Source organism: Burkholderia sp. Bp8963, assembly GCF_003854275.1.
Lineage (GTDB): Bacteria > Pseudomonadota > Gammaproteobacteria > Burkholderiales > Burkholderiaceae > Burkholderia.
The window spans coordinates 1-56,918 of the sequence record NZ_QTQP01000029.1 but is presented as its reverse complement, the minus strand read 5'-3'; the positions used below and the strand labels follow the sequence as shown (position 1 = coordinate 56,918).

50 protein-coding genes and 2 pseudogenes (1 of these 52 running past the window's edge) are annotated in these 56,918 nt (G+C 66.6%); 35 read left to right on the top strand and 17 right to left on the bottom strand.

Translation table 11 applies throughout. The features are described 5' to 3' along the window. The 3 genes in view from betA to betI are tightly spaced (at most 32 nt apart) and all read right to left on the bottom strand, a layout consistent with a single transcriptional unit that may run on beyond the window. On the bottom strand, positions 1-970 hold the 5' portion of the coding sequence (gene betA, locus DID96_RS23165; RefSeq protein ID WP_124601601.1) for a choline dehydrogenase. The gene continues 731 nt to the left of window position 1, outside the view; 970 of the gene's 1,701 nt are visible here — the first part of the coding sequence; its start codon is at positions 968-970; its stop codon lies beyond the left edge, outside the window. 22 nt (positions 971-992) lie between these two features. Then, the gene (gene betB / locus DID96_RS23160) at positions 993-2,462 is read right to left on the bottom strand and encodes a betaine-aldehyde dehydrogenase (protein WP_124601600.1); all 1,470 of its coding nucleotides are present in this window, start codon (positions 2,460-2,462) and stop codon (positions 993-995) included. Between the two features lie 32 nt (positions 2,463-2,494). Then, entirely contained in the window at positions 2,495-3,079 is a 585-nt protein-coding gene (gene betI, locus DID96_RS23155) for a transcriptional regulator BetI (RefSeq protein WP_124601599.1), read from the bottom strand. 790 nt (positions 3,080-3,869) lie between these two features. Between betI and DID96_RS23150 the strand changes: the two genes are divergently transcribed. From DID96_RS23150 to DID96_RS23095, 12 genes are all read left to right on the top strand, one after another. Further along, a complete protein-coding gene (locus tag DID96_RS23150; protein ID WP_124601598.1) occupies positions 3,870-4,796 on the top strand; it encodes an alpha/beta fold hydrolase in 927 nt (308 codons plus the stop codon). A 58-nt stretch (positions 4,797-4,854) separates the two neighbouring features. Then, positions 4,855-5,424, top strand: a complete 570-nt coding sequence (locus DID96_RS23145) for an isoprenylcysteine carboxylmethyltransferase family protein (protein ID WP_124601597.1) — start codon at positions 4,855-4,857, stop codon at positions 5,422-5,424. 17 nt (positions 5,425-5,441) lie between these two features. Further along, positions 5,442-6,746 carry a glycosyltransferase gene (locus tag DID96_RS23140; protein ID WP_124601596.1) on the top strand — a complete coding sequence of 435 codons (1,305 nt, stop codon included), beginning with the start codon at positions 5,442-5,444 and terminating at the stop codon, positions 6,744-6,746. Continuing rightward, on the top strand, positions 6,743-8,524 hold the full coding sequence (locus DID96_RS23135; protein WP_260463983.1) for a DHA2 family efflux MFS transporter permease subunit: 1,782 nt from the start codon (positions 6,743-6,745) through the stop codon (positions 8,522-8,524). Before DID96_RS23140 ends, DID96_RS23135 begins: the two co-directional genes overlap by 4 nt. Positions 8,525-8,547: 23 nt before the next feature. Then, positions 8,548-9,495, top strand: a complete 948-nt coding sequence (locus DID96_RS23130) for a glycosyltransferase family 2 protein (RefSeq protein WP_124601595.1) — start codon at positions 8,548-8,550, stop codon at positions 9,493-9,495. A 74-nt stretch (positions 9,496-9,569) separates the two neighbouring features. Continuing rightward, complete coding sequence (locus DID96_RS23125; RefSeq protein ID WP_260463985.1) at positions 9,570-11,201, top strand: efflux transporter outer membrane subunit; 1,632 nt, start codon at positions 9,570-9,572, stop codon at positions 11,199-11,201. Continuing rightward, positions 11,201-12,406, top strand: a complete 1,206-nt coding sequence (locus DID96_RS23120) for an HlyD family efflux transporter periplasmic adaptor subunit (RefSeq protein ID WP_124601593.1) — start codon at positions 11,201-11,203, stop codon at positions 12,404-12,406. Before DID96_RS23125 ends, DID96_RS23120 begins: the two co-directional genes overlap by 1 nt. Before the next feature lie 226 nt (positions 12,407-12,632). After that, positions 12,633-13,829 (top strand): formaldehyde dehydrogenase, glutathione-independent, encoded by a 1,197-nt coding sequence (fdhA, locus tag DID96_RS23115; protein WP_124601592.1) that lies wholly within the window; start codon positions 12,633-12,635, stop codon positions 13,827-13,829. A 350-nt stretch (positions 13,830-14,179) separates the two neighbouring features. Next, positions 14,180-14,506, top strand: coding sequence for a DsrE family protein (locus DID96_RS23110; protein ID WP_124601591.1), 327 nt, complete (start codon positions 14,180-14,182; stop codon positions 14,504-14,506). Between the two features lie 15 nt (positions 14,507-14,521). Continuing rightward, entirely contained in the window at positions 14,522-14,935 is a 414-nt protein-coding gene (locus DID96_RS23105; RefSeq protein WP_124601590.1) for a DsrE/DsrF/TusD sulfur relay family protein, read from the top strand. 10 nt (positions 14,936-14,945) lie between these two features. Beyond that, positions 14,946-15,326: a DsrE family protein gene (locus DID96_RS23100; protein WP_124601589.1), complete on the top strand. Its 381-nt coding sequence runs from the start codon at positions 14,946-14,948 to the stop codon at positions 15,324-15,326. A gap of 202 nt (positions 15,327-15,528) precedes the next feature. Then, a complete protein-coding gene (locus tag DID96_RS23095) occupies positions 15,529-16,464 on the top strand; it encodes a LysR substrate-binding domain-containing protein (RefSeq protein ID WP_124601588.1) in 936 nt (311 codons plus the stop codon). On the opposite strand, the gene DID96_RS23090 is transcribed toward DID96_RS23095, so the two are convergent. Beyond that, the gene (locus tag DID96_RS23090) at positions 16,453-17,340 is read right to left on the bottom strand and encodes a DMT family transporter (RefSeq protein ID WP_124601587.1); all 888 of its coding nucleotides are present in this window, start codon (positions 17,338-17,340) and stop codon (positions 16,453-16,455) included. The two genes, DID96_RS23095 and DID96_RS23090, sit on opposite strands and share 12 nt — an antisense overlap. A gap of 240 nt (positions 17,341-17,580) precedes the next feature. Then, positions 17,581-18,606: a GlxA family transcriptional regulator gene (locus DID96_RS23085; protein WP_124601586.1), complete on the bottom strand. Its 1,026-nt coding sequence runs from the start codon at positions 18,604-18,606 to the stop codon at positions 17,581-17,583. Between the two features lie 449 nt (positions 18,607-19,055). Between DID96_RS23085 and DID96_RS23080 the strand changes: the two genes are divergently transcribed. The 11 genes from DID96_RS23080 to DID96_RS23030 all read left to right on the top strand — a co-directional run bounded on the left by DID96_RS23080 (position 19,056) and on the right by DID96_RS23030 (position 33,312). After that, entirely contained in the window at positions 19,056-20,330 is a 1,275-nt protein-coding gene (locus DID96_RS23080; protein WP_124601585.1) for a serine hydroxymethyltransferase, read from the top strand. 33 nt (positions 20,331-20,363) lie between these two features. Beyond that, positions 20,364-21,335, top strand: a complete 972-nt coding sequence (locus tag DID96_RS23075) for a dipeptidase (RefSeq protein ID WP_124601584.1) — start codon at positions 20,364-20,366, stop codon at positions 21,333-21,335. Between the two features lie 134 nt (positions 21,336-21,469). Next, positions 21,470-22,003, top strand: a complete 534-nt coding sequence (locus DID96_RS23070) for a DUF5943 domain-containing protein (RefSeq protein ID WP_124601583.1) — start codon at positions 21,470-21,472, stop codon at positions 22,001-22,003. A gap of 68 nt (positions 22,004-22,071) precedes the next feature. Continuing rightward, complete coding sequence (locus DID96_RS23065; RefSeq protein ID WP_124601582.1) at positions 22,072-24,135, top strand: NADH:flavin oxidoreductase; 2,064 nt, start codon at positions 22,072-22,074, stop codon at positions 24,133-24,135. Between the two features lie 4 nt (positions 24,136-24,139). Next, on the top strand, positions 24,140-26,065 hold the full coding sequence (locus DID96_RS23060; RefSeq protein ID WP_124601581.1) for a (Fe-S)-binding protein: 1,926 nt from the start codon (positions 24,140-24,142) through the stop codon (positions 26,063-26,065). Positions 26,066-26,073: 8 nt separating this feature from the next. Continuing rightward, positions 26,074-27,243, top strand: a complete 1,170-nt coding sequence (locus DID96_RS23055) for an electron transfer flavoprotein subunit alpha/FixB family protein (protein ID WP_124601580.1) — start codon at positions 26,074-26,076, stop codon at positions 27,241-27,243. After that, complete coding sequence (locus tag DID96_RS23050; protein ID WP_124601579.1) at positions 27,240-28,025, top strand: electron transfer flavoprotein subunit beta/FixA family protein; 786 nt, start codon at positions 27,240-27,242, stop codon at positions 28,023-28,025. The genes DID96_RS23055 and DID96_RS23050 overlap by 4 nt, the downstream gene beginning before the upstream one ends. Before the next feature lie 52 nt (positions 28,026-28,077). Beyond that, a complete protein-coding gene (locus tag DID96_RS23045) occupies positions 28,078-29,331 on the top strand; it encodes an SRPBCC family protein (RefSeq protein ID WP_124601578.1) in 1,254 nt (417 codons plus the stop codon). A 36-nt stretch (positions 29,332-29,367) separates the two neighbouring features. Beyond that, positions 29,368-30,513 carry a hybrid-cluster NAD(P)-dependent oxidoreductase gene (locus tag DID96_RS23040; RefSeq protein WP_124601577.1) on the top strand — a complete coding sequence of 382 codons (1,146 nt, stop codon included), beginning with the start codon at positions 29,368-29,370 and terminating at the stop codon, positions 30,511-30,513. Between the two features lie 111 nt (positions 30,514-30,624). Then, positions 30,625-31,488: a glycine betaine ABC transporter substrate-binding protein gene (locus tag DID96_RS23035; protein WP_124601576.1), complete on the top strand. Its 864-nt coding sequence runs from the start codon at positions 30,625-30,627 to the stop codon at positions 31,486-31,488. A 168-nt stretch (positions 31,489-31,656) separates the two neighbouring features. Then, positions 31,657-33,312, top strand: coding sequence for an APC family permease (locus DID96_RS23030; RefSeq protein ID WP_124601575.1), 1,656 nt, complete (start codon positions 31,657-31,659; stop codon positions 33,310-33,312). A 74-nt stretch (positions 33,313-33,386) separates the two neighbouring features. On the opposite strand, the gene purU is transcribed toward DID96_RS23030, so the two are convergent. Together purU and DID96_RS23020 are read right to left on the bottom strand one after the other, a co-directional pair. After that, the gene (gene purU, locus DID96_RS23025) at positions 33,387-34,256 is read right to left on the bottom strand and encodes a formyltetrahydrofolate deformylase (RefSeq protein WP_124601574.1); all 870 of its coding nucleotides are present in this window, start codon (positions 34,254-34,256) and stop codon (positions 33,387-33,389) included. A gap of 237 nt (positions 34,257-34,493) precedes the next feature. Next, on the bottom strand, positions 34,494-35,420 hold the full coding sequence (locus tag DID96_RS23020; RefSeq protein ID WP_124601573.1) for a choline sulfate utilization transcriptional regulator: 927 nt from the start codon (positions 35,418-35,420) through the stop codon (positions 34,494-34,496). 213 nt (positions 35,421-35,633) lie between these two features. Between DID96_RS23020 and betC the strand changes: the two genes are divergently transcribed. From betC to DID96_RS23005, 3 genes are all read left to right on the top strand, one after another. Continuing rightward, on the top strand, positions 35,634-37,169 hold the full coding sequence (gene betC / locus DID96_RS23015) for a choline-sulfatase (RefSeq protein WP_124601572.1): 1,536 nt from the start codon (positions 35,634-35,636) through the stop codon (positions 37,167-37,169). A 48-nt stretch (positions 37,170-37,217) separates the two neighbouring features. Then, positions 37,218-38,177, top strand: a complete 960-nt coding sequence (gene choX / locus DID96_RS23010) for a choline ABC transporter substrate-binding protein (RefSeq protein WP_124601571.1) — start codon at positions 37,218-37,220, stop codon at positions 38,175-38,177. A gap of 244 nt (positions 38,178-38,421) precedes the next feature. Continuing rightward, positions 38,422-39,561 carry a porin gene (locus DID96_RS23005; protein ID WP_124601570.1) on the top strand — a complete coding sequence of 380 codons (1,140 nt, stop codon included), beginning with the start codon at positions 38,422-38,424 and terminating at the stop codon, positions 39,559-39,561. A gap of 154 nt (positions 39,562-39,715) precedes the next feature. On the opposite strand, the gene DID96_RS23000 is transcribed toward DID96_RS23005, so the two are convergent. Beyond that, a complete protein-coding gene (locus DID96_RS23000) occupies positions 39,716-40,348 on the bottom strand; it encodes an FMN-dependent NADH-azoreductase (RefSeq protein WP_124601569.1) in 633 nt (210 codons plus the stop codon). 130 nt (positions 40,349-40,478) lie between these two features. Here DID96_RS23000 and DID96_RS22995 point away from each other — a divergent pair, with 130 nt between their 5' ends. Further along, positions 40,479-41,351: a LysR substrate-binding domain-containing protein gene (locus DID96_RS22995; RefSeq protein ID WP_124601568.1), complete on the top strand. Its 873-nt coding sequence runs from the start codon at positions 40,479-40,481 to the stop codon at positions 41,349-41,351. Positions 41,352-41,419: 68 nt separating this feature from the next. Here the strand turns inward: DID96_RS22995 and DID96_RS22990 are convergent. Next, positions 41,420-42,181 (bottom strand): annotated as a pseudogene (locus DID96_RS22990) (LysR substrate-binding domain-containing protein); the annotation flags it as partial. On the opposite strand from DID96_RS22990, the pseudogene DID96_RS22985 reads away from it, so the two are divergent. Further along, positions 42,178-42,708, top strand: a pseudogene (locus DID96_RS22985) (M20/M25/M40 family metallo-hydrolase); the annotation flags it as partial. The pseudogenes DID96_RS22990 and DID96_RS22985 overlap by 4 nt on opposite strands. 109 nt (positions 42,709-42,817) lie before the next feature. Further along, positions 42,818-44,239, top strand: coding sequence for a cytosine permease (locus DID96_RS22980; protein WP_124601567.1), 1,422 nt, complete (start codon positions 42,818-42,820; stop codon positions 44,237-44,239). A gap of 103 nt (positions 44,240-44,342) precedes the next feature. Here DID96_RS22980 and DID96_RS22975 read toward each other — a convergent pair whose 3' ends face one another. The 6 genes from DID96_RS22975 to DID96_RS22950 all read right to left on the bottom strand — a co-directional run bounded on the left by DID96_RS22975 (position 44,343) and on the right by DID96_RS22950 (position 50,333). Continuing rightward, on the bottom strand, positions 44,343-45,353 hold the full coding sequence (locus tag DID96_RS22975; RefSeq protein WP_124601566.1) for an inorganic phosphate transporter: 1,011 nt from the start codon (positions 45,351-45,353) through the stop codon (positions 44,343-44,345). A gap of 10 nt (positions 45,354-45,363) precedes the next feature. After that, a complete protein-coding gene (locus tag DID96_RS22970) occupies positions 45,364-45,990 on the bottom strand; it encodes a DUF47 domain-containing protein (RefSeq protein WP_124601565.1) in 627 nt (208 codons plus the stop codon). A 26-nt stretch (positions 45,991-46,016) separates the two neighbouring features. Continuing rightward, positions 46,017-46,847 carry a 2OG-Fe(II) oxygenase family protein gene (locus DID96_RS22965; protein WP_185732335.1) on the bottom strand — a complete coding sequence of 277 codons (831 nt, stop codon included), beginning with the start codon at positions 46,845-46,847 and terminating at the stop codon, positions 46,017-46,019. Between the two features lie 1,062 nt (positions 46,848-47,909). Next, the gene (locus tag DID96_RS22960) at positions 47,910-48,269 is read right to left on the bottom strand and encodes a YbjQ family protein (RefSeq protein ID WP_124601563.1); all 360 of its coding nucleotides are present in this window, start codon (positions 48,267-48,269) and stop codon (positions 47,910-47,912) included. Between the two features lie 64 nt (positions 48,270-48,333). After that, positions 48,334-49,278: a GlxA family transcriptional regulator gene (locus DID96_RS22955; protein ID WP_124601562.1), complete on the bottom strand. Its 945-nt coding sequence runs from the start codon at positions 49,276-49,278 to the stop codon at positions 48,334-48,336. 83 nt (positions 49,279-49,361) lie between these two features. After that, positions 49,362-50,333, bottom strand: a complete 972-nt coding sequence (locus tag DID96_RS22950; RefSeq protein ID WP_124601561.1) for a GlxA family transcriptional regulator — start codon at positions 50,331-50,333, stop codon at positions 49,362-49,364. Positions 50,334-50,585: 252 nt separating this feature from the next. Between DID96_RS22950 and DID96_RS22945 the strand changes: the two genes are divergently transcribed. Beyond that, positions 50,586-51,227, top strand: coding sequence for an HD domain-containing protein (locus tag DID96_RS22945; RefSeq protein ID WP_124601560.1), 642 nt, complete (start codon positions 50,586-50,588; stop codon positions 51,225-51,227). 348 nt (positions 51,228-51,575) lie between these two features. On the opposite strand, the gene DID96_RS39020 is transcribed toward DID96_RS22945, so the two are convergent. Further along, a complete protein-coding gene (locus tag DID96_RS39020) occupies positions 51,576-51,773 on the bottom strand; it encodes a hypothetical protein (RefSeq protein ID WP_260463981.1) in 198 nt (65 codons plus the stop codon). Positions 51,774-52,097: 324 nt separating this feature from the next. On the opposite strand from DID96_RS39020, the gene DID96_RS22935 reads away from it, so the two are divergent. The 5 genes from DID96_RS22935 (at position 52,098) to DID96_RS22915 (ending at position 56,562) form a co-directional block, all read left to right on the top strand. After that, positions 52,098-53,051 (top strand): choline ABC transporter substrate-binding protein, encoded by a 954-nt coding sequence (locus DID96_RS22935; RefSeq protein WP_124601559.1) that lies wholly within the window; start codon positions 52,098-52,100, stop codon positions 53,049-53,051. A 91-nt stretch (positions 53,052-53,142) separates the two neighbouring features. After that, positions 53,143-54,072, top strand: coding sequence for a 3-keto-5-aminohexanoate cleavage protein (locus DID96_RS22930; protein ID WP_124601558.1), 930 nt, complete (start codon positions 53,143-53,145; stop codon positions 54,070-54,072). Between the two features lie 76 nt (positions 54,073-54,148). Further along, positions 54,149-55,114: an L-carnitine dehydrogenase gene (locus DID96_RS22925; protein WP_124601557.1), complete on the top strand. Its 966-nt coding sequence runs from the start codon at positions 54,149-54,151 to the stop codon at positions 55,112-55,114. Between the two features lie 14 nt (positions 55,115-55,128). Continuing rightward, complete coding sequence (locus DID96_RS22920) at positions 55,129-55,617, top strand: thioesterase family protein (RefSeq protein ID WP_124601556.1); 489 nt, start codon at positions 55,129-55,131, stop codon at positions 55,615-55,617. Positions 55,618-55,632: 15 nt separating this feature from the next. Further along, entirely contained in the window at positions 55,633-56,562 is a 930-nt protein-coding gene (locus DID96_RS22915) for an alpha/beta hydrolase (protein WP_124601555.1), read from the top strand. A 236-nt stretch (positions 56,563-56,798) separates the two neighbouring features. Here DID96_RS22915 and DID96_RS22910 read toward each other — a convergent pair. Then, positions 56,799-56,918 (bottom strand): IS4 family transposase (locus DID96_RS22910; protein WP_148094511.1); only part of this gene is annotated, 120 nt, incomplete at its 5' end.

Genomic DNA, 56,918 nt, shown 5'->3' with positions numbered 1-56,918 from the left:
GGTTCCACCACTTGAGCGCCGGGTACAGCGACACGGGCTCCTTGCACTCGTACTGGATGTACATCTCCAGATGGTCCTGCAGGTTCTGGCCGACGCCAGGCAGGTCGAGCACGACGGGGATGTCGAGCTCCTTCAGCCACGCGCCGGGGCCGACGCCCGAACGCTGCAGCAACTGCGGCGACGCGATCGCGCCGCTGCACACGAGCACTTCGCGGCGCGCATGCGCGCTCGCGCGCTCGCTGCCGCGCAGGTAAGTGACGCCCGACGCGCGCTTACCGTCGAACAGGACGCGGTCGGCGAGCGCATGCGTGACGATCTCGAGGTTCGGCCGTGCACGCGCCTGGTCGAGATAGCCGCGCGCGGTGCTCGCACGGCGGCCGCGCGGCGTGACCGTGCGATCCATCGGGCCGAAGCCTTCCTGCTGATAGCCGTTCAGGTCGTCGGTGCGCGGGTAGCCGGCCTGCACGCCGGCGTCGACCATCGCCTCGAACAGCGGGTTCGCGCCCGGCTTGCTGGTCGTGACCGACACGGGGCCGTCGCCGCCGTGATAGTCGTTCGGGCCGACGTCGCGGGTCTCCGCCTTCCTGAAGTACGGCAGGCAGTCGAGATACGTCCAGTTGTCGAGGCCCTTGTGCGTCGACCAGTTGTCGTAGTCGAGCGCATTGCCGCGGATGTAGCACATCCCGTTGATCAGCGACGAGCCGCCGAGCCCCTTGCCGCGCCCGCATTCCATCCGGCGGTTGTCCATGTGCGGCTCGGGGTCGGTCTCGTACGCCCAGTTGTAGCGGCGGCCCTGCAGCGGATAGGCGAGCGCCGCCGGCATCTGCGTGCGGAAGTCGAAGCGGTAGTCGGGGCCGCCCGCTTCGAGCAGCAGCACCGTGACGTCCGGATCTTCCGTCAGGCGCGTCGCGAGCACGTTGCCCGCGGAGCCTGCGCCGCAGATGATGTAATCGTATTCGCGTGTCGTCATGACGGTTGATCTCCTTTAGGACTCAAAACACCGGGTTGTAGCGGCCGAGCTCGACCTGCACCGACTTGATCCGAGTGTAGTGCTCGAGCGTCGTGATGCCGTTCTCGCGTCCGACACCGGATTGCTTGTATCCGCCAACCGGCATTTCGGCCGGCGATTCGCCCCACGTGTTAATCCAGCAGATGCCCGCTTCGAGGCGGTGGATCGCGCGGTGCGCGCGCGACAGGTTCTCGGTCACGACGCCGGCCGCGAGCCCGTAGTGCGTGTCGTTCGCACGGGCGATTACTTCGTCCTCCGATTCGAATTCGAGGATGCTCATCACGGGCCCGAAGATTTCCTCGCGGACGATCTTCATGTCGTCGCAGCAGTCGCCAAACACGGTCGGCGCGACGTACTGGCCGTTCGCGAAGTGGCCGTCGGTCAGGCGCGTGCCGCCCGCGAGCAGCTTCGCGCCTTCGGCCTTGCCGCTGTCGATGAAGCCGAGCACCTTGTCGAGCTGCGCGGCGGACACGAGCGGGCCGAAGTTGGTATCGGCATCGGTCGGCTTGCCGACGCGGATGCGCTTCACGCGCTCGAGCACGCGCTGCGTGAATGCGTCCTTGATCGAGCGGTGCACGAACACGCGCGTGCCGTTCGTGCAGACCTGGCCCGAGCTGAAGAAGTTGGCGGTGACCGCGATGTCGGCGGCGCGGTCGAGATCGGCATCGTCGAACACGATCAGCGGCGACTTGCCGCCGAGCTCCATCGTCACTTCCTTCAGCGACGACGCGCCCGCGAGCGACATCACCTTCTTGCCGGTCTCGACGCCGCCGGTGAACGACACCTTCGCGATGTCCGGATGGCCCGACAGCAGCGCACCGACCGAGCCGTCTCCCTGCACGACGTTGAACACGCCGGCCGGCACGCCGGCTTCCGTGTAGATCTCCGCGAGCTTCAGCGCCGTCAGCGGCGTGACTTCGCTCGGCTTGAACACCATCGCGTTGCCGGCCGCGAGCGCGGGGGCCGTCTTCCAGCACGCGATCTGGATCGGGTAGTTCCATGCGCCGATGCCCGCGCACACGCCGAGCGGCTCGCGGCGCGTATAGACGAACGACTCGGCGCGCAGCGGCACCTGCAGCCCTTCGATCGCGGTCGCGAGGCCCGCGTAGTACTCGATCACGTCCGCACCGGTGACGATGTCGACCGCGAGCGTCTCGGCGATCGGCTTGCCGGTGTCGCGCGTCTCGATCGCGGCGAGTTCGTCGTTGCGCTCGCGCAGCAGCTCGACCGCGCGGCGCAGGATGCGCGAGCGCTGCATCGCGGTCAGCGCCGCCCATTCACGCTGGCCTTCGCGTGCGGACGCGACCGCGCGGTCGACGTCGGCGGCGCTCGCCTGCTGCACCTGCGCGAGCAGTTCGCCGGTGGCCGGATCGAAGGTGTCGAAAGTCTTGCCGCTCGTGGCGTCGACATAGCCGCCGCCGATGTAGAGGCGCTGCAAACCGTATACGGACATGAAGATCTCCTGGGTGGCGACCATGCGCCGCGTCACGCCGACGCGAGCAGCAGATCGATGTAATCGTGGGCGAGCCGCAGCGCGGCCCGGGTGTCGAACGGGCCGCCGGCGAGCGCGCCGCGCAGCCACAGGCCGTCGATCAGTGCGGCGAGGCCGCTCGCCGCTTCGCGCGCTTTCGTGCGCGGCAGCGCCTTCGCGAACTCGGCGCACAGGTTCGAATAGAGGCGCCGCGTGTTCACGTGCTGCAGGCGCCGCAGTGTCGGCTCGTGCATGCTCTGCGACCAGAATGCGAGCCATGTCTTCATCACGGGCGCGCTGATCTGCGAATCGTCGAAGTTCGCGGCGACGATCGCGCGCAGCCTGGCGCGCGGATCCTTGCGCGCGGCGATGCGGCGGCGGGTGGTGGCCGACCACAGATCGCGCAGCACGTGCCGCATCGTCGCTTCGAGCAGGCCGTCCTTGTCGCCGAAGTAGTGACTGACGATGCCCGTCGAGATATTCGCGCGCTGCGCGACCGACGCGAGCGTCGTGCCGGGCAGGCCGGCTTCGTCGATCGAGCGCAGCGTCGCGTCGATCAACTGCGCACGGCGGACTTCCCGCATTCCGACTTTCGGCATCGCGACTCCCTGTGCCCGGACGGCTGATGGATGGAAGTCGAGAGCTTAGCGGTTTTTTATTGATCGTTCAATCAACAAAAAACCGGGGTCAGACGACAGATGCGGCGACCGAGCGGGTGGAAACGATGCGAAGCAGGGCGGTCGTCAGGCTGCGCGAGCATCGACGGCTACCCGTGAATCGCGTGATGTGCGGATGCGGAAAACAGGACTGTAAGAAGGTTAAATAAATTGAAGTTTGTTTAAAACGAATTCAAGAGTGATCGACGTAATCAACGGATGGCTGTCGATTTTAAATGTCTTTCCGGGTGAAAGAATGTGGAGATGTTTGAATTTCGCTGCGCCGCAAGAAAAATCGACGTATCCGAATGCCTGAAATGATGTGGAAAATGTGAAGGCGTGGTGCGATTTAAACGCGTTAAGGCATTGATATCATATGTTGTTTTGTCGAACTCGATATGCATCGAGCCAGTCATCGCAAACGATTGATGCGGAAGCAAAGTGAATTCTGCCTACCATAAAAAATGCTGAAAAAATTTGAATCCGGCGTAATTCCCGTTCGAGTAGAGGGGATCTTTGAGACGGCTTGAGCGATGAATATTCGTCGTATTAGTATTGCGCCGCACTACGAGGAATCAATCGACGCCGCCGAAATGCGCGGCGATGTGCCGGCTGCGGACGCGAGCGGGGTTGCGCCACCGGCCGGCGTGTTGCCGTTGCACGCCCGCGCGCGACCGTGCAGCGCCACCAACGTGAGCCGACGCCGAAACGCCGCATCCACCGGGAGAACGACATGCTGACCGAAAAACACGTGGTCCCGCTGCCGAATGGTCTGAAGATTTACGTCGAACGGAACGTGTTCGACCCGGCGTTCGACACGGCGATCCTCGTCAACGGTGCGCTCGCGACGACCGCGTCGTTCGGGCAGACCGTCCAGTATCTCGGCGAACGGCTGAACTCGATCTGCTTCGACCTGCCGTACGCCGGGCAGTCGCGCCAGCACAACCCGCGCTGCGCGGTGCTGACGAAGGACGACGAGGTCGCGATCCTGCAGCATCTCGCCGATCGGTTCGCGCCCGAATACCTCGTGTCGGTGTCGTGGGGCGGCGTCGCTTCGCTGTTCGCGCTCGCGCGCGGCTGCCCGAGCGTGCGGCGCGCGGCGATCTGCTCGTTCTCGCCGTTCCTCAACGACGCGATGGTCGACTACGTGACCCGCGCGCGCGACCACATCGCCGCCGGCGAGAACCTGAAGGCTGCGCAACTGCTCAACGACACGGTCGGCCGCTACCTGCCGCGCATCATGAAGCTGTACAACTACCGCTACCTGACGCGCCTGCCGCGCGACGAGCAGAACCAGGTCGCGTTCCATGTCGACCAGATCCTGTCGCTGCAGCCCGAGCGCTATCTCAGCGAGTTCTCGAACATCCGCTGCGAGCTCAAGTTCATCAACGGCGCGCTCGACGAATACACGACGCCGGCCGACGTGCGCAAGCTTGCCGCGCACGTGCCGCGCGCGCAGTTCGCGACGATTCCCGCGGCCGGGCATTTCCTCGACATCGAAGGCCGCGCACAGCGCGACAGCACGCGCAACGAACTGCTCGGCTTCTTCTGCGAGCCCGCGCCGGTCGCCGCCAGCGCGCCGCTCGGCATCGCGCCGGCCTGCCTGTCTGCGTCGATCCCGGCATCGATCTCCGTGCCGATCCCCGCGCTGTCGTCGTGACGCCGCGCGGCCGCCGCGCCGCGCATCCGATTTCCACACCACCCGAGGCAGGCCAGCCGTGAATATCGTTCAGAGCATCGCCATCGTCATTCCATGGGCCGCATGGCTCGCGTACTGGATCGCCACGTCGCAGCGCGCGAAGGCGACCGTGCGCAAGGAGGCGTCGCGCTCGCGCACGCTGCAGTCGATTCCGCTGATCATCGGCGGCGCGCTGATCATCCTGCCCGATCCGGCGTGGCAGGCGCTCACGCCCGCATGGCACACGTTCGGGCTGCAGGCGCAAGGCGGGCTCGCGCTGCTCGTCGCGGGCCTGCTGTTCTCCGTGTGGGCGCGGCTGCACCTCGGCACGAACTGGAGCGTGTCGGTCACGCTGAAGGAAAACCACGAGCTCGTCCGCAGCGGCCCGTACGCACTCGTTCGGCATCCGATCTACACAGGCTGCCTGCTTGCGCTCGTCGGAGCCGCGCTGATCGGCGGCGAATGGCGCGGCGTGCTCGGCGTGCTGCTCGTGTTCGCGTCGCTCGCATACAAGGTGCGTGTGGAGGAAAGCTGGCTGACCGGTTATTTCGGTCCGGCGTACACGCAGTACCGCCGCGAAGTGGCGGCGCTGATCCCCGGTTTCTACTGATTCCCGCGAGGCACGCGATGGCGAAAGTGATCGTGACCGCGATCGGTTCGGCGGGCGACGTGCATCCGCTGCTCGGCGTCGCGCGCACGCTCGCCGCGCGCGGCCACACGATCGTGTTCTGCACGCACCCGCCGTTCGAGGCGGCGGTGCGCCGCTGCGGCTTCGCGTTCGTGCCGGTCGGCACCGCCGCCGAATACGACACGGCGATGGCGAACCCCGCGCTCTGGCATCCGCGCACGTCGTTCCGCACGCTGTGGCAGGTGATCGCGCCGGTGCTGCGGCCGCATTACGACGCGCTGCGCGCGCTGACCGACCGCGACACGGTGCTCGTCGGCACGCTGTGGGCGTTTTCCGCACGCTTCATGCAGGAGCTGCACGGCACGCCGTACGTGTCGGTGCAGGTGTCGCCGTCGACGCTGCTGTCCGCGCATGCGCCGCCGACGCACAAGCGGCTGACGATTCCCGCGCGCTGGCCGCTGCCGGTCAAGTCGGCGCTGATGACGCTGATCGAGCGCCACGTGCTCGACCGCACATGCGGACCCGCGCTGAACGCGGTGCGGGCGGATCTCGGGCTGCCGCCCGCGCAGCGCGTGCTCGGCCGCTGGCTGCATTCGACCGACGGCGTGCTGTGCCTGTTTCCGGACTGGTTCGCGCCGCCGCAGCCGGACTGGCCGGCGCAGCACCTGCAAAGCGGCTTTCCGTTGTTCAACGACGTCGGGGAGCACGCGGACGATGCCGCGCTCGACGCGTTTCTCGCAACCGGCGAGCCGCCGGTCGTGTTCACAGCCGGTTCGACACTCGTCGATCACGCGGCGTATGCGCGCGCGGTCGCGCAGGCGCTGCACGCGACCGGCGCGCGCGGGATCCTGCTGACGCCCGCCGACGTGGCGCCGGACCCCGACCGCCTGCTCGTGCGCCTGCTGGCGCGACGTTTCGTGCCGATGCGCACGCTGCTGCCGCGCTGCCGCGCGCTCGTGCATCACGGCGGCATCGGCACGGCGGCACTCGCATGCGAGGCCGGCATTCCGCAGGTCGTCACGCCGTTCGCGCACGACCAGTTCGACAACGCGCAGCGCGTCGCGGCGAGCGGCTGCGGCGTGCGCATCGACGGTCCGGTCGACGGCGCGCGCCTCGGCGCGGCATTGCAGCGTGTGCTCGACGAGCCGGCGTTCGCCGTGTACGGCAAGCGCGCGCGTGCGTTGATCGCGGCCGCGCCGGACGGCTGCGAACGCGCGGCGGATTTCATCGAGCGGTTCGTGCCGGCATCGGGGCGCACGGCGATGCCGGCCGCGCGGGCCGCTGTCGCGCTGGCGAACGCATGAGCACGAGCACCATCGCACCGGCACGCGACGAACGCGCGGCACAGGCGCCATTGCCCGCTGTCGCCGGGGTCGCTGATGTCGCCAGTGTCGCCAGTGTCGCCGATGCCGCCGATGCCACCGATGCCGCCGCCGCTACAGCCGCTACAGCCGCTACAGCCGCTACAGCCGCTACAGCCGCCGCCGCCGCCGCCGACGACGACGCCGACGACGCCGCCCGTGATGCCTCCGGTGATGCCTCCTCCGCTACCGCTACCGCCGCGCCGGCCGTACGCGGTGCACGGCTCGCGCTACTAACGTTCGCGCTGTCGCTCGCGACGTTCATCGAGGTGCTCGACTCGACGGTGACGAACGTCGCAGTGCCGGCGATCTCGGGCAGCCTCGGCGTATCGAACAGCCAGGGCACGTGGGTGATCAGCTCGTACTCGGTCGCGGCCGCGATCGCGGTGCCACTGACCGGCTGGCTCGCGCGCCGGATCGGCGAGCGGCGGCTGTTCGTCGGCGCGGTGCTGCTGTTCACGCTGACGTCGCTGCTGTGCGGGCTCGCGCGCGACCTGCACGCGCTGGTCGTCTGCCGCGCGCTGCAGGGATTGTTCTCCGGGCCGATGGTGCCGCTGTCGCAGACGATCCTGCTGCGCACGTTCCCGCCGGCCAAGCGCACGGTCGCGCTCGCGCTGTGGGCGATGACGGTGCTGCTCGCGCCGATCTTCGGGCCGGTGGTCGGCGGCTGGATCATCGACCGTTTCTCGTGGCCGTGGATCTTCCTGATCAACCTGCCGATCGGCATCTTCTCGTTCGCGGTCTGCGCCGCGATGCTGCGGCCCGACGCGCAGCGCGGCGCGGCCGGCCCGATCGACGTGCCGGGCATCGTGCTGCTCGTGATCGGCGTCGGCGCGCTGCAGGCGATGCTCGACCTCGGCCACGACGAAGGCTGGTTCGGCTCGCCGCTGATCGTCACGCTCGCGGTCGTCGCGGGGCTGTCCATCGTGTCGCTGCTGATCTGGGAGGCGGGCGAAGCGCATCCTGTCGTCGAGCTGAGCCTGTTTGGCGATCGCACGTTTTCGTTCTGCGTGCTGATCATCTCGCTCGGAATGATGAGCTTCTCGGTGGTCGGCGTGGTGTTCCCGCTGTGGCTGCAGGCGGTGATGGGCTACAACGCATTCCATGCGGGGCTCGCAACTGCGCCGCTCGGCATCCTCGCGCTCGTGTTCTCGATCCTCGTCGGGCTGCATGCGCACCGCTTCGATGCGCGCGTGCTCGCGACCTTCGGCTTTCTCGTGTTTGCCGGCGTGCTCGCCTGGGACGCGCACTTCACGCTGAAGATGACGTTCGCACAGATCGTCACGCCGGGGCTGATCCAGGGGATCGGGCTGCCGTGCTTCTTCATTCCGCTGACCGCGGCGACGCTGTCGCGCATTCCCGACGACAAGCTGGCCGCCGCATCGAGCCTGTCGAACTTCCTGCGCACGCTGTCGGCCGCGTTCGGCACCGCGATGAGCGTGACGCTGTGGGACAACCGCGCGACCTGTCACTACGACGTCGTGTCGCAATCGGTCACGCACGCGTCGGCGAACACGCAGCGCGTCGTGCACACGCTCAACGCGATGGGCATCGACGGCACGCGCGAACTGACGACGCTGCACCAGATCGTGATGCAGCAGGCATACATGATGGCGACCGGCGACATGTTCCGGATGGCGAGCCTGACGTGCGTCGTGCTCGCCGCGATGATGTGGCTCACGCGGCCGAAGCGGGGCGCCGCGGCGTCCTTCGGTCATTAGACGGCAGTTTCCCCGGAGGCAACATGGCGGCACTCGGCGCGCTCGTGATTCTCTACCACCCGACCGACGCGCAGCTCGCGGCGCTCGGCGCGTTGCGGCACGCGTGCGACGCGCTGCTCGTCGTCGACAACACGCCGCAGCCGGACCCGCGTGCGTGCGACGTATGCGCGCGCGACGGCATCGCGCTGTTGCATCACGGCAATCGCGGCGGCGTTGCGGGCGCCTACAACGCTGGGCTCGCCGCGTTGTTTCGCGAGCATGTCGACGCGGTCGCGCTGTTCGACCAGGATTCGTCGATTCCGGCGGCGTTCTTCCCGGCGATGCGTGACGTGTGCGCGGGCCTCGCGCCGCGCGCGTTTCTCGTGGGGCCGCGCATCTTCGACGAGAACGCGCGCAGTTTTCTGCCGGAACTATCGACCAACGGCCTGATGTTGCGCCGGCTGCGCATCGAGCAAGGCGCCGTGCTGCAGCGCTGCGCATTCCTGATCTCGTCGGGCTGCGTCGTGTCGCGCGCCGCGTTCGACGTGCTCGGCTGTTTCGACGAGACGCTGTTCATCGATCACGTCGACACCGAATACAGCTTCCGCGCGCTCGCGCGCAACGTGCCGCTCTATGTCGTGCCGTCGCTGGTGCTGCCGCACCGGATCGGCGCAAAGCAACGCCATGCGTTCGGCCCTTTCGAAATGACGTCGATGAATCATCCGTGGCAACGGCGCTATTACAGCGCGCGCAATGCGGTACAGCTCGGCATGCAGTACGGGTTGCGCTTTCCGGTGGCGATCGTGCCGAACCTGCTGACGCTGTGGCAGATCGTGCAGATCGCGCTCGTCGAGCGCGACAAGCGCGCGAAGCTCGCGGGCATCCTGTTCGGCATCGCGGACGGCCTGTTCGGCCGGCTCGGCCCGCTCGAGCGCACGCGGCCGCGCCTCGCCGCGCGCGCCCAACGCGTACAGCACGTTCAGCAGGGGTGAGGCGCGCGATGCGAGGGTTGAAGAAGGTGACCGGTTGCAGCGGTGGCGGGAAAGGCCGCTGGACGGTATTGGCGATGGCGGCGCTGCTTGCGCTCGGCGGCTGCGCGCCGTCGGGGTTCCTGCCGTCGCTGTCGCTGCACAAGCCGGCCGACGACGCGCTCGCGCGCACGGCAGGCGCCGGCGCGGACGGTGCGTGGCCCGCGCCCGACTGGGTGAAGCAGCTGAAGGACCCGCAGCTCGACGAACTGGTTGCCGACGCGTCGCGGAACAACCCGGACCTGCAGGTCGCGCAGGCGCGGCTGCGGATCGCGCAGGCGCAGTTGCAGCAGTTCGATTCGCTGACGGGGCTGACGGGCACCGCCGGCGCGACCGTCAGCCGTGCGCGGATGCCGAAGCCGGGCGACAACGTCGCCGACGTATCGGTGGGCGGCTATCGCGTGCCGGTCGAGATCTTCGGCGACCCCGTCGTGTCGCCGTCGTCGGTGTTCGTCGGGCTGAACTACCAGCTCGACCTGTGGGGGAAGAACCAGGCCGCGACGAAGAGCCTGATGTCGCTGCGCGACGCGGCGCGGATCGAGGCCGAGCAGGTGCGGCTCACGCTGACGGTCGCGATCGTCACCGTCTATTGCCAGCTCGACGAGGCGTACGCGGTGCGCGAGCTGCTGCAGCAGAAGCTGGCGATCAGCCAGCGCGTGACGGCCGTGCTGCGCGAGCGCACCGCGCGCGGCCTCGACAATGCGTACGATGCGAGCGACGCGACGATCAAGCGCACCCGGCTGCTCGCGCAGATCGCGCTGAACGACGAGCAGATCAAGCTCGCGCAGCTTCAGCTCGGCGTGCTGTCGGGGCCCGAGCGCGGGCTCGCGCTGCAGCGGCCACGCGTTGGCCCGTTCGGCCAGTCCGGCCAGTTCGGCAAGTCCGGTGATGCGGCGCTGCCCGCGCGGCTGCCGGCCGACCTGCTCGGCCGGCGGCCCGACATCGTCGCCGCGCGGCTGCGCGTCGAAGCCGCGTTCGCGAACGCCGATGCGACGCGCGCGCAGTTCTATCCGGACGTGAACCTCGTCGCGCTCGGCGGCGTGTTCGCGCTCACGCCTGCGTCGCTGTTCTCGCGCGACGCGCTGGCCGGCTCGGTCGGCCCCGCGATTTCGTTGCCGGTGTTCGATCGCGGCCGGCTGAAGGCGAAGCTCGGCGCGGACGTCGCGCAGGCGGACGTCGCGATCGGCCTGTACAACAAGACGGTCGACGACGCGCTCGGGCAGGTCGCGCAGCTCGTCACGTCGCTGCAGACCGCGCAGACGCTCGTCGCGCAGCAGCAGGACGCGGTGGCCGCCGCGCAGAAGATCGTGCAGATCGCGACGGACCGTCATCGGCGCGGCGTGCTGATGCAAAAGGACGTCGACGTCGCGGACCTGACGCTGGTCGACGAGCGCTCGCAACTCATCGGCCTGCTCGGGCGGCAGCGGACCCTGCGCGTCGGGCTGATCGGCGCGCTTGGCGGCGGATTCGATGCAGGGCCGGCGGCTGCATTGGCGCCTTCGACACGCGCGGCGCGCGGCGGGCATGCGAAACGTGGTGCCACGGCGACCGCTGCCTCACCCGCCGGTGCGCGCCCGACGTCCGCAAGCCCGGCCGGCGCACGCCTGTCCACCGCCCCGGCAATACCGACCTTCCAGCATGACCGCCTGATCGTTACGCAAAGCGACTGATGCACCACGACAACCTTCATACCAACCTACATACCGCCACGCAGCCCGCGTCGCTTGCCGACGAAGCCGCACCCGACACGCGCCGGGCGACCCGCCGCAAGCGCTTCACGATCCTCGCCGCGGCCGTGCTGCTGGCCGCGCTCGCCTGGCTCGCGCTCTGGCTGCTGCGCGAGCGCTACTACGAGGACACCGACGACGCGTACGTGGCGGGCAGCATCGTGCAGGTCGCCGCGCAGACCGCGGGCACCGTGACCGACGTGCTCGTCGCCGACACGCAGGCCGTGCGCGCGGGGCAGACGCTCGCGAGGCTCGACGACACCGAGGCGTCCGTCGCATTCGCGCAGGCGAACGCGCAACTCGCGCAGGCCGTGCGGCAGGTCGCGAACGCGAAGATCTCGAACACGATGTACGTCGAGGCAGTGAACGCGCGGCGCGCGGATCTTGCGCTCGCGCAGCGCGCACTGGCGGCGCGCGAGGGTGCATCGGTCGAGATCGTCGCGCCCGAGGAGCTCGCGCGGGCGCGCGCGGCGGCCGCGGGTGCGCAGGCCAGTCTCGCGGCCGCGCAGGCGCAGCTCGACGCGGCGCGCGCGCTCGGCAGCAAGCTGCCGGTCGACGAGAATCCCGCCGTGATGCAGGCGGCCGCGCAGTTCAAGCTTGCGTACCGCAACCTGAAGCGCACGACGATCGTCGCGCCGGTCGACGGCACGATCGGCCAGCGCGCGGTGCAGGTCGGCCAGCAAGTCGGCCCCGGCGTGCCGCTGATGTCGATCGTGCAATTGAACCGGCTGTGGATCGAAGCGAATTTCAAGGAAGGGCAGATCCGCCACATGCGTGTCGGGCAGCCGGTCGAGGTCGTGTCGGACATCTACGGCTCGCGTGTCGTCTATCGTGGCCGCGTGCAGGGCTTCTCGGCCGGCACGGGCAGCGCGTTCTCGATGTTGCCGTCGCAGAATGCGGCCGGCAACTGGATCAAGGTCGTGCAGCGCGTGCCTGTCGTGATCGCGATCGAGCCTGCCGATCTCGCCGCGCATCCGCTGCGCGTCGGGCTGTCGATGCGCGTGACGGTCGACACGCACGACCGCGCGGGACACGCGCTCGACAGCGAGCCGCCGACGCCGGCAGTCGGCACGCGCGTGCACGACGGCGTTGCGAGCGAGGCCGACGCGGCGGCCGCGGCAGTCGTCCGCGAGAATCAGGGCGGGTAGCACCCGCCGAACCGGCCCCCGGAGGCCGCTTGCCGCTGCCGTCGTTCCGCCTTGTTCCCGCCGGACTTTCGTCTTTCCGCCAGCGATGTCGGCACGGTTCAAACCGGTGTCGCGTTTGAGACATCGGCGCCCCCGTGTCCCGGACTACTCTCGAACAGCACGTTGCGCGTGCGTCGCATTCGCCGGCGCGCGGCGGCGCTATCCAACGAGACATGGAGACAATACGATGAGCAGCAATCGAGGTGTCGTCTATCTTGGGCCGGGCAAGGTCGAGGTGCAGAAGATCGATTATCCGAAGATGGTCGATCCGAGTGGCCGCGCGATCGGTCACGGCGTGATCCTGAAGGTGGTGAGCACGAACATCTGCGGTTCCGACCAGCACATGGTGCGCGGCCGCACGACCGCGCCGGTCGGGCTCGTGCTCGGCCACGAGATCACCGGCGAGGTGGTCGAGGTCGGCCGCGACGTCGAGACGCTGAAGATCGGCGATCTCGTGTCGGTGCCGTTCAACGTCGCATGCGGCCGCTGCGCGATGTGCAAGGAAACGCATACGGGCGTGTGCCTGAACGTGAACCCGTCGCGCGCGGGCGGCGCCTACGGCTACGTCGACATGGGCGGCTGGATCGGCGGGCAGGCCGAATACGTGCTGGTGCCGTACGCAGACTTCAACCTGCTGAAGTTCCCCGACCGCGACCAGGCGATGGCGAAGATCCGCGATCTCACCTGCCTGTCCGATATTCTGCCGACCGGCTATCACGGCGCGGTCAGCGCGGGCGTGAAGCCCGGCTCGACGGTGTATATCGCCGGCGCGGGCCCGGTCGGGATGGCGGCCGCCGCGTCGGCGCGCCTGCTCGGCGCGGCCGTGACGATCGTCGGCGACATGAATGCGGAGCGTCTCGCACACGCGAAGGCGATGGGTTTCGAGACGGTCGACCTGTCGAAGGACGCGACGCTCGGCGAGCAGATCGCCGAGATCCTCGGCACGCCGGAGATCGATTGCGCGGTGGATTGCGTCGGCTTCGAGGCGCATGGCCACGGCTCGTCGGGCCACTCGGAAGAAGCGCCGGCCACGGTGCTGAACTCGCTGATGGAAATCACGCGGCCGGCCGGCGCGATCGGCATCCCGGGCCTGTACGTGACCGACGATCCGGGCGCGAAGGACAAGGCCGCGCAGCACGGCAGCCTGAGCATCCGCTTCGGCCTCGGCTGGGCGAAGTCGCATTCGTTCTTCACGGGCCAGACGCCGGTGCTGAAGTACAACCGCAACCTGATGCAGGCGATCCTGTTCGACCGGCTGCCGATCGCGAAGATCGTCAACGTGTCGGTGATCTCGCTCGACGATGCGCCGGAAGGCTACAAGAAGTTCGACGGCGGCGCGCCGCGCAAATTCGTCATCGATCCGCACGGTTTGCTGGCGGCGTAACGCGCGACGCAGTGCTGGCGTCATGAGCGGGCGGTCCGGTAACGGGCCGCCCGTTTTCGTTTGGGGGTGTCGGGAATTCCGGTATCCGGTGCGCCATTCCTGACGTCCACGAAAGGCCCGGGTTCGCGGCGACTACGATTCTTGAGCGCAGCGCCAGTTCGTGACCGGAAGTTTGCACGATATGACGCGTGGTTATTTGGACTGTTTCCCCGTTCTGCTATACCCAATTCAAGGGCTGGCGCGGCGCACACGCCACACGGTCAATTGGCGCGCATTGCGATGAGCGCGATGCGGGGGCAACGCTTCGGCGGCAACCGGTTGTTCGGACCGCAAGCCGTCAGGAGGCTGAGATGGCGAATTACCTGTTCGTGGAATCGCGCGATCCGTATGGTGCCCGGGACACCCAGCAGTTTGACGAACTCGCCAAAGGCCTGCGCGGGCGAAACCACGCAGTCACGTTGTTCCTGGTTCAAAACGGCGTGCTGTCGACACGCCCGGGGGCAAAGTTCAGCGAGCGGTATGCGGAGCTGACGCGCAGCGGCATCACGGTTCTTGCAGACGAATTCTCGCTGCGTGAGCGGGCGATCGAGCGGCTGGCGGACGGTGTCCAGCAAGCCGGTATCGATCAGCTCGTCGATCTCCTGTTCGTGGCCGACACAAAGGCCATTTGGTATTGAAGCAAGGAGAACGTGATGGCTACCGGCAAGAAACTGACCCTGGCACTGATGGATCCGCCGTATGAGAAGGCCGCGAGCACCACGGCGCTGCGGCTGGTCGATGCGGCGTTACGTCGAGGCCACGACGTCACGGTGTTCGCCTATGAAGGCGCGGTCAATCTGACGATGAAAGCGCAGGCCCCGCACGCCAATCCGGTCAAGGGCACATCGGTGGAGGAAGAGGATCACCCGACCACCAGGAGCTGGATTGCGGCGCTGTTTGAGCTCGCGGCGCAGCAGGGTGTCAAGCTCGACTGGATCAACTGCGGGCTGTGCGCGGACGAACGCGGCGCGGGTGACTGGATCGATGGGCCACGCCGCGGCAGCCCGAAGGATTTTCTCGAGTCCGTGACGCAGAGCGACGCCGTGCTCGTCATCCCGACGAAATAGGGGGCACGCCATGAAAATCCTGAGCATTGTCGAGACAGCGTACCGGGCGACGCTTGAAGAGCAGGACGACACCATCCTGTGGCTGAATCATGTGCTGAAAAACGCCGGTGCGGATGTCGGCTTGCTGCTGCGCGGCAGCGCAGTGAATTACGCGGTGCGCGGCCAGGACGCCACCGGGCTCACGTTCGGCGCGCGCCGGCATGCTCATCCGGCGGCGCTCGACAAGGATCTGGAAAAAATGATCGGCGCCGGTGTCGCCGTCTATGCCGTCAGCGAGGACATGCGCGATCGCGGATTGTCGAAGGAAGACGTGATCGGGGGCTTGACGCAGGTCGGATGGGACGAGATCCCCGCACTGTTCGACCAGTTCGATCAGGTCTGGCACTGGTAACGGCAAGGCTGCTTGCCGTCGCGCCACCGTTTGCGAACAAAGGTACGAGGCGCGGGCGGTCCGGGTTCCGGGCCGCCCGTTTTCGTTGCGGTCGACGCGAGCAGAGGCGCCCCGGCACTGATTCCCGGCCCATGGATATGTTGGGATAATCGGCAACCGTCTCCCTGACCTTCCTGCACGGATCGACAACCCACACCCAGCGATGGCCAAGTCCCTACCCCTCGCAGCGTTGCACACGTTCGTCGAAGTGGCGCGATGCGGCAGCATGAAGCAGGCCGCCGACGTGCTCTGCCTGTCGCCTGGCGCTGTCAGCCAGCACATCCGCAATCTCGAGGATCGGCTGGCCGTGCGCCTGTTCGAGCGAAACGGCCGGGAGATCGAACTGACGGGCACCGGTCGTGCGCTGTTCGATCAGCTTGCGGGCGGCTTCAAGGAAATCGAAGCCGCGTGGTCGAACATACACGGCGCGAACCGGCGCGTGGTCCGCCTGACGGTGACGACGACTGCGTCGTTCGCGAACACGTGGCTCGTGCATCGCCTCGGCTCGTTCAACGCCGCCTACCCCGAAATCGAAATCACCATCGAGACGCGCGCGCAGCTGGTCGACCTGCGCCGCGACTACGTCGACGTCGCGATCCGGCACGGTTTGGGCGACTATCCGGGACACGCGTCGCTCCGCATCTGGACGCCGGAGCTGTGGCCCATATGCAGCCCGCGACTGCTCGATCCGGCCAGGCCCATCGACAATCCGGCCGACTGCCTGCTGTATCCGCTGCTGCAGGACGCGGATCGCGCGGACTGGGCGCTTTGGCTGCGCGCGCAAGGGATCGAGGATCCCCGTGCGCAGCGCGGAGCGAGCTTCGGCGAGGATCCGCTGCTGATCAAGGCCGCCGTTGCGGCGCAGGGGATCGCGCTCGTCCGTGACATCTATGCGAAGGACGAGATCGCGGCCGGGCGGCTGGTTCGCGTGCTGACGCGGCCGTGGCCGACCGAGTTCTGCTACTACGTCGTATGCAGCGAAGCCCGGCAGGACGAATGGAAGATCGCGGCGTTCCGCGACTGGCTCGTACGGGAAATCGCCGAAGGCGACGGGCAGGGCGGATTTGTGGCCGGACTACCGCCCGGACTACTGCCGTGACCCGCGCGCGACGGCCGCGCCGAACCCCTTGATCTTGCCGGTCGCGAGCGCCGTGCCGAGCAGGATGATCGCGCACCCCGCGACGGTTTGTGCGGTAATCGTCTCGTGCAGGAAGATCGCGCCCCAGACGACGCCGAAGATCGGGATCAGGAACGTGACCGACGCGGCGTACTGCGCACCCGCGTTGCGAATCAACCCGAAGTACAGCAGGTACGCGACGGCCGTGCACACCGCGCCCAGCAGCACGACGGCGATCCAGGCGGATGCGTGAACCGGGCTGCCCGGCCACATGTGCAGTGCGAGCGGCGCGAGGGCGAGTGCCGCGAACAGCTGGCTGCCGAACGCGGACACGAACGGCCTGACGTTGGCCAGTTTCCGCTTCGAATAATGGGCGGCGAACCCGTACGACAGCGTCGCGACCATCGCGGCGGCGATGGCGCCGGTTGCGCCGGCCGTGCCGCCGCCGACTTCCGCGCCCGCCAGCACGACGACGCCGACGAAGCCGACTGCGAGACCGATCGCCTGCGGCTTCGTCAACGGCATGCGTAGCCACAGGTACGCGACGATCGCGGTCCAGAGCGGCGTCGTCGCGTTCAGGATCGAGTCGGTGCCGGCCGTCACGAAAAGCGCCGCGTAGGTCAGCAGGCAGAACGGGAGCGCCGAGTTGGCGATGCCGACGACGAATAGCGGCACGAGATGCGAGCGGAACTCGCGCCGTGCGTCCGCGTTGCGCAGCACCGGCGACAGCAGCACGGCCGCGATCGCGACCCGCAGCGCGATCAGCGGGACGACGCCGAACTCCGGCGCGCCCATGCGCATGAACAGGAAGGACGCGCCCCAGATGGCGGCGAGGATGACGAGCTGTAATGCATTCATGTGCGAACTCCGCGCGTTGGAGTGGGCCATGCGCCGGAACGCGATGCGCGTCGACGCGGCCGATCGCACCATTGAACGCCACGAAGCTGTCGCGACACAAACGAGGTTTTGTGAGACCCCGGTTTAAAAAAATGAATCGACGCGCGCGACAACGGGTTACGGGTTCTCGGTGAAAGCAAAACGCCCCGGGCGGGCGACCGGGGCGATGCTTATGGCAAGCGGTATGCCCGACGCGAACGATCAGGCGTGCATCACATGCGTCGGAAACGCCGCACCGCCTGACCCAGCCGGCTGCGCCAGCGGTGCAACCTGCTTGCGCCGCTCGCGCGTCGGCGCGACGCCGAACGCGTCGCGATAACTCTTGCTGAAATGGCATGCAGACTGGAAGCCGCACGCCATCGTGATGTGCATGATCGACATGTCGGTCTGCAGCAGCAGCTCGCGCGCACGGCGCAGCCGCAACGTCAGGTAGTAGTGCGTCGGCGTCATCCCGAGATGTTCGCGGAACAGCCGCTGCAGTTGCCGCTGCGACATGTTCGCAAGCCGCGCGAGCTCCTCGCGGGACAGCGGTTCCTCGATGTTGTTCTCCATCAGCGAGATCACTTCGAACAGCGACTTGTTCGCCGAGCCGAGCCGCGCGACGAGCGGCATCCGCTGCTGCGCGCTCGTGTCGCGCACGTGTTCGACGATGAACTGCTCGGCGATCTGCGTGACGCGCGCGGTGCCGACGCGCGCGGCGATCAGGTTCAGCATCATGTCGAGCGGCGCGACGCCGCCCGTGCACGTGATGCGGTCGCGGTCGATCACGAACAGCTCCTTCAGGAAGCGCGTGTCCGGAAACTCCTCCTTCAGCGCGGACATGTTCTCCCAGTGGATCGCGCACGCATAGCCGGCGAGCAGGCCCGATTTCGCGAGCGCGTAGGTGCCCGTGCACAGGCTGCCGAGCGGAATGCCCGCGCGCGCGAAGCGGCGCAGCGTCGACAGGTGGTCCGCCGTCGTCGCGCGCTGCACGTCGACGCCGCCGCACACGAATACGATGTCCGGCTGCCCCGCGCATTCGGCAGGGCCCGTGTCGACCGTCAGGCCGTTGCTCGCCGTGACCGGGCCGCCGTCCGGGCTGATCACCGACCAGCGGTAGAGCGGTTGGCCGCTCAGGTAGTTCGCCATCCGAAGCACCTCGATCGCGTTCGTGAACGCGATCATCGTGAAGTTGGGCAACGGCATGAACGCGAAGTGGGACAGCGACGCTGTGCGGTCGGGCGACATGGGGAGCGTTCCTTGAATCTCTACTAATAGCTATTGGCCCGGGACACGAGTCGGGCTGCGGTATTGTGTGAGCGAGTGCAACAAGCGTGCCATACGGCTAAACCCTAGCTCCATACGTTGCCTGCACGCAGCGGCGATGCTGCACTGCACCGTATCCGTGACGTGCTGCACCCGCACCGGGCAGCGCCGGCACCGCCCGAGTGCCTGTTCACAGGTGAACGCGGCTCGTGCGTTTCATTGGGCATCCGAAAAAGCACGACCGGTCACTTGTATAAATTGGACGCGAATGGCGGAAAAGGCAAAGAACGCGTCTAAATTCATCAATCGACCGAAAATCCGAACGACAAGAATAGAGCCGTCGGCAGCCATGTTCTGGACATGCTGGAAACCCAGACGCGGCGGGCCTCAAGCGTTGATTGCCGCCCCTTATTCTTCGTCACGGATGCTCTATGTCGAACACCCAGCCTTTCTTCTCGCAGCCCCTCGCCGAGCGCGACGCGCCGGTCCGCAGCGCCATCCTGAAGGAACTCGAGCGACAGCAGTCGCAGGTCGAGCTGATCGCGTCGGAAAACATCGTGTCGCGTGCGGTGCTCGAAGCGCAGGGCTCGGTGCTGACCAACAAGTACGCGGAAGGGTATCCGGGCAAGCGCTATTACGGCGGCTGCGAATTCGCCGATGAAGTCGAGGCGCTCGCGATCGAACGCGTGAAGCAGATCTTCAACGCCGGCTATGCGAACGTGCAGCCGCACTCGGGCGCGCAGGCGAACGGCTCGGTGATGCTCGCGCTCGCGAAGCCGGGCGACACGGTGCTCGGCATGTCGCTCGACGCGGGCGGCCACCTGACGCACGGCGCGAAGCCGGCGCTGTCGGGCAAGTGGTTCAACGCGGTGCAGTACGGCGTGAACCGCGACACGATGCTGATCGACTACGACCAGGTCGAGGCGCTCGCGCACGAGCACAAGCCGAACCTGATCATCGCGGGCTTCTCGGCTTATCCGCGCCAGCTCGACTTCGCGCGCTTCCGTGCGATCGCCGACAGCGTCGGCGCGAAGCTGATGGTCGACATGGCGCACATCGCGGGCGTGATCGCCGCGGGCCGCCACGCGAACCCGGTCGAGCACGCGCACGTGGTCACGTCGACCACCCACAAGACGCTGCGCGGCCCGCGCGGCGGCTTCGTGCTGACCAACGACGAAGACATCGCGAAGAAGATCAACTCGGCCGTGTTCCCCGGCCTGCAGGGCGGCCCGCTGATGCACGTGATCGCCGGCAAGGCGGTCGCGTTCGGCGAAGTGCTGCACGCGGACTTCAAGACCTACATCGACCAGGTGCTCGCGAACGCGCAGGCGCTCGGCGAAGTGCTGAAGGCGGGCGGCGTCGATCTCGTCACCGGCGGCACCGACAACCACCTGCTGCTCGTCGACCTGCGGCCGAAGGGCCTGAAGGGCGCGCCGGTCGAGCAGGCGCTCGAACGCGCGGGCATCACCTGCAACAAGAACGGCATCCCGTTCGACACGGAGAAGCCGACCGTCACGTCGGGCATCCGCCTCGGCACCCCGGCCGGCACGACGCGCGGCTTCGGTGTCGCGGAATTCCGCGAGATCGGCCGCCTGATTCTCGAAGTGTTCGACGCGCTGCGCGCGAACCCGGAAGGCGACCATGCGACCGAACAGCGCGTGCGCCGCGAAATCTTCGCGCTCTGCGAGCGCTTCCCGATTTACTGACCGACACCGACAAGACTTGAGCGAGAGACAGATATGAGCACGCTGCATCAGGACAGCATCATCATCGACGGCTTGAACATCTCGAAGTTCGAGAAGCCGGTGTTCGAAGACATGCGCAAGGGCGGCATCACGGCCGCGAACTGCACGGTGTCGGTGTGGGAGAACTTCACGAAGACCGTCGACAACATCGGCGTGATGAAGAAGAAGATCCGCGACAACAGCGAGCTGCTGACGCTGGTGCGCACGACCGACGACATCTTCCGCGCGAAGAAGGAAGGCAAGACCGGCGTGATCCTCGGCTTCCAGAACGCGCACGCGTTCGAGGACAACCTCGGCTACATCGAGGCGTTTGCCGACATGGGCGTGCGCGTCGTGCAGCTTTGCTACAACACGCAGAACCTGGTCGGCACCGGCTGCTACGAGCGTGACGGCGGGCTGTCGGACTTCGGCCGCGAAGTGATTACCGAGATGAACCGCGTCGGCATCATGGTCGACCTGTCGCATGTGGGCGGCAACACGTCGTCGGAAGCGATCGCGTTCTCGAAGAAGCCGGTGTGCTATTCGCACTGCCTGCCGTCGGGCCTGAAGGAGCATCCGCGCAACAAGAGCGACGCACAGCTGAAGGAAATCGCCGATGCAGGCGGCTTCGTCGGCGTGACGATGTTCGCGCCGTTCCTGAAGCGCGGAATCGAAGCGACGATCGACGACTACATCGAGGCGATCGATTATGTCGTGAACCTGATCGGCGAGGACGCGGTCGGCATCGGCACGGATTTCACGCAGGATTTCGCGAAGGAATTCTTCGACATGCTGACGCACGACAAGGGCCGCTACCGCCAGCTGACGAACTTCGGCAAGGTGATCAACCCTGACGGCATCCGCACGATCGGCGAATTCCCGAACCTGACCGCGGCGATGGAGCGCGCGGGCTGGAAGGAGTCGAAGATCCGCAAGCTGATGGGCGAGAACTGGGTGCGCGTGTTCAAGGACGTGTGGGGCGCGTAAGCGCCGCAAGCCGAACCGCCAGCGATTCAACATAGAGAAGATCGGGACGTGCCCGCGCAAGCCGCGCGGGCACGCGGACGATGACATGCCTGCGCCCGAGCCGCGCGGCGATATTTCCTCACGGAGTCACCACGATGCAACCGCAACTGCCGATCAACGTCGATCCCGATACCGGCGTCTGGACCACCGACGCGCTGCCGATGCTGTACGTGCCGCGTCACTTCTTCACGAACAATCACGTCGCCGTCGAGGAAGCGCTCGGCGTTCAAGCGTATGCCGAGATCCTCTACAAGGCCGGCTACAAGTCCGCGTACCACTGGTGCGACAAGGAAGCGAAGCTGCACGGCCTGACCGGCATGGCCGTGTTCGAGCACTACCTGAAGCGCCTGTCGCAACGCGGCTGGGGCCTGTTCTCGATCGTCGAGGTCGACCCGGCGAGCGCGCGCGCGAAGATCGAACTGCGCCACTCGTCGTTCGTGCTCCAGCAGCCTGGCAAGGAAGGCAAGCTCTGCTACATGTTCGCCGGCTGGTTCGCCGGTGCGATGGACTGGGTGAACGACACGACGCCGGAAGGCAAGGGCGCGCCGCGCTCGCAATCGAAGGAAGTGCAATGTGCGGCCGAGGGCCACGACCACTGCGTGTTCGAAGTGTCGCCGCTCTCGCACTGATGCACTGAAACACTGAAGCAGAACAACACCCGCAACACGAGACATACGAACGCCAGAGGTCGCCTGCGATGCGTTATCCCCACCTGTTCAAACCCATGCAGCTGAACCAGTTGACGCTGCGCAACCGGATCGTCAGCACCGCGCATGCGGAGGTGTATGCCGAGCCGGGCGGCCTGCCGGGCGACCGCTATATCCGCTACTACGAAGAAAAGGCGAAGGGCGGCGTCGGCCTCGCGATCTGCGGCGGGTCGAGCCCCGTGTCGATCGACAGCCCGCAGGGCTGGTGGAAATCGGTGAACCTGTCGAACGACAGGATCATCGACCCGCTCACGCGCCTGGCCGACACGATGCACAAGCACGGCGCGAAGATCATGATCCAGGCGACGCACATGGGCCGCCGCTCGTCGTTCCACGGCGAGCACTGGCCGCATCTGATGTCGCCGTCGGGCGTGCGCGAACCCGTGCACCGCGGCAACGCGAAGATCATCGAGATCGAGGAAATCCGCCGCATCATCGGCGATTTCGCGGCGGCAGCGAAGCGCGTGCAGGCCGCCGGCATGGACGGCATCGAAATCTCGGCTGCCCACCAGCACCTGATCGACCAGTTCTGGAGCAAGCGCTCGAACCATCGCACCGACGAATGGGGCGGCAGCCTCGAAAACCGCCTGCGCTTCGGCATCGAAGTGCTGACGGCGGTGCGCGAGGCGGTCGGCAAGGATTTCTGCGTCGGCCTGCGGATGTGCGGTGACGAATTCCATGAGGACGGCCTCGATCACGAAGCGCTGAAGGAAATCGCGCAGGCGATGTCGGAGACGGGCCTGATCGACTACCTGAGCGTGGTCGGCTCGGGCGGCGATACGCACAACACGATCGCCAACTGCATGCCGCCGATGGCGTTGCCGCCGGAGCCGTTCGTGCACCTCGCGGCCGGCATCAAGTCGGTGGTGAAGATTCCCGTGATGCACGCGCAGAGCATCCGCGATGCGGGCCAGGCCGAGCGCCTGCTCGCCAACGGCATGATCGACCTGGTCGGCATGACGCGTGCGCAGATCGCCGATCCGCACATGGTGATCAAGATCCGCGACGGCCGCGAGGACGAAATCAAGCAGTGCGTCGGCGCGAACTACTGCATCGACCGCCAGTACAACGGCCTCGACGTGCTGTGCATCCAGAACGCGGCCACCTCGCGCGAAGCGACGATGCCGCACATCATCGAGAAGTCGCGCGGCCCGAAGCGCAAGGTGGTGGTGGTGGGCGCCGGCCCGGCGGGCCTCGAGGCGGCACGCGTCGCGAAGCTGCGTGGCCACGACGTGGTGCTGTTCGAGAAGAATGCCGAAGTGGGCGGGCAGGTAATGATCGCGGCGAAGGCGCCGCAGCGCGAACAGATGTCGGGGATCATCCGCTGGTTCGACATGGAAACCAAGCGTCTGGGCGTCGACCGCCGCCTCGGCGTGGCCGCCGACGAGAAGATGATCATGGCCGAGAAGCCGGACATCGTCGTGCTCGCGACCGGCGGCTCGAGCTTCACGTGGCAGGTGCCGGGCTGGGGTGTGGCCGAGGGCCTGGCCGTCAGCTCGTGGGACATCCTGACCGGCAAGGTCGAGCCGAAGCAGAACGTGCTGCTGTTCGACGGCGTGAGCACGCATGCGGGCGCGGGCGTGGCCGACTTCATGGCGAGCCGCGGCTCGAAGGTCGAGGTCGTCACGCCGGACGTGAAGGTGGCCGACGATTGCGGCGGCACGACGTTCCCGATCTTCTATCGCCGCCTGTATGCGCTCGGCGTGATCCCGACGCCGAACACCATGCTCGACCGCGTCTATGAAGAGGACGGCAAGATGATCGCCGTGCTGCGCAACGAGTACACCGAGGAACTGGAAGAGCGCGCCGTCGACCAGGTGGTGATCGAGAACGGTTCGTCGCCGAACGACGAGCTGTACTGGAAGCTCAAGCCTGAATCGCTGAACCGCGGCCAGATCGATCCGCACACGCTGTTTGCGGCCGAGCCGCAGCCGTGCCTGTCGGAAGAACTTGGCAACGGCCGCTTCCTGCTGTTCCGTGTCGGCGACTGCATTTCGATGCACAACGTCCACGGCGCGATCTACGACTCGCTGCGTCTCGTGAAGGATTTTTAACGCCATGAATCCCTCCTTCCTGATTACCGCATTGCTGTGGCTGTCGGTGGCGGGGCTCGCGTTCGCGGTTGCGAAGCGCTCGTCGTACTGGCGGCTCGGGCGGGCCACTGCACCCGGCGCGTTCGGCGTCGCGAACCTGTTCGCGATTCCCAAGCGCTACTTCGTCGACCTGCACCACGTGGTCGCGCGCGACCCGTACATCGCGAAGACGCACGTCGCGACCGCGGGCGGCGCAATCGCTGCGCTCGCGCTGGTGTTCGTCAACTATGGCCTCGCGATCTATTCGCCGTGGCTCGACAAGCTGATCTTTCTCGCGGCGCTCGCGATGCTGGTCGGCGCGGTGTTCGTGTGGCGCCGTCGCGCCGCGCGGAACGTGCCGGCCCGGTTGTCGCGCGGCCCGTGGAATACGCTGCCGTGGCTGCTCGGTTCGTTCGCGCTCGGTCTCACGTTGTACACGGTCGTGCCGGCCGGCGCGATGTCCGGCGCGTTCGCGGTGCTCTGCGCGGCGCTGATCGGCATCGGCGCATTCGCGATGACGTTCGGCGCCGCGAAGGGCGGCCCGATGAAGCACGCGATCGCGGGCCTGCTGCATCTCGCGTTCCACCCGCGCCAGGAGCGTTTCGAGGCGACGCGCGAATCGTTCACCGGCAACGGCACCGCCACGCCGCCGACCGCGCTGAAGCTGCCCGACATCGAGCAGCAGGAGTACGGCGTCGCGAAGCCGGTCGAGTTCCGCTGGAACCAGTTGCTGAGCTTCGACGCATGCGTGCAGTGCGGCAAGTGCGAAGCCGCGTGCCCCGCGTTCGCATCGGGCCAGCCGCTGAACCCGAAGAAGCTGATCCAGGATCTCGTCGTCGGGATGGCGGGCGGCAGCGATGCCGCCTACGCGGGCAGCCCGACGCCGGGCATCGCGGTCGGCCAGCATCGCGGCGAGCCGAACGGCCCGATCGTGTCGGGCCTGATCGAAGCGCAGACGCTGTGGTCGTGCACGACCTGCCGCGCATGCGTGCAGGAATGCCCGATGCTGATCGAGCACGTCGATGCGATCGTCGACATGCGCCGCAACCAGACGCTCGTGCACGGCACGGTGCCGGGCAAGGGCGCCGAAGTGCTCGCGAACCTGCGCGAGACGGGCACGATGGGCGGCTACGACACCGCCGCGCGCTACGACTGGTCGGTGGACCTGAGCGCGCCAGTCGCGCAGCCGGGCCGGCCGGTCGACGTGCTGTTCGTCGCAGGTGAGGGCGCGTTCGACATGCGCTACCAGCGCACGCTGCGCGCGCTCGTCAAGGTGCTGAACAAGGCGGGCGTCGACTACGCGGTGCTCGGCAGCGGCGAGACGGACACCGGCGACGTCGCGCGCCGTCTCGGCGACGAGGCGACGTTCCAGCAGCTCGCGAAGCGCCTGATCGGCACGCTGTCGACGCTGTCGTACAAGCAGATCGTGACGGCCGACCCGCACGTGATGCACAGCCTGCGCAACGAATACCGCGCGCTCGGCCTGCGCGTGACGGTCAAGCATCACACGACCTATCTCGCCGAGCTGGCCGAGAGCGGCAAGATCGCGCCGAAGGCCGTCGAAGCGCTGCGCGAGAAGCGCACCACCTATCACGATCCGTGCTACCTCGGCCGCTACAACGGCGAGACGGACGCGCCGCGCAAGCTGCTGAAGACGATCGGCATTCCGATCGTCGAGATGGAACGCAACGGGATGCGCGGCCGCTGCTGCGGCGGTGGCGGCGGCGCGCCGCTGACCGACATCCCCGGCAAGCAGCGCATTCCGGACATCCGCATTGCCGACGCGCGCACGATCGGCGCGGAAGTGGTCGCGGTTGCCTGCCCGAACTGCACGGCGATGCTCGAAGGCGTCGTGGGCCCGCGCCCCGATGTGCTCGACGTGGCCGAACTCGTCGCCGCTTCGCTGGAGTGAGTGAATCGATGAACACGATCAAACGAATCGATCCGCGCCGGCCGTTCATCATCACGGCGGCAGGGCTGAAGCGCATCACGCTCGGCGAGACCGGCAGTGCGGACGCGAGCGCCGCGCACTGGTCCGCCCATGCACACGGCGCCGCGGCAGCGAAGCCGCGCCGCGCGGTGCAGGATCCGAAACACGTGCTGCTTGCGGTCGCGCACAGCGAGCGCGGCGCGCTCGACGACCATGCGCGCCAGGCGATCGCCGCCGCCGCGCTGCTCGCCGACGAACACACCGAAGTCGCGCTGCTGGTGTTCGGTGAACTGAAGGACGACGCGGCCGAACTCGGCGTCGACAAGCTGATCGAGCTGACCGGCTTCGACCGCCGCACGTTCGCGCCCGAAAGCGAATTGCAGGCATTGCAGGCGTGCGTCGCGGCGCTCGCGCCGAAGCACGTGTTCGTGCCCGACAACGCGACCGGCGACGGCGATCTCGGCCGGCGCCATGCGGCGGCGGCCGGCGCGAGCGTCGCGACCCATGTGGTCGAGCTCGATGCGCGGCACGTCGGCATGTATGCACAGGCGAAACGCGCATTCGCGACCCGCGCGCTGCCGGACGTGATCCTGCTTGCGCCGAACGCGGTGGAACCGAAGCTGCCGTTCGTCGGCGCGGGCGAGCGCCTGGCGAGCGACTTCATTCGTCCGACGGATCAGGTCGAACGCGCGACGCGCGATCTCGGCCTCGAGGAACTCGACGCCGCGCAGGTCGCGCTCGAGGAAGCGGATTTCATCGTGTCGGCCGGCAATGGCGTGACCGACATCGGCGCGTTCGAGCGGCTCGCCGGCGCGTTCGGCGCGGCGATCGGCGCGAGCCGCGTCGCAGTCGACAACGGCCACTTCACGCGCGACAAGCAGGTTGGCGCGACCGGCAAGACGGTCGACGCGAGCATCTACATTGCGTTCGGCATCTCGGGCGCGGTGCAGCACCTGCAGGGGATCAAGGACTGCCGCCACGTGATCGCGGTGAACCTCGACGGCAGTGCGCCGATCGCGAAGCGCGCGAACCTGACGGTGGTCGGCGATGCGCAGGCGACGATCGCCGCGCTGATCGAGCAGGTCCAGGCCGCGCGGGCCGCGCGCGGCACATCGCCGGCTTCGGCCGGCGCCCGTGAACCCGAAGGAGCCGCAGCATGAATGCCCCCCGACTGTTGAAACGCATCGCGGTGCTGGTGTCGGTCGGCCGGCATCCGGTCAGCGGCGTGCCGCGCTACAGCCGCAACGACGCGGCCGCGCTCGAGCTCGGCCGCACGCTGGCCGAGCGCCATCACTCGCAGCTCGACGTGATTCACGCGGGCGACCCGATCACGCCGGCGCTCGCCGAATACCTGGCGCTCGGCGCGCGCGAGGTCGAGGTGCTGACCTGCCGCGACGGCGACGACGCCGCACATGCGCTCGCCGCGCGAGTGGAGGGCTACGACCTCGTGCTGACCGGCACGCGCGCCGAAGGCGCGTACGACACCGGGATGCTGCCGTATCGCGTCGCCGCGGCGCTCGGCTATCCGCTCGTCGGCTCGGCCGTCGACGTGACGATCGATGCGGGCCGCGCGGTGGTCCGGCAATTCTTGCCGAAAGGATTGCGCAGGCGCGTGGACGCAGCGCTGCCGGCCGTCGTCGCGGTGCATCCGCTCGCGAATGCGCAGCCGCGCTATGCGTATGCGCGGCTGAAGGCGGGCACGGTTCGCCCCGTGCGCGTAGCGCCCGGCCGGGACGCCGACGCGGCCGCGTGGACGGTCGGCGCGATCGAGCGCAAGCCGGTAAAGCTGGTTGCCGCCGAGAAGCGCTCCGGGCATGCCCGGATGCTGTCGGCGACGACCACCGAAAGCCGTGGCGGGAACGTCGTAAATGAAGGGAGTTCGGTCGAAAAAGCACAAGTGATCCTCGCGTATTTGCGCGAGCATCAGCTCATCGACTACTGATTTTGATGCCTGTCGGCAACCACACTGGGACGCAAGGAATCCGGAGCAAACGATGAAAGTATCGGCAGACATTCGTGCACTGATCGAACGACGCAAGGCAGGGTACAGCCTCGAGGCGCCGTTCTACACGAGCGACGAGGTTTTCGCGCTGGACATGGAGGCGATCTTCCGCCAGCACTGGATCCAGGTGGCGATCGAGCCTGACGTGCCCGAACCGGGCGACTACGTGACGGTGGAACTGGGGCACGATTCGATCCTGATCGTGCGTGACGACGACATGCAGATCCGCGCGTTCCACAACGTGTGCCGCCATCGCGGCGCGCGGCTGTGCAACGAGGACAAGGGCTCGGTCGGCAATATCGTGTGCCCGTACCACAGCTGGACCTACAACCTCACCGGCCAGCTGATGTTCGCCGAGCACATGGGCGAGCAGTTCGACCGCTGCAAGCACAGCCTGAAATCGGTGCACGTGCAGAACCTCGCGGGCCTGATCTTCGTCTGCCTCGCGGACGAGCCGCCGGCCGACTTCGAGCAGCTGCGCGCAGCGATGGAGCCGTACCTGCTGCCGCACGACCTGCCGAACGCGAAGATCGCCGCGCAGATCGACATCATCGAGGAAGGCAACTGGAAGCTGACCATGGAGAACAATCGCGAGTGCTATCACTGCGTCGCGAACCATCCGGAGCTGACGATTTCGTTGTACGAATACGGGTTCGGCTACCAGCGCTCCGACGCCAACGCCGAGGGCATGGACGCGTTCGCGGAGACCTGCGTCAGGCGCGGGAAGGAGTGGGCCGAGATGGGCTTGCCGTCGGCCGAGATCGAGAAGCTGCTCGACGTGACGGGCTTCCGCACGCAGCGCCTGCCGCTCGACCGTAGCGGCGAATCGCAGACGCTCGACGCGAAGGTCGCGTCGAAGAAGCTGCTCGGCGAATTCAGCCAGGCCGATCTCGGCGGGCTGTCGTTCTGGACGCAGCCGAACTCGTGGCATCACTTCATGAGCGATCACATCGTCACGTTTTCGGTGATTCCGCTGTCGGCCGGCAAGACGCTCGTGCGCACCAAGTGGCTCGTGCACAAGGATGCAAAGGAAGGCGTCGACTACGACGTGAAGAACCTCACGGCCGTGTGGAACGCGACCAACGACCAGGACCGCGCGCTCGTCGAGTTCTCGCAGCGCGGTGCGACGAGCAGCGCGTACGAGCCGGGCCCGTACTCGCCGTACACCGAGGGCCTCGTCGAGAAGTTCTCGGCGTGGTACATCGAGCGGCTCGCCGAGAAGGTCGGCACGGCGCAGAAAGCGTAAGGCGTAAAAGCGTAAAGCGTAAAAGCGGAGCAAGACATGATGCGAGATGCGGCGAATTTCGAGCCGGCCGACAGCCGGGTGACGCGCCCGTCGTTCTGGAACGCGCTCCCCGAGCGCTGGACGAGCGACGTCGAGGAAACGCTGGTGTGCTGCCAGGTGCGGCAGGAGACGCACGACGTGAAGAGCTTCTTCTTCCGTTCGCCGCAGGGCCGTGCGTTCTCGTTCGAGCCCGGGCAGTTCATCACGCTCGAGCTCGACATCGACGGCGAGACGATCAACCGGTGCTACACGATCTCGTCGTCGCCCGCGCGGCCGCACACGATCTCGATCACCGTCAAGCGCGTGCCGGGCGGCAAGGTGTCGAACTGGCTGCACGACAACCTGCAGCCGGGCGCGTCGATCCGCGTGCTCGGCCCGGCGGGCGAATTCACCTGCGCGCGGCATCCGGCGCGCAAGTACCTGTTCCTGTCCGCCGGCTCCGGCGTCACGCCGCTGATGTCGATGAGCCGCGCGCACCACGATCTCGCCGAGGATCGCGACATCGTGTTCGTGCACAGCGCACGCACGCCGGACGACATCATCTTCGCGCGCGAGCTCGACCTGATCGCGTCGAATCACACGAATTTCCGCACGTCGTTCGTCGTCGAGCGGCTCGGTGCGCGCACCAACTGGCCGGGTGTCACGGGCTTCCTGACGCTGCCGCTGCTGAAGCTGATCGCGCCGGATTTCATGGAGCGCGAGGTCTTCACGTGCGGCCCGGCGCCGTACATGAAGGCCGTGCGGGACCTGCTCGACGAAGCCGGCTTCGACCGCGAGCAGTATCACGAGGAGAGCTTCTCGTTCGAGACGCTTGCGGAGACCGCGAGCGCCGAACTGGCCGCTGATCTCGCGCCTGCTGCGGACGGCGACGCCACGGCGACGCAGTTCACGGTCAGCTTCGCGAAGAGCAACCGCGAGATCGTCTGCGGATCGGCGCAGCACGTGCTCGACGCGGCCCGCCAGTCGGGCGTGCGGCTGCCGGCGTCGTGCACGCAGGGCATGTGCGGCACCTGCAAGGTGAAGCTCGTGTCCGGCCAGGTGGAGATGAAGCACAACGGCGGGATCCGCCAGCGCGAGATCGATCAGGGGATGGTGCTGCTCTGCTGCAGCAAGCCGCTGACGGATCTCGTGATCGACAAGTAGCCCCGGCGTCGCAGAGAGACAAACGCGCGTCGGAAAACAACGATAACGCGGAATTGTGGTTGAAGAACCTAGAGAGGCAACGCGCTTTGGCGCATATCAAGGAGATCGGCCATGAAGTTGTTCGGAAAATTGTTGTGGACCGGCGCGCTGTCGGCAATGGTGGCATTGAGCGTATCGGCGCTCGCGGACACCAAGCCAACGCTGAAGATCGGCTACGTCGAAGGCTGGGATGACAGCGTCGCGACGTCGAACGTCGCCGCGCGCATCATCGAGAAGAAGCTCGGCTATCAGGTGCAGCTCGTGCCGGTCGCGGCGGGCGTGATGTGGCAGGGCGTCGCGCGCGGCGATCTCGACGCGACGCTGTCCGCGTGGCTGCCGGTCACGCATGGCGCGTACTGGGATCAGTACAAGACCAAGGTTGTCGACCTTGGCGCGAACTTCAACGACGCGAAGATCGGGCTGATCGTGCCGGACAGCGTGAAGGCGAAGAGCATCGACGACCTGAACGCGGAGAAGAGCGAGTTTGGCGGCCGGATCGTCGGCATCGACGCAGGCGCGGGCGTGATGCGCAAGACCGACGAAGCGATCAAGAGCTACGGCCTCAGCTACACGCTGATGCCGAGTTCCGGTAGCGCGATGACAGCCGAACTGGCCCGTTCGATGCACGCGAACAAGCCTGTGATCGTCACGGGCTGGGCACCGCACTGGATGTTCGCAAAATGGAAGCTGCGCTTCCTCGAGGATCCGAAGAAGGTCTTCGGCGGCGCGGAGCACGTCGATAGCGTGGCGAACCCAGGCCTCGAAACGAAGGCGAAGCCGGTGGCAGCGTTCCTGAAGAAATTCCAGTGGAAGCCGGGTGAAATCGACAGCGTGATGCTGGCGATCCAGAACGGCTCGAAGCCGGATGCGGCCGCCGATGCGTGGATTGCGGCGCACGCGGACCGCGTGAATGCGTGGACGGAAGGCGCGCAGTAAGTCGTCACAATAAACAACGAAAAGAGACATCCGGGAATGGTCGTCAGGAAACCGAATCAACGGTTTTTCTGATCGGCCATATCCCGGAATTATTTTGCTGATTCTGCAAGAAAGCGAAAAAGTTGTTACACTGCGTCGCTTGTGCGGAGTCATCACAGGAGGATTTGGATGAGTCAGGCAGGACTGCGTGCGAATAGCACCAGTGATGTTGGGGCAACCATCTCACATGATTCGACGGGCCACACGCTGCAACGTGGCCTGACTTGGAAAGATGCATTCTGGGTAACGAGCGGCGTGCCGGCGGGCGTGCTGTTCACGATCGGCGGCGTATGCGCGACGATCGGCCAGCCCGCGTGGGCGATCTGGATCGCCGCGATCACGATGGGGCTGATTCAAAGCGCGACTTATGCGGAAATTTCCGGGCTGTTTCCTCATAAATCGGGCGGCGCGTCGGTGTACGGCGCGATCGGCTGGGTGCGTTACAGCAAACTGATTGCCCCGGTATCCGTGTGGTGCAACTGGCTCGCGTGGTCGCCGATGCTCGCACTCGGATGCGGTCTCGCGGCGAGCTACGCGCTGACGAGCCTCTTTCCCGCCGATGCGGCGGTGCTGCACTGGCAGCTCAAGCTTGCAGACCTGAGCTTCATCAAGCCGGGCCTGTCCCTGCGGATCAACGCGACGTTCATCATCGCGACGATCCTGCTTCTCATCACGTTCAGGCTGCAGCACAGCGGTGCGTCGAAGGCCGCGCGCACGCAGCGCATTCTCGGCATTGCGTCGCTCACGCCGCTGCTGATCGTCGGCATCGTGCCGTTCGTGACCGGCGACGTGCCGATGTCGAACCTGCTGCCGCTGCTGCCGCTCGGCCACGATGCGCAAGGCAACCTGACCACCGCGACGTTCGGCTCGTGGAACGGCCAGGGCGTCGTGATGGCGCTCGGCGCGATGTTCATGGCGGGCTGGGCGTCGTACGGCTTCGAGACGGCCGTCTGCTATACGCGCGAATTCCGCGATCCGCGCCGCGACACCGCGAAGGCGATCTTCTGGTCGGGCGCACTGTGCCTCGTCGTGATGACGCTCGTGCCGATGGCGTTCCAGGGCGCGCTCGGCACGAAGGCGATGCTCGACCCGGCGATCGGCGACGGCACCGGTGTGGCCGCGGCAATGGCGAAGATCGTCGGCGGTGGCGCGTGGGTTGCGAACGCGGTCGTCGTGATGCTGATGCTGTCGATCCTGCTGATCGTGATGACGTCGATGATGGGCTCGTCGCGCACGCTGTACCAGGCGTCGGTGGACGGCTGGCTGCCGAAGTACCTGTCCCACGTGAACGAGCACGGCTCGCCGACGCGTGCGATGTGGACCGATCTCGGCTTCAACCTCGTGTTGCTGATGATGTCGGACTACATGACGGTGCTGTCGATCTCGAACGTCTGCTACATGCTGTTCGTATTCCTGAATCTTCAGTCCGGCTGGATCCACCGGATGGATCGCGGCAACTGGGAGCGTCCGTTCCGCTGCCCGACGTGGCTGCTCGTCGCGGGCTCGCTGTGCGGCTACGCGAACCTCGTGTACGTCGGGGCGGGTGCAAACCTGCAGGGCGAAGGCACGCTGCGTAACGGGCTGATCGCGATGCTGCTGATCGTGCCGGTGTTTCTCTATCGGCATTACTGGCAGGACCGCGGTCGCTTCCCCGCGCAGATGCAGCGCGACATGGAACTCGAAGTGCCGAAGCGCAGCGCGTGGCTCAGTCTTGCGCCGTATGCGGCGCTGGTCGGGGCTGCGCTGACGATCTGGTTGTCGTATTACTTTGCGTGGGTGAAGTAAGCGTGAAGTAAGCGAAGAAGGCCCGACCGGCTTGCCACCGGTCGGGCCTTTGTCGTTATTGCGCAGATCTGTGGTTACTGAAACACCACCGTCCGATCCCCATTCAGAAACACCCGTCGCTCGATGAACGCCTTCACCGCGCGCGCGAGCGTGATGCATTCGACGTCGCGACCGACCGCGAGCAACTGCTCCGGGCGATACGCGTGATCGACGCGCTCGACGACCTGCTCGATGATCGGGCCTTCGTCGAGATCGTCGGTGACGAAGTGCGCGGTCGCGCCGATCAGCTTCACGCCGCGCGCATGCGCCTGGTGATACGGCTTCGCGCCCTTGAAGCCGGGCAGGAACGAGTGATGGATGTTGATCGCGCGGTTCGCGAGCTTCGCGCTCGTTTCCTGCGACAGCACCTGCATGTAGCGCGCGAGGATCACGAGCTCCGCGCCGCTCGTTTCGAACACGTCGAGCCATTGCGCTTCCTGCTGCGCCTTCGTGTCGGCGGTGATCGGGAAATGGCGGAACGGCAATCCGTGCTGCGCCGCGAGCGGTTCGAAGTCCGGATGGTTCGACACGATGCCGACGATATCCATCTTCAGCTCGCCCATCCGCCAGCGGAACAGCAGGTCCGCGAGGCAGTGCTCGAGCTTCGACACCATGATCAGCACCTTCGGCCGCGCGTTGACGTCGTGGATCGCCCACTGCATGTCGAAGCCGCTGGCGATCGGCGCGAACTCCTGCCGCAGCGCGTCGACGCTGAGCGTTTCGTCGGTCGGATGAAACACGCAGCGCACGAAGAAGCGGTTGCTGAGATCGTCGTCGAACACGTTCAGCGCATCGACGTAGCAGCGATGGCGGTCGAGAAAGCCGACGACGGCGGCGACCTGGCCGGCCGCGCTCGGGCACGACAGCGTCAGGACGAATTGTTCGGGGCGTTGGACGTCGCTCATGGGGCTCCTCTGGTCTCGGTGAGCGCTCTGCGGCGGCACATGGCGTGCCGCATGCTGCAAAGCGCGATGCTGAAGTAAATCAGGCCAGATTCGGAGCGGATAGAACTTACCCGCCGTGTGGCTGGTATCGGCGCGTCAGTGCGAGGGCGGCGCAAGTCAAGGAAAGGCGGCACGGGCACGGGCACCGGCGCCAGCCCGCCCCGGCGCGCGACGCACGACGCACGACGCGCGCGTCTGTCACGCACCCGCGCACGCGTCGAGCAGCCAGCGGCGAAACACGGGCGCCGCGCTCGGCTCCGGCCGCGATGGCGGGCGCACCAGGAAATACCCGCGCGACGTGACGACGGGCGCGTCGACGAGCTTCACGAGCTGTCCCGATGCGACGAGTTCGTCGACGAGCGGCGTCCAGCCGAGCGCGACGCCTTCGCCGATCAGCGCCGCGTGGATCACGAGCGCATAGCTGTTGAAGGTCACGCCGTGCGCGGCTGCCGGCGTGGCGAGGCCGTGCGCGTCGAACCAGCCGCGCCACGACAGCCAGCGCTCGGGCCGGGTCGGCTGCACGTGCAGCAGCGGCAAATCGAGCAGGTCGGCCGGCTGCGCGACCTGTTGATGCGCGGCGCGGAACGCGGGCGAGCAGACCGGCGTGACCGTCTCCGGAAACAGCCGCGCCGCGGTGCACGACGGCCAGTGACCGTCGCCGAACAGGATCGCGATGTCGGCGTGGTCGCGCTGCGCGTCGAAATCCTGCGACGTGACGACCCGCACGTCGACATTCGGCATCACGCGCTTCAGCCCCGCGAGGCGCGGCATCAGCCAGTAGGTCGCGAAGCCGAAATCGGTGACGAGCGTGAGCCTTCCGTGCTCGCGCCGCGCGCGCAGGTTCGCGGTCGCGGTGCGCAGCGTGTCGAGGCTCGCGCGTACGGCTTCGTACAGGCATTGGCCGTCGTCGGTCAGCGTGACGCCGCGCGGGCTGCGCTCGAACAGCGGCACGCCGAGTTCGGCCTCGAGCTGGAATACCTGCTGGCTGACGGCGGGCTGCGTCGAGCCGAGTTCGCGCGCGGCGGCGGTGAAGCTCGCGAGGCGCGCGGCCGATTCGAACGCGCGCAGCGCCTGCATCGACGGCAACGGGTCAGGTTTCGACATAAGCATCTCTAATGGGCCCATAAGGGCCGGCCGCCTTCCCGGGCGGATTTCGGCGGGCAATAGTGCAGTCGGGCGGCGCGATGCGCGGCACCGTGCACCAGGCTTGCGGCCATTCTAGCGAGTCGTGGCGGTGTCCCGCACGATTTCCGCCGGCCGGCTCCGTCGTTGCAGACGAACCGGTGCCGAAGCGGCGCGCACGCTTCCGACATGAACCGACCTTGACCCCGATCGCCTATGACGAAGCCGACCCCCAACCTCCTGATCCTGATGGCCGACCAGCTGACGCCGTTTGCGCTGCCGGCTTATGGAAACCGTGTCGCCCGCACGCCGACGCTCGACCGGCTTGCGGCGCAAGGCGTCGTGTTCGACGCCGCGTACTGCGCGAGCCCGCTGTGCGCGCCGTCGCGCTTCTCGCTGCTGACGGGCAAGCTGCCGTCCGCGATCGGCGCGTACGATAACGCCGCCGAATTGCCCGCGCAATCGCTGACGTTCGCGCACTACCTGCGCGCCTCCGGCTACCGGACCGTGCTGTCCGGCAAGATGCACTTCTGCGGTCCGGACCAGCTGCACGGCTTCGAGGAACGGCTGACGACCGACATCTATCCGGCCGACTTCGGCTGGGTGCCCGACTGGGACCATCCGGCCGAGCGGCCGAGCTGGTATCACAACATGAGCTCCGTGCTGGATGCCGGGCCGTGCGTGCGCACCAACCAGCTCGATTTCGACGACGAAGTCGCGTTCGCCGCGCGCCAGAAGCTGTTCGACCTCGCGCGCGAACGGGCCGCGGGGCACGACGCGCGGCCGTTCTGCATGGTCGTGTCGCTCACCCATCCGCACGACCCTTACGCGATCACGCGCGATTATTGGGATCTGTACCGCGACGACGAGATCGACATGCCGGCCGTGCGGCTCGGGCTCGCCGACAGCGATCCGCATTCGCAGCGGCTGCGCGCCGTCTGCGAGAACGACCGCACGCCGCCGACGGACGCGCAGATCCGCGCCGCGCGCCATGCGTACTACGGCGCGACGTCCTACGTGGACACGCAGTTCGGCAACGTGCTGTCGGCGCTCGAGCAATGCGGCTTCGCGGACGACACGATCGTGATCGTCACGTCGGATCACGGCGACATGCTCGGCGAGCGTGGGCTCTGGTACAAGATGACGTTCTTCGAAGGCGGCTGCCGCGTGCCGCTGATCGTGCATGCGCCGAACCGCTTCGACGCGGCGCGCGTGGCCGGGCCCGTGTCGCACCTCGACTTGCTGCCGACGCTCGTCGAGCTCGCGGGCGGCGTGCCGGACGGCGGCTGGCCGGACCCGGTCGACGGCGCGAGCCTCGTGCCGCACCTGAGCGGGGCGCCGGCGCACGACGTCGCGTTCGGCGAATACCTGGCCGAGGGTGCGATCGCGCCGATCGTGATGATCCGGCGCGGCGACTGGAAATACGTGCATTGCCCGGCCGATCCCGACCAGCTCTATCACCTGAAGGACGACCCGCGCGAGCTGGACAACCTCGCCGGCGCGCCGCACGCGGCAGACGTGCTCGCGGCGTTCCGCGCCGAAGCAGCAGCGCGCTGGAACCTGCCCGAACTGCATCGTCAGGTGCTCGCGAGCCAGCGCCGGCGGCGTTTCCATTTCGCGGCGACGACACAGGGGCGGATCCACGCATGGGACTGGCAGCCATTTGCCGATGCGAGCCAGCGCTACATGCGCAACCACATTGAACTCGACACGCTCGAGGCGATGGCGCGCTTTCCGCGCGTCGCACGCTGAGCGGCGCGTATTTGGTCACTGATTCCGATCACAGAAGAGGAGCGGACGATGAAGCGATATCGCAACGCAGCACGAACGATCGCCGGCGCCATGTGCGCCGCCGTACTCTGCATGACGGCGGCCCGCGCGGCCGAGCCGCAGGCCTGCCGCGACGTGCGGATGGCCGGGCCTGGCTGGACCGACATCGATGCGACCAACGCGATGGCGGGCGTCGTGCTGAAGGCGCTCGGCTACCGGCAGGACGTGTCGAACCTGTCGGTGCCGATCACCTACCAGGGGCTCAAGAAAGGGCAGGTCGACGTGTTCCTCGGCAACTGGATGCCCGCGCAGGGGCCGCTCGTGAAGCCGTTCGTCGATGCGCGCGCGATCGACGTGCTGCACGCGAACCTGACCGGCGCGAAGTTTACGCTGGCGGTGCCGGACTATGTCGCCGCGGCTGGCGTACGCACGTTCGCCGATCTCGAACGCTACGCGGACCGCTTCGACGGGAAGATCTACGGGATCGAGCCCGGCGCGCCGGCGAACCAGAACATCAAGCGGATGCTGGCCGACCATGCGCTCGGCCCGGCGAACTGGTCGCTCGTCGAATCGAGCGAGACCGGGATGCTGACGCAGGTCGAGCGCGCGGTGCGCGACAAGCGCTGGATCGTGTTTCTGGCGTGGGAGCCGCACCTGATGAACACGAAGTTCCACCTGGCCTATCTCGCGGGCGGCGACACGTACTTCGGCCCGAACTACGGCGGCGCGACGGTCAACACGGTCGCCCGCGCGGGCTTTGCCGACCAGTGCGCGAACCTTGCGCGCCTGTTCAGGCAGATGACGTTCACGGTCGGCATCGAGAACCGGATGATCGCCGACATGCTGGACAACAAGACGCCGCCCGCGCTCGCCGCGCAGCATCTGTTGCAGGCCGAGCCGTCGCTCGTCGCCGGCTGGCTGGATGGCGTGACGACGGCCACCGGCGCGCCCGGTCTGCCAGCCGTGCGCGCGACGCTGGACGGCCGTTGACGCGCTACGGGGGCGGGTCGCCCGCCATCCGTGTTTTCCCGATGGGTCGTAACCAGACCATTTGATGTCGCCTTCAGACGGGTGACGCGAAATATGGGTTCGTATTTTTGATCCATGGCGTCGCTATTGCGAAAAGCGCAATGGCGAGTCCATCAGACGTACTGAATTCGAATCAAGCGGCAGGCAGTGCCGCGAACGAAGTCTGGGGTTCTTTCCATCGAACGGTCAGGGAGGGTAGTCGACAATGCAGAAATCGAAAGTTGCCGTGGCAGCCGCGCTTGCATGCGCGGCGTGTGTTCCCGCAATCAGCCATGCGCAGAGCAGCGTGACGCTGTACGGGATCCTCGATGCGGGCGTGACGTGGGTGAACAACACGGGCGGCGCGCACGTGGTCAAGTTCGACGACGGCGTCTCTTACGGCAACCGCTTCGGGCTCAAGGGCACCGAGGATCTCGGCGGCGGCCTGAAAGCCGTCTTCACGCTCGAGAGCGGCTTCCATCTCGGCAACGGCCAGCTCGGCTTCGGCGGCGCCGAATTCGGGCGGCAGGCATATGTCGGATTGCAGAACGACTGGGGCACGCTGTCGTTCGGCAACCAGCTCGACATCACCAACGAACTCGTGTCGATCTACAACATCTCGGCGTGGGGCAGCGGCTACGCGATCCACCAGGGCGACTTCGACCGCTTCAATGGCGACCGCCTGCCGAACTCCGTGAAGTTCCTGTCGAGCGACCTCAGCGGCTTCAAGTTCGGCGCGATGTATTCGTTCGGCAACGTCGCCGGCAACTTCCACCGCAACAGCGCGTGGAGCGCGGGCGCGAGCTTCACGAAGGGCGACTTCTCGATCGGCGCCGCGTACACGCGGCTGAACAACCCGAACGGCATCTACGCGTTCGATCCGTACGCGATGATCGGCACGCACACGTTCCTCGGCCAGCAGACCGTTACCGTCGATCCGGCGACCGGCGAGCGCACCGACCTGTTCGCGAACACGCCGATGAACGTCGACAGCCAGGGCACGTTCGGCGTCGGGTCGAGCTACACGATCGGCAAGCTGACGCTGGACGCCAACTACTCGTACACGACGATCAAGGGCTTCGGCCAGTCGTCGCACATGCAGTCGTACGAAGGCGGCGGCTTGTACCAGTTCACGCCAGCGCTGAGCCTGATCGCGGGTTATCAGCACACGCGCTTCGAAGGCCACCACTGGAACATGGGCAGCGCGGGCCTTCACTACCTGCTGTCGAAGCGCACCGACGTCTATATCTCCGGCGATTACCTGCGCGCGTCGCAAGGCGTCGATGCGGTGATCGGCTACAGCTTCACGCCGTCGACGACGCAAACGCAGGCCGACGTGCGGATCGGCATGCGGCATTCGTTCTGAGGGTTGCGGCGGCGACTCGGCATTCCGTCTTCAGCGAGGTCTCTCTTTGGCGCGAACTTGGGTTCGCGCTTTTTTTTTGTGCGGCATTGCGTTTATGATTCGCTGCGTTTTCCGAATCCGAATCCCAAGCCAGCGACATCGCAGCGCCGCCGCGTCAGAAATCCCGCGCCAGCGCGCGCGCCGCGTCCACCGCCGCACGCCGACCTGACCGCCCGTCATCGCCGAGCAGCGTCTTCTCGACCACGATCCCCTGCACATCGGTCACCCCGACGAACTTCAGCCACGCCTCGACATAAGGCCGCTGCAGATCGTATTCACGCGCCGGCGTAAACGACCCCGGCGAAGCGTAATCGAGCCCGCGCGCATAGACGACCGCCGCCTTTCTGCCTGCTAGCTTGCCGGTAAACCCCGTGCCGTCGAACGTGAACAGCACGTCCTTCTGCGAAATCACGTCGATCAGGTGCTTGAGCTTGTACGGGATGCCGAAATTCCACAGCGGGATGCCGAACAGCAGCTTGTCGGCCGCGTGAAAGGGCGCTGCGAGCGCCTCGATGCGCGCCCACGCCGACGCCTGTTCCGGCGTCCGCGCGACGCCGGCGAGCCCCGCGTACTTGGCCGCCAGCGCGTCGCCGTCGAATTCCGGCAGCGCGAGATTCCAGACGTCGAGCGTGTCGACGGTATCCGCCGGGTGGACTTCGCGGTATGCGTCGAGAAACGCGCGGCAGATGTCGATGGAAGCGGAATCGCGCTTGCGCGGCGAGCATTCGATGTAGAGCAGTCGAGCCATGTCGGTCATTCCTGTGCAAGAGAGAGGGAAGGCGCGAGCGGATGCCCGCGAACACAGCCACAAGGCTAACGGGACGGCGTATCATCCGGAAACGATATTAATTCGTGTCACTTACCCGATTTGGTGATGAATGAACACGCCACTCGATACCGCGCTGCTCCACACGTTCGTGACGGTCGCGGACGCGCGCAGCTTTACCGGCGCGGGGCGCCGGCTGCATCTGAGCCAGTCGGCGGTCAGTGCGCAGGTCGCGCGGCTCGAGGAGCAGGCCGGATGCATGCTGCTGATGCGCAATACCCGCACCGTGTCGCTGACCGATCAGGGCCTGCTGCTGCTCGGCTATGCGCGCGCGATGCTCAATCTCAGTGCCGAGGCCAGGGCGTGCCTGGGCGGCGCGGGCGCACCGGGGCGGCTGCGCATCGGCGCGTCGGACGAGTTCGCGTGCGGCTGGCTGCCTGACATCCTGCGCCGCTTCGGCGCGCGCCATCGCGGGCTGGCGCTCGAACTCGCCGTCGACGTGCCGGGCAATCTGGTTCAGGCGTTCGATGCGGGCCGCTTCGATCTGGTGGTCGGCAGCCGCTGCGAGCACGACGAGCGGGGCATCCGCCTCGGCGCCGAGCCGCTCGTGTGGGCGTTCGCGCGCCATGAGCCGTTGCCGGACGGCGCGCTGCCGCTCGCGTGCATTCCCGAGCCATGCCCGTTCCGCGACGCGGCGCTCACGGCGCTCGCCCGCGCCGAGGTCGCGTCGCGCATCGCGTGCGTCAGCCCGAGCATGGCCGGCGTGAAGGCGGCGGCGCGGGCCGGGTTCGCGGTGACGCCGCTGCCGCGCAGCGCGATTGATGACGGGTTGCGGGAACTGACGTCGGCGGATGGCCTGCCGCCGCTTCCGAGCGTCGAATACGTGCTGATGCACGATGCCGGCGGGGCGGTCGTGCGCGAACTTGCGCAGACGATTCGGGACGAGTTCGAGATGCGGCCGCTTGGCGGCGCGGCTGTCGGCTGAGAAAGTGTGGCGCGGTCATGCGACACGCATGAGCATGAAACGGCTTCCCGGCCCGGCCTTGGCCTCGGTCACGTATCGAGATGCAGCCGCCGGATATAGGTCTCGCAGAACGCCGCGAAGCGACGCACGACTTGCCTCGGCTTCATCGCGCGCGACTGCGCGATGCCGAGCGTCGTCGCGTTGACGGGCTCCTTGAAGCGCTTGATCACGAATTCCCCGCCATCCACGGTGCGCGTCGACTTGAGCGGAAAGTTGAGGATGCTGTAGCCGAGCCCGTTGGCCACCATCCCGCGCACGACCTCCGGCTGCGACGAACGGAACGCGGGAACGGGGCGACCGCCCGCCGCATCGAAGAGCGTCGCGAAGTATTCGCGGCTATGCGGCAGATCGAGCATCACATACGGTTCGGGCAGCAAGTCGGCCAGCGAAACCTTGCGCGCGCGGGCCAGCCGGTGCGTGCTCGGCAGAATCGCATACGGCGGCAGCGACAGCAGCGGCGTGAACGCGATGTCTTCCGTCAGGTCGAGGCTGTAAGTCAGCGCGATATCGAGCGAGCCGTCGTGCAGTCCGCTCAACAGCACATCCTGGTGCGCCTCGACGGTGCGAAACGAAATGCCCGCATGCTCGCCCGCGAACCGGCTGATGAGCCCGGGCATCAGCGGCGGCGCGAGCGACACGAGGCAGCCGAGCGCGATCGCGCCGGTCATCCCGCCGTCCATTTCCTTGGCGGCCGTCTGCAGTTCCTCGGCGATCTTGAGCAGGTTGCGCGCCTGTCCAAGCAGGTCGCGGCCCGCCTGGGTCAGCGACAGGCCGCTCGCGTGATGACGAAGAGATCGGCGAGCAACTGGCGCAGCCCGCACTGCACGACGCGCGCTTCGACCCGCCGTTCTCGACCGTGCAGGCCGGCGTCATCGAAGGCGGCCGCGCGCTCAACATCGTGCCGGCCGAATGCGCATTCGATTTCGAAGTACGCGCGCTGCCGGGATATGACGCACATCGTGTGACCGATGCGTTGCAGACGTTTGCGGAAGCCGAGCTGCTGCCGAAGATGCGCGCGGTGAAGCCGGATACGGGCATTCGCATGCAGCCGCTCTCCGCGTACCCAGGGCTCGCCACGCCGCCCGACAGCGATGCGGCGCGCCTGCTGACACGGCTATGCGGTTCCGTCTCGTTCGGTACGGTGGCGTTCGGCACCGAGGGCGGGCTGTTCAGTCAGGCCGGGATTCCGACCGTGATCTGCGGGCCGGGAAGCATGGATCAGGGGCACAAACCCGACGAATTCGTGACCGTCGAGCAACTGAGCGGCTGCGACGCGATGCTGGCGCGCCTCGCAGACGAGCTTGCGACCGCGCGTTGAGCTCGTCTGCCGTGAATGCCGGGCAACACGATCCCGACCGCCGCGAGCGCAACGGATCGATTTCCACTGTATTTCAAGCGCGCGTCGTCGCGCGAGACAGGAGACGAACGTGAACACACCGGAACAAAACGCAGTGCCATTGATCGAGAAGCACACCATCGGCTACGTGCCGCCGGAGGATCGTCACGGCAAGGTGCGCGACCTGTTTACCCTCTGGTTCGGCGGGAACATCGCGCCATTGCCGATCGTGACCGGCGCGCTGGGCGTGCAGATCTTCCACCTGAACCTGATGTGGGGGATCGTGGCGATCGTCGTCGGTCAGGCCGTCGGTGGCGTGCTGATGGCCTTGCATTCGGCGCAGGGGCCGCAGATGGGCATTCCGCAGATGATCCAGAGCCGCGCGCAATTCGGCTCGTGGGGCGCGCTGCTCGTCACCGTGATCGCGGGCGTGATGTACGTGGGATTTTTCGCGTCCAATATCGTGCTTGCCGGAAAATCGCTTCACGGCATCGCAACGTCCGTACCGGTCCCCATCGGCATCGTGATCGGCGCGCTGGGATCGGGGCTGATCGGCATCGTCGGTTACCGGGTCATCCATATCCTGAACCGTGTCGGCACCTGGGTGCTCGGCATCGGCATCGTCATCGGCTTCGCATACATCCTCACGCATGTCGCGACCGGCGATTTCCTGACGCGCGGCGGCTTCGATTTCGCCGGCTGGCTCGCCACCGTCTCGCTGTCGGCGCTCTGGCAGATTGCCTTCGCGCCCTACGTTTCCGACTACTCGCGCTATCTGCCGGCGAACGTCCGGGTCGCGTCGACGTTCTGGGCGACCTACCTCGGCTGCACGATCGGCTCGACGCTCGCGTTCGTGTTCGGCGCCGTCGCGGTGCTGGCGGTGCCGTCCGGCGTCGACGCGATGGACGCGGTCAAGCAGGCCACCGGTCCGCTCGGGCTGCCGATGCTCGTGCTGTTCCTGCTGAGCGTGATCAGCCATAACGCGCTGAATCTGTACGGCGCGGTGCTGGCGGTCATCACTTCACTGCAGACGTTCGCCTATCGGTGGATTCCGACGGCGAAGTCGCGGGCCGTGCTGTCGATCGTCATTCTCGTCGCATGCTGCTACGGGGCGATCGGCGCGTCGACGAACTTCGTTGCAAACCTGGTCGATCTGGTGCTCGCGCTGCTGGTGGTTCTGGTGCCGTGGACCGCGATCAACCTGATCGACTTCTACGTGATCCATAAGGGAAAGTACGACATCCAGTCGATTTTCCGGGTGGATGGCGGCATCTATGGACGCTTCAATCCGCAGGCGCTGGTCGCTTACGCGATCGGCATCATCGTGCAGATTCCGTTCATGAATACGCCGATGTACGCGGGCCCGGTGCCCAAATATCTTGGCGGCGCCGATCTCTCCTGGGTCATCGGGCTGCTTCTGACGTCGCCGCTGTATTACTGGCTTGCGACGCGCAGCGGCGCGGCTCGGCTCGGGCACGCGCATGCCGAGGTCGCGCATCACGCGGACGCCTGACGCGTGGCGCGCGTTCAGCGCGCCGACGCATCCGATGGACCACCCGCCGCATCCAGCAGCCACTGCCGGAAAAATCGCGCGTGTCGAGCATGTCGAGCGCGTGTCAGAACACGCGTTGGGCGAGCCACCACCCGCCGGCGGCAAGCAACGCGGATGCCGGGATCGTCAGCACCCACGCCCAGACGATGTTGCCGGCGACGCCCCAGCGCACCGCTGACAATTTGCGCGTGGCACCGACCCCGACGATCGCACCGGTAATCGTGTGCGTCGTCGACACCGGGATGCCGAGCCACGATGCGATGAACAGCGTCATCGCGCCGCCCGTCTCCGCACAGAACCCGCCGACCGGCTTCAGCTTCGTGATCTTCTGGCCCATCGTGCGCACGATCCGCCAGCCACCGAACAGCGTGCCGAGACCCATCGACAGGTAGCACGCGCCGATCACCCACGCCGGCGGCGCATCGGAGTTCGCCGCGGCATAGCCGCTCGCGATCAGCAGCATCCAGATGATGCCGATCGTCTTCTGCGCATCGTTGCCGCCGTGACCGAGGCTGTACAGCCCGGCCGACAGCAGCTGCAGGCGGCGGAAGCGGCGGTCGACCCTGCTCGGCGGCGAGCGGAAATACAGCCACGACACGCCGAGCATGAACAGCGAACCGAGGATGAAGCCGAGTAGCGGCGAGATGAAGATGAATGCAATCGTCTTCATCAGGCCGTCGATATTCAGCGATCCCCAGCCCGACTTCGCGAGTGCCGCACCGACGAGACCGCCGATCAGTGCATGCGACGAGCTCGACGGGATCCCGTAGTACCAGGTGATCACGTTCCAGCCGATCGCGCCGATCAGCGCGCCGAACACGACGTAGTGGTCGACGATCTCAGGGTCGATCGTGCCTTTGCCGACGGTCTGCGCGACCTTCAGGTGGAAGATGAAATACGCGATGACGTTGAACACGGCGGCAAATGCCACCGCCTGCTGGGGCTTCAGCACCCCGGTGGACACGACGGTGGCGATCGAGTTCGCCGCGTCGTGGAAGCCGTTCATGAAATCGAATACGAGCGCGACGAGCACGAGCGCCGCGACCATCCATAGGGCGAGTTGTATTGAATGCATCGCGTCTCACTCAGGCGTTTTCCAGCACGATGCCTTCGACGATGTTCGCGACATCCTCGAATTTGTCGGTGATGCGTTCGAGCAGGTCATACACGCCCTTCAGCTTGATCAGCGTCTTCACGTCGTCCTCTTCTCGGAAGAGCTTCGATATCGCGGAGCGCAGCACTCGATCGGCGCGGGTTTCCAGCGCGTCGATCTCTTCGCAGGCCTTGAGAATCAGCGCGGACTGTTTCATGTCCGACAGCAGCTTGACCGCCTGCTGCGTCTGCAGCGCCGATTGCGTGACGATATGCGCGAGCTCGCTGGCTTCCGCGGTCACGGATTTCAGGTCGTAGACCGCGACGGTCGTGACGACGTCTTCCATCAGGTCGAGGATGTCGTCGAGCGTCGTGATCAGCTTGTGGATCTCGTCACGGTCGATCGGCGTGATGAAGGTCCGGTGCAACGCTTCCAGCGCGTCGTGCGCCAGCTTGTCGCCGGCCCGTTCGGCTGCTTCGACGTTGGTCATGCGCATCTCGGTGTCGGCGAGATTGTCGATGAGCATCTGAAGCTCGCCGGCTGCCGATACGATGTGTTGCGCGTGCGTATTGAAGATGTCGAAAAACTTGTTTTCGACGGGAAGAAGTCGGCCAAGCATGGTTTCTCCGGGAAAGGGTGAGTGGGTTATTCGAGTTCGGCCGCGCGCGGGTTGCGCAGCGTGTTGTTGCCGAATGCGGTGTGCCGGCGATCCGCCAGCACCTGCAGGTCGAGCGGCTGCCGATTGACGATCGAACTGGCGTGCTGCGCCGACAGGTCGGGATTGACGAAATACATCAGCGACTTGCGCTGCGCCGGTGTGCGAGGCCGCTCGACCGCATGCTGCATCGCCGGGATTTCTCCGTCGGTGAGCGCTTCGAGGAGCGAGCCGGCCAGCACGATCATTTCGTCGGGCCGGGGCGTCGCGGATACCGGCGCCGAATCGGGAAACAGCACCAGGCCCGGCGCGGTCGGCTTGATGAACGACAGCAGATGGCCGTCCTCGTGCGGATCCTGCAGGTATTCGCGGTCGTAGCGGCAGTAATCCGGGTTGTATTCGCAGAACTGCAGGTACGAACTGTTTCTGACCGGCAACTGTGGCGTGCCGCCCAGGTTCTCGCATACCGCATCGAGCAGGTTTTGCGCGACCACGTTGATGCAGGTTTCGTACGCGGCCATCGTGCGATAGAACTCGGATTTGACCAGCGGAAAGCCTTGATGGGCGTTGCGCCGCGCGGCCCAATAGCAGAATCGTTCGCACAGGTCAGGCCGTTCAGGCGTGTTCGAATACTCGAGCCCGAACGGCAGGAATCCGTCGGTCTCTTCCGGAAACGAGAAAGCGCGCTTCTGCCGGCGATCCAGGCTTTCATAGGACGCGACGATCCGGTTGAAATGCATGAGCATCGCGTAAGGCATCTTGAAGTAGACGTAGCTATCCCGGATCAGACGGCTTGCATAGAGCTTCATACTGGTCTGCATGGTGTTCTCCCGGCACATCGGATGTTGATCGGTGGAGGCCCGGTCAGCGGCGAACCTGGCAGGCAGGCGTATTCGCCTCGCTGGGTCGCAACAGGCCGCCGCGTCGCGGCGGATGCGAGTCGGATGGCCTCAACGTGAAACGTGCAATGAACCCGCGGTGGTTCGCGGTGGATAGCGATCGTCGCGGCGATGCGCGCGCGCGTGGAGCGGCCGGACGTCGTAGCGGCGGAAGAGGATGGGCCCGAGCGGGTGCCCGGAAGTGTTGCGTCTTGTCATGTGATGCTCCTGGCGCCTGGCAGCGCGCGGCAGGAGCGTCACGGCGTCAACGACGGATGAGCGCTTCCCGCCGCGCCGAGTCCGGCGCGATTGGCTGATGAAGGCAAGGAAGGGGGGCGCTCGCCGGCATGGCGCGCGTGCGCGCCCCGGCGAGCGGTAATCGGCTACTGTCGTCGTCCATTTCGAACTCCTGTCGATCGGAACGGCACGCGTGCGCGCCTGCGCCGCGCATGCGCAGGCATGCGGCCGAAGGCGCGCACGTGACGCGGGTCACGCACGGACGCCGCTCGAAGGGTCGAACGGCAACTGAAATGTCGAGTACGGGAATTTCGGATCGGCGGGACGGCCGAACCGGAAAGACACCGCATCCTGCTTTACGAGGATGCGGCAGAAGACAAGGCTCTGCGAAGCTTCCTCAGTCGGCAGTCAGGTTGGTGCAGGACCAACTACAACTCGCATCGGTAGGCACAGCAGCCTCCATGTGTTGAAACGAGCGCAATGGTAAGAGGGAATCGCACGGTGCGTCAATCAAAAACTTCGCGCGCGTCGTTGAAGATTCCTGCGGATTTTCGTTCCGGTGCGCAAGGGCTTCGCCGGCGTCGAAATCCGTTGGATCCGATTGCGCCGATGGCAGGAGCGCGCAGCCGCACGATGCCACTTGTCAAGTAAAACGAACAAATTTGAGATAGGGGTGTAGTGTGCGGTCGGCAGGCCCGGCGGCGTCGAGTCTGCGATACGCACCGCACCTGCGATCGATCTGCGTGTATGCGCGAAACGCGCCGTGCATCACGCCGATCTGACGATGACGGCCGTGCCGTAGCAGATCACTTCGGTGACGCCCGTGCCGATTTCCGTCGAGTCGTAGCGCATCGCGACGACCGCGTTCGCGCCGAGCTTGCGCGCGTCGTCGAGCATCTTCTCGAACGCGTGCTGGCGAGCTTTTTCGCAGAGCGACGTATAGAGCGTGATGTTGCCGCCGAACAGCGTCTGCAGCGATGCGCCGAACGAACCGACGATCGAGCGCGAGCGCACGATGATGCCCTGCGCGACGCCGAGCGAACGGACCGTCGTGTGGCCAGGCAGGTCGAACGCAGTCGTGACGCGTGCCGGGGTGAGTTCGTCGATGGAGCGGTGGGTGTCTTGCATGACGGGAAGGCGCGTGGTTGCGCGAGGTGATCGAGCGATGATTCTAGCCTGATGCGAACGTGCATCAACGCAGCGCGCGACGGTCACTGCGAGGGCTGATGTCAAAGCGGGTGCGGTAAGTGCGCGAGAAATGCGACGGCGATTCGAAGCCGCACGCGACGCAGATCGCGGTGATCGTCATGTCGGTCTGCTGTAGCAGTTCGCGCGCGCGGTCGAGCCGCAGGTTCAGGTAGAAGCGTGTCGGCGTGTCGTTCAGCGTCGCGCTGAACAGCCGCTCGAGCTGGCGGCGCGTGATCGAGACTTCGTCGGCGAGCGCGTCGGGCCCGAGCGGATTCTCCATATGCCGCTGCATCGTGCCGATCACCTGGATCAGCTTGCGGTTGTGCACGCCATAGCGGGCGGCGATCTCGAGCCGCTGGCTGTCCGAGCGCTGGCGGATCCGGCTGACGACGAACTGCTCCGAAATCGTGGCCGCGAGATCCGCGCCGTGCCGCCGGCCGATCAGGTCGAGCATCAGGTCGATCGATGCGGTGCCGCCCGCGCACGTGATGCGCCGCTCGCCGATCTCGAACAGTTCCTGCGTCGCCTTCAGGTCCGGATAGCGCTCGCGGAACGCGGCGAGCGCTTCCCAATGCAGCGTGAGCGTATCCGACCGACCGAACAGCCCGGCTTCTGCGAGCACGAAGCTGCCGGTGTCGATCCCGCCGAGCGTTGCACCGTGCCGATGCTGACGCCGCAGCCAGTCGCCGAGCGCGCGCGTGTAGCAGACGAGCGGATCGAAACCCGCGACGACGAATACCGTGTCGACGCGCTCGACATCCGCGTACGCGGCTTCCGCGGCGAGCGGAATGCCGTTGCTCGCGGGCACCGGCGCGCCGTCCGCGCTGAGCACGTGCCAGCGATAGAGCTCGGTGCGAAAGCGGTTCGCGACGCGCAACGGTTCGAGCGCGGACATGAAGCCGAGTGCGGAGAAGCCGGGCAGCAGCAGGAAATGGAAATCCTCGGGCATGGAGGGCAGGTCTGGATCAGATGCGGACAGGGTTTGTGCTTCGCTGCGGCTACGAGGCCGCACGCCGTTTCCGCGGCGTCGTATCAGGGTTGTTCCGACGTGAAGGACTGGCGCTTTCGATATTCGGCAGGGGTGATGCCGACATGTTTTGCGAAACTCCGCCTCAGCGTGTCGACGTTTGCGAAGCCGCATTTCGCGGCGACCTGCTTCGGCGTGTCGTGTCCATTTTCCAGCAGTTTGCGGGCCGCGGCTATGCGGGTTGTCTCGACCCATACGGCGGGCGTCATGCCGACTTCCGCGCGGAACAGCCGGGCGAAGTGCCGGGCGCTCATTCCTGCGTGCTTTGCCATTTCCGTGACGGAGTGATCAAGCTCCGGATTGGCCGCGATCCATCGCTGGACTTCCTGCAGCACGGAGCGACCGACCGGACGCGCTTCGCCCTTGCGACTGAACTGGAGCTGCCCGCCAGGGCGCTTGAAGAACATCACCAGTTGCGCCGCGACGCGCCTTGCAATGTCGCGGCCGAGATCCTCTTCCACCAGGGCCAGCGCGAGATCCAGGCCGGCCGTCACGCCGGCGCCCGTCCGCAGCTTGCCGTCGCGCACGTACAGCGCATCTTCGTCGACCGAAAGCGATGGATAGGCCTGAGCCAACGCGTCGGCCGCGGCCCAATGCGTGGTCAGGCGACGCCCTTTCAGCAGGCCGGTTGCCGCAAGTATGAAAGCGCCAGTGCAGATCGAACCGTACCGTTTGCTATGAACAGCCGCCGATCGCAGCCACGCGAGCACGTCGGCGCGAAGCGCGACGCGGCCGGCGCTTGGCGCGCCGGCGACGAGCAGCGTGTCGATGCGTTCGGGGATATTGGGGGTCACCCAATCCGCCAGAATTTGCGCGCCGGAAGAACTGCGGATCGGGCCCGGTTCGCTGGCGATGATCCGCAGCGTATAGAACGCCTTGCCGAGCTCGGCGTTCGCTTGCGCGAACACGTCGAGCGGAGCGGACACATCGAGCAACTGGACGCCAGGTACGGCGAAGATACCCACGACTTTCGGCATGACCGGACTTGAGAGGTGTGGCGACGAATGCGACGCGTAGCAGTATAGACGTCCTGTGCTGCGCGTCACGCTGCAGCCATTCGATCCTGATTGGCCGCGCGATCGGTGTGCGAACCGGGCACATACTGCTTGTCTGGCGATTCCGGCGCCGTGTCCGTCAGTCACGCAAAATGGCAGGATTTGTCGTGACACGTCTGTTGAAGATAGCTATCGAATCCGGAGAATCGAAGATGTTTTCCATGGAGGTCGATCATGACTGTGAACGTTGCCGGCATCACCATTCCCGATAGCCAGCTGACTCGCGAGATCACGGAGCTGGTTCGCGATACGGCGTCGCCTTTGCTGTTCCACCACTCGAGTCGCGTCTACTACTTTGCCGCGCTGGCAGGCCAGCGTCGCGGGCTCAAGTACGATCCCGAACTGCTCTACTGCGGGTGCATGTTTCATGACATGGGGCTGACGCACACGCACAGCAGCGAGTGCGAGCGCTTCGAGGTGGACGGCGCCAATGCCGCGCAAGATTTCCTCAGGAGCAAGGGCATTGCCCAGCACGACATCGACGTCGTGTGGACGGCGATTGCGCTGCACACGACGCCGGGGATTCCGCAGCACATGCATCCCGTTATTGCACTCGTGACGGCCGGTGTCGAGATGGATGTGCTGGGGCTTACGTATTCGGAATACAGCGACGTCGAACGGGAGGCTGTCGTTCGTGCACATCCGCGTACGCCTCATTTCAAGGAGGACATCATCCAGGCGTTCTACGACGGGATCAAACACAAGCCGGGGTCGACGTTTGGTAATGTGAAGGCGGATGTGCTGGCGGACAAGGATCCGCATTTTCATGCCGGGAATTTCTGCAGTGTGATTCGGGCTTCGGCTTGGGTGGGGTGAGTTTGCTTCGTGGGATGCGCGGTTCTGGCGGGGGGCTTTGGCCGTGCATGACGGCCGCGCCGTCGAACCGGATCTGGTGCGCGTGCCCCGACCCGTAATGCAGCCAGTCGATCTTGCGCTCGCCCGAAATCGTCGTGCTGACCCGGTTGCCGAGTTCGTCATGCGTATGCGAGAGCCAACCGGTCGGCGTGTATTCCTCGAGCACTTCGCCGCGCGAGCCATACTTCAGGCTGACCCGATTCTTCAGTGACGGCCCGCGCGCTGCCAGCGCATGCAGTTCGGCCGACGCAATCCGCCCAGCCTTGTCATACAGATACTCGCATCGCTCGCGAGCGGCTTCCTTGGCGGTCAGCCGACCGAGCGGGTCGCGTTCGTATCGTGTTCGAGCTGCCCATCCCGCACGCTGGCGCCCTGTCCGCGCGCGTCATAGGCGTACGCGAGCGGGCCGAGGTATCCCGCAACGCCCGATGCGACGGGGCCGGCGAGGCCGCCGAGCGCGCTCATCGAACCGAACGCGCTACCGCCGAAGCCGCGCAAAAGTTTCATGTGCGCGCTCGACCGCGCATCCCACACGTCGCAGCGCCGATCCGCATCGCTTGATGCCGACGAGCGGCCCGAGACGGATCGGAGCAGCGCACCATCGTCCGCGGCGCAACAAGACAAGCACGAACCGTGTTCAATCTCCCGCAGATCCCCGTCCGGCAAGGGATCTGCCCGATCTAGTGGTTTTTACGCATAGTCGCTCCTGGTCAAGAACAGGTCGCCAGCGGTCGCTTTGCCGCGAATATGGCTCGTTACTTTTGAGGCCACGATGCAGGCCGGGACGCATCCCGCCAACCGCCTGCTCGCTCCGTCGAACCGGGAGGAACCATGAAGTCGAGAAAGTTTGCCGCGCTGGGCGCGGCGTGGCTGGCGGCGTGCGTGTGGTCGACCGCGTCGCTGGCCGGGCAGGATCCGGAAAGCTGCCGCAACGTGCGCTTCGCCGACATTGGCTGGACCGACATCACGTCGACCACCGCGATGGCGTCGACGGTGTTCGAGGCGCTCGGCTACAAGCCGTCCACGACGATTTCGTCGGTGCCGATCTCGTTCGCGGGGCTCAAGAGCAAGCAGCTCGACGTGTCGCTCGGCTACTGGTGGCCCGTGCAGCAGAAGCAGCTGCAGCCGTTCCTCGACAGCAAGTCGATCAACGTCGTCGAGACGCCGAACCTGTCCGGCGCGAAGGCGACGCTCGCGGTGCCGAGCTTCGAATACCAGGCCGGCCTGAAGACCTTCGACGACATCGCGAAGCATCGCGCGGAACTCGACGGCAAGATCTACGGGATCGAGCCGGGCAGCAGCGCGAACGCGACGATACAGAAGATGATCGACACGAACCAGTACGGGCTCGGCGGCTTCAAGCTCGTCGAATCGAGCGAGGCGGGGATGCTCGTCACGGTCGAGCGCGCGATCCGCGACAAGAAGTGGGTCGTGTTCCTCGGGTGGGAGCCGCATCCGATGAACATCCAGATCGGCATGAACTATCTGTCGGGCGGCGACGCGTCGTTCGGGCCGAACTACGGCGAAGCGCGCGTGTACACGCTGACCGCACCCGACTTCATCGCACGCTGCCCGAACGCCGGCAAGCTGGTCACGAACCTGCGCTTCACGACGCAGCTCGAGAACCAGCTGATGCAGGCGGTGATGAACAAGACGAAGCCGGCCGAGGCCGCGAAGGCCTATCTGAAGAAGAACCCGCAGGTGCTCGATCCGTGGCTCGCGGGCGTGAAGACGTACGACGGCAAGGACGGCCTGCCGGCGGTGAAGGCGTATCTCGGCCTGTGACCAGGCCAGTGACTCGGCCAGTGACGGCCCCGCGCGCGGCCCTGCGCCGCGACGATCCACGAAGCAACCAGAACCCAACGAGGCAATCAGCATGAACCACGAAGTCATCGTGACGTGCGCCGTGACCGGCGCGGGCGATACGGTCGGCAAGCACCCGGCGATTCCGGTCACGCCGAAGGAGATCGCGGCCGCCGCGATCGAGGCGGCGAAGGCCGGCGCGACGGTCGCGCACTGCCACGTGCGCGATCCGCAGACGGGGCGCGGCAGCCGCGATCCGAACCTGTATCGCGAAGTGGTCGACCGGATCCGCTCGGCCGACGTCGACGTGATCATCAATCTGACGGCCGGCATGGGCGGCGATCTCGAGATCGGCCCGGGCGAGGATCCGATGCGCTTCGGCCGCGGCACCGACCTCGTCGGCGGGCTCACGCGGCTCGTGCACGTCGAGGAGCTGCTGCCGGAAATCTGCACGCTCGATTGCGGCACGCTGAATTTCGGCGACGGCGACTACATCTACGTGTCGACGCCCGCGCAGCTGCGCGCGGGCGCGAAGCGCATCCAGGCGCTTGGCGTGAAGCCTGAGCTGGAGATCTTCGACACGGGGCATCTGTGGTTCGCGAAGCAGCTGCTGAAGGAGGGGCTGCTCGACGATCCGCCGCTGTTCCAGCTGTGCCTCGGCATTCCGTGGGGCGCGCCGGCCGATACCGGCACGATGAAGGCGATGGTCGACAACCTGCCGCCGGGCGCGCACTGGGCCGGCTTCGGCATCGGCCGGATGCAGATGCCGATGGTCGCGCAGGCGATGCTGCTCGGCGGCCATGTGCGCGTCGGCCTCGAGGACAACCTGTGGCTCGATCGCGGCGTGCCTGCGTCGAACGGCTCGCTCGTCGAGCGTGCGCGCGAAATCGTCGAGCGTCTCGGCGGCCGCGTGCTGACGCCGGCCGAAGGGCGCCGCAAGCTTGGCCTGCCGCCGCGCGGCGAGCGTCCGCTCGAACGCCGCGCGATTGCCGAATTTGCCTGAAATCACGATGCGTCACGGCGGCGCGCGCGTGAGCGGCCGCCACCCGATTCCACTCGATTAGAAGGATGCGTTTGTCATGGCTTTGATTACCGACATCAAGACGTTCGCCGCAATCGGCACCGGCGTGATCGGCAGCGGCTGGGTTGCCCGCGCGCTCGCCCACGGTCTCGACGTGGTGGTATGGGATCCCGCTCCCGGCGCGGAGAAGCAATTGCGCGCGAACGTCGCGAACGCGTGGCCCGCGCTCGAACGCGTCGGCCTGGCGCCGGGTGCCGATCCGGCGCGCCTGCGCTTCGTCGCGACGATCGACGAATGCGTCGCCGACGCGGACTTTATCCAGGAAAGCGCGCCCGAGCGCGAAGCGCTGAAGCTGGAGCTGCACGAGCAGATCAGCCGCGCGGCGAAGCCGGGCGCGATCATCGCGTCGTCGACGTCGGGGCTGTTGCCGACGGATTTCTATGCGCGCGCGACGCATCCGGAGCGCTGCGTGGTCGGTCATCCGTTCAACCCCGTGTACCTGCTGCCGCTCGTCGAGGTGCTCGGCGGCGCGCGCACTTCGCCCGAAGCGGTGGAAGCGGCGATCGGGATCTATCGCCGTCTCGGCATGCGGCCGCTGCACGTGCGCAAGGAAGTGCCGGGCTTCATCGCGGACCGGCTGCTCGAGGCGCTGTGGCGCGAGGCGCTGCATCTCGTCAACGAAGGCGTCGCGACGACGGGCGAGATCGACGACGCGATCCGGTTCGGCGCAGGCATCCGCTGGTCGTTCATGGGCACGTTCCTGACCTACACGCTCGCCGGCGGCGATGCGGGCATGCGACACTTCATGCAGCAGTTCGGCCCGGCGCTCGAACTGCCGTGGACGAAGCTCGTTGCGCCGCAGTTGACCGACGCATTGATCGACAGCGTCGTCGACGGCACGGCCGAGCAGCAGGGCACGCGCAGCATCAAGGAGCTCGAGCGCTATCGCGACGAGTGCATTACCGAGGTGCTGCGCGCGATCGCCGCGGTGAAGGCGCGGCATGGCATGCGTTTCGAGGACTAGGCGAGGACTTGGCGATGACGGGCGATACCCCGCTGACGATATACCGCGACGTCGTGCGGCCCGAATGGGTCGACTACAATGGACACCTGCGCGATGCGTTCTACCTGCTGATCTTCAGCTTCGCGACCGATGCGCTGCTGGACCGCATCGGCCTCGACGACGCGACCCGCAGGTCGCGGGGGCGCTCGGCCTACACGCTCGAGGCGCACATCAACTACCTGCACGAGATCAAGGAAGGCCGGCGCGTGCGTGTCGATGCGCGTGTGCTCGCGCACGACGCGAAGCGGCTGCATCTGTATCTGGAACTGTTCGCGGACGGGCTCGACGAGCCGGTGTCGGCGAGCGAGCAGATGTTGCTGCACGTCGATACGCGCGACGGCGCGAAGTCGGCGCCGTTCGATGCCGATGTCGCGGAACGGGTCGCGGCGCTGCATGCGTTGCAGTGCGACTGCCCGCCGCCGGCGTTTGCGGGGCGCGTGATCGGCTTGCCGTCACGCCGCTAGCGCAGCGCGCGAACGATGCTCGAAGCGGAAATCGCGACGTTCGTCGCGGCGGTCGACGCGTGGTATCCGGCGGACGCGGCGACGCGTTCGCCGGAGGACCAGCGTCGCCTGTACGAGCGCTTCGCGGCGGCGTGGACACCGGCCGGCTTGCCGCCGGGGATCGTGCAGCACGATGCGACGTGGCGCGCGCCGCACGGCCCCGCGATCGCGTTGCGCCGCTACCGGCCCGCGCACGCGGCGCCGCGCGGTACCGTGCTGTTCTTCCATGGCGGCGGCTTCGTCGTCGGCTCGCTCGACAGCCATGCGCTGATCACCGCGCGTGTCGCGGCCGATGCCGGGGCCGACGTGATCGCGGTCGATTACCGGCTCGCGCCCGAGCATCCGGCGCCCGCCGCGCTCGACGACTGCCTGGCCGTCGCCCGCGCGGCACTCGCGGCGCGTCTGCCGTTCGGGCCTTGCGCGCGGCCGCTGACGCTCGCGGGCGACAGCGCGGGCGGCATGCTTGCGGCGGCTGTCGCGACGTCGCTGCGCGACGCAGCGGAGGGCGGGATCGACGGGATCGCGCTCGTCTATCCGATGCTGGGCAGCGAGCCGCAACGGCCGGCGCGTGACACCGAAGCGCACGCGCCGATGCTGACGCTCGACGATGTCCATCGCTATCGCGCGCTGTACTGGGGAAACGGGCCGCCGCCGCGCGCGACGGTGCCGCTCGATGCCGCGCGCTTCGACGGCTTGCCGCCGGTGCTCGCAATCGGCGCGGAGCACGATCCGCTGCGCGACGATGCGCGGGTCTACGTCGAACGGATTCGCGACGCGGGCGGCGCCGCGCGTTTCTGGCTTGGGGAAGGGCTCGTGCACGGCTGCTGGCGTGCGCTCGATACGAGTCCGCAGGCGGCGCGGATGCATCGCGAGATCGCGGCGTTCGTGGTCGCGCCACACGCGTGATTCGCCGCGTGCAACAGCGGGCGTTCGCACGCGCGAACCGGTGACGTCGACGCATTCGCCGTGGCCGGCGAAAAAGCGCCCGGACGCGAGGCGCCCGGGCGAAGCCGCCCCTTGCGGGAGCGGCGGAGGTATGCGGCTTACAAAAAAAGACGAGCCCGTCTGAGGGGCTCGTCCGGACACTTCATGCGCGATGCGCGGCGCCCGCAACGGGCGCGTGGGGCGCTTACTGCATTCCATTACACACAAGTCTGATGCTCAATCTCGCGCATGTACCTGATGCCAGCAACGAAGTCCACTATTCGCTGCATGCCTAGCCAGATGGTTTTGACGCCAGGTTCGCCGTCGCCTTTGCGCGC

What these genes read in the sequence shown, in the direction of transcription:
- betB (WP_124601600.1), bottom strand. Translation starts at nt 2,462, where the DNA reads ATGTCCGTATACGGTTTGCAGCGCCTCTACATCGGCGGCGGCTATGTC.
- betI (WP_124601599.1), bottom strand. Translation starts at nt 3,079, where the DNA reads ATGCCGAAAGTCGGAATGCGGGAAGTCCGCCGTGCGCAGTTGATCGAC.
- DID96_RS23150 (WP_124601598.1), top strand. Translation starts at nt 3,870, where the DNA reads ATGCTGACCGAAAAACACGTGGTCCCGCTGCCGAATGGTCTGAAGATT.
- DID96_RS23140 (WP_124601596.1), top strand. Translation starts at nt 5,442, where the DNA reads ATGGCGAAAGTGATCGTGACCGCGATCGGTTCGGCGGGCGACGTGCAT.
- DID96_RS23135 (WP_260463983.1), top strand. Translation starts at nt 6,743, where the DNA reads ATGAGCACGAGCACCATCGCACCGGCACGCGACGAACGCGCGGCACAG.
- DID96_RS23130 (WP_124601595.1), top strand. Translation starts at nt 8,548, where the DNA reads ATGGCGGCACTCGGCGCGCTCGTGATTCTCTACCACCCGACCGACGCG.
- DID96_RS23125 (WP_260463985.1), top strand. Translation starts at nt 9,570, where the DNA reads ATGGCGGCGCTGCTTGCGCTCGGCGGCTGCGCGCCGTCGGGGTTCCTG.
- DID96_RS23120 (WP_124601593.1), top strand. Translation starts at nt 11,201, where the DNA reads ATGCACCACGACAACCTTCATACCAACCTACATACCGCCACGCAGCCC.
- fdhA (WP_124601592.1), top strand. Translation starts at nt 12,633, where the DNA reads ATGAGCAGCAATCGAGGTGTCGTCTATCTTGGGCCGGGCAAGGTCGAG.
- DID96_RS23110 (WP_124601591.1), top strand. Translation starts at nt 14,180, where the DNA reads ATGGCGAATTACCTGTTCGTGGAATCGCGCGATCCGTATGGTGCCCGG.
- DID96_RS23105 (WP_124601590.1), top strand. Translation starts at nt 14,522, where the DNA reads ATGGCTACCGGCAAGAAACTGACCCTGGCACTGATGGATCCGCCGTAT.
- DID96_RS23100 (WP_124601589.1), top strand. Translation starts at nt 14,946, where the DNA reads ATGAAAATCCTGAGCATTGTCGAGACAGCGTACCGGGCGACGCTTGAA.
- DID96_RS23095 (WP_124601588.1), top strand. Translation starts at nt 15,529, where the DNA reads ATGGCCAAGTCCCTACCCCTCGCAGCGTTGCACACGTTCGTCGAAGTG.
- DID96_RS23090 (WP_124601587.1), bottom strand. Translation starts at nt 17,340, where the DNA reads ATGAATGCATTACAGCTCGTCATCCTCGCCGCCATCTGGGGCGCGTCC.
- DID96_RS23085 (WP_124601586.1), bottom strand. Translation starts at nt 18,606, where the DNA reads ATGTCGCCCGACCGCACAGCGTCGCTGTCCCACTTCGCGTTCATGCCG.
- DID96_RS23080 (WP_124601585.1), top strand. Translation starts at nt 19,056, where the DNA reads ATGTCGAACACCCAGCCTTTCTTCTCGCAGCCCCTCGCCGAGCGCGAC.
- DID96_RS23075 (WP_124601584.1), top strand. Translation starts at nt 20,364, where the DNA reads ATGAGCACGCTGCATCAGGACAGCATCATCATCGACGGCTTGAACATC.
- DID96_RS23070 (WP_124601583.1), top strand. Translation starts at nt 21,470, where the DNA reads ATGCAACCGCAACTGCCGATCAACGTCGATCCCGATACCGGCGTCTGG.
- DID96_RS23065 (WP_124601582.1), top strand. Translation starts at nt 22,072, where the DNA reads ATGCGTTATCCCCACCTGTTCAAACCCATGCAGCTGAACCAGTTGACG.
- DID96_RS23060 (WP_124601581.1), top strand. Translation starts at nt 24,140, where the DNA reads ATGAATCCCTCCTTCCTGATTACCGCATTGCTGTGGCTGTCGGTGGCG.
- DID96_RS23055 (WP_124601580.1), top strand. Translation starts at nt 26,074, where the DNA reads ATGAACACGATCAAACGAATCGATCCGCGCCGGCCGTTCATCATCACG.
- DID96_RS23050 (WP_124601579.1), top strand. Translation starts at nt 27,240, where the DNA reads ATGAATGCCCCCCGACTGTTGAAACGCATCGCGGTGCTGGTGTCGGTC.
- DID96_RS23045 (WP_124601578.1), top strand. Translation starts at nt 28,078, where the DNA reads ATGAAAGTATCGGCAGACATTCGTGCACTGATCGAACGACGCAAGGCA.
- DID96_RS23040 (WP_124601577.1), top strand. Translation starts at nt 29,368, where the DNA reads ATGATGCGAGATGCGGCGAATTTCGAGCCGGCCGACAGCCGGGTGACG.
- DID96_RS23035 (WP_124601576.1), top strand. Translation starts at nt 30,625, where the DNA reads ATGAAGTTGTTCGGAAAATTGTTGTGGACCGGCGCGCTGTCGGCAATG.
- DID96_RS23030 (WP_124601575.1), top strand. Translation starts at nt 31,657, where the DNA reads ATGAGTCAGGCAGGACTGCGTGCGAATAGCACCAGTGATGTTGGGGCA.
- purU (WP_124601574.1), bottom strand. Translation starts at nt 34,256, where the DNA reads ATGAGCGACGTCCAACGCCCCGAACAATTCGTCCTGACGCTGTCGTGC.
- DID96_RS23020 (WP_124601573.1), bottom strand. Translation starts at nt 35,420, where the DNA reads ATGGGCCCATTAGAGATGCTTATGTCGAAACCTGACCCGTTGCCGTCG.
- betC (WP_124601572.1), top strand. Translation starts at nt 35,634, where the DNA reads ATGACGAAGCCGACCCCCAACCTCCTGATCCTGATGGCCGACCAGCTG.
- choX (WP_124601571.1), top strand. Translation starts at nt 37,218, where the DNA reads ATGAAGCGATATCGCAACGCAGCACGAACGATCGCCGGCGCCATGTGC.
- DID96_RS23005 (WP_124601570.1), top strand. Translation starts at nt 38,422, where the DNA reads ATGCAGAAATCGAAAGTTGCCGTGGCAGCCGCGCTTGCATGCGCGGCG.
- DID96_RS23000 (WP_124601569.1), bottom strand. Translation starts at nt 40,348, where the DNA reads ATGGCTCGACTGCTCTACATCGAATGCTCGCCGCGCAAGCGCGATTCC.
- DID96_RS22995 (WP_124601568.1), top strand. Translation starts at nt 40,479, where the DNA reads ATGAACACGCCACTCGATACCGCGCTGCTCCACACGTTCGTGACGGTC.
- DID96_RS22975 (WP_124601566.1), bottom strand. Translation starts at nt 45,353, where the DNA reads ATGCATTCAATACAACTCGCCCTATGGATGGTCGCGGCGCTCGTGCTC.
- DID96_RS22970 (WP_124601565.1), bottom strand. Translation starts at nt 45,990, where the DNA reads ATGCTTGGCCGACTTCTTCCCGTCGAAAACAAGTTTTTCGACATCTTC.
- DID96_RS22965 (WP_185732335.1), bottom strand. Translation starts at nt 46,847, where the DNA reads ATGCAGACCAGTATGAAGCTCTATGCAAGCCGTCTGATCCGGGATAGC.
- DID96_RS22960 (WP_124601563.1), bottom strand. Translation starts at nt 48,269, where the DNA reads ATGCAAGACACCCACCGCTCCATCGACGAACTCACCCCGGCACGCGTC.
- DID96_RS22955 (WP_124601562.1), bottom strand. Translation starts at nt 49,278, where the DNA reads ATGCCCGAGGATTTCCATTTCCTGCTGCTGCCCGGCTTCTCCGCACTC.
- DID96_RS22950 (WP_124601561.1), bottom strand. Translation starts at nt 50,333, where the DNA reads ATGCCGAAAGTCGTGGGTATCTTCGCCGTACCTGGCGTCCAGTTGCTC.
- DID96_RS22945 (WP_124601560.1), top strand. Translation starts at nt 50,586, where the DNA reads ATGACTGTGAACGTTGCCGGCATCACCATTCCCGATAGCCAGCTGACT.
- DID96_RS39020 (WP_260463981.1), bottom strand. Translation starts at nt 51,773, where the DNA reads ATGAAACTTTTGCGCGGCTTCGGCGGTAGCGCGTTCGGTTCGATGAGC.
- DID96_RS22935 (WP_124601559.1), top strand. Translation starts at nt 52,098, where the DNA reads ATGAAGTCGAGAAAGTTTGCCGCGCTGGGCGCGGCGTGGCTGGCGGCG.
- DID96_RS22930 (WP_124601558.1), top strand. Translation starts at nt 53,143, where the DNA reads ATGAACCACGAAGTCATCGTGACGTGCGCCGTGACCGGCGCGGGCGAT.
- DID96_RS22925 (WP_124601557.1), top strand. Translation starts at nt 54,149, where the DNA reads ATGGCTTTGATTACCGACATCAAGACGTTCGCCGCAATCGGCACCGGC.
- DID96_RS22920 (WP_124601556.1), top strand. Translation starts at nt 55,129, where the DNA reads ATGACGGGCGATACCCCGCTGACGATATACCGCGACGTCGTGCGGCCC.
- DID96_RS22915 (WP_124601555.1), top strand. Translation starts at nt 55,633, where the DNA reads ATGCTCGAAGCGGAAATCGCGACGTTCGTCGCGGCGGTCGACGCGTGG.